We start from the raw sequence: 57,671 nt of genomic DNA, 5'->3' as shown, positions 1-57,671 counted from the left end.
TTTAAAATATTTTTTAACTTTATTTTTAGTTAGTTCACATTCTACGCTCCAATATTCTTTTGGTGTAAAATTTTCTATTTCTTTTTCTCTATCACATATCATTTTTAAAGTAACAGACTGAACTCTTCCTGCACTTAGGCCCCACTTTACTTTTCTCCACAAAATCGGGCTTATTTTATAACCAACTAGCCTATCTAAAACTCTTCTCGCTTGCTGCGCATTAACTAAATCAACATTTATCTTTCTAGGTTCTTTAATAGCACTTTTAATAGCATTCTTAGTTATCTCATGAAACTCTATTCTGCACGTTTCATTTTCATCTAATTTAAGTACGTGCGATAAATGCCATGAAATAGCTTCTCCTTCCCTATCAGGGTCGGTTGCCAGATATACTTTTTCGCTCTTTTTTGCTTCCTTTTTTAATTTATCTAATAATTCCCCTTTACCTCTTATAGTTATATATTTAGGATTATAATTATTATCTATATCAACTCCCAATTGACTTTTAGGAAGATCTCTTACATGTCCCATGGATGCTTCTACTATATAGTTTTTACCTAAATATTTTCCTATAGTCTTAGCTTTTGCCGGTGATTCTACTATAACTAATTTTTGTCCCATTTTGTGCCCCGATGAATTATTTTACATCAGAGTCTTCACACCCCCTTGTTTTGAACTATACTTATATTGCTTATTTTCTTTACATTTACTAAATACTATTCCTTATCTAAATAAATATACCTTATTTCATTATATTAGTGCTTCTATAATGCTTTATTTACCTTAACATAATAGTTTCCTGAAATGCATATTACTTCATCTCTAAGCTGCAATTCAAATAATACCTCATATAATTGTTTTATGTCAATATTAGTTCTCTCAAATATATCATCTATATGCACAGGTGTATCAGTTATATTATCATAAATTTTTTTTCTATACCTGTCATTTTTCTTGATTTTTGGTAATTTGTACATATATAATCCATATTTAATATTTGAAATAAATCTTTAAAATCAGTAAATATATATGCCCCATCTCTAATTAATTTATTAGTTCCCAAGCTTTGCTTAGAAAAAATTGTTCCTGGAACCGCAACAATGTCTTTACCCTGTTCTAAAGCCAAACTTGCAGTTATAAGTGATCCACTTTTTTCTCCAGCCTCAACCACAACTATTAAATCACTTAAGCCGCTTATTATTCTATTTCTTATTGGAAAATTTTTAGGAAGTGGTTGTGTTCCTGGCAAAAATTCCGATATTACACATCCGTTTTCTGAAATTATATCGTATAATTTTTTATTTTCTTTAGGATATATTACATCTATTCCACATCCAAGCACTGCACAAGTATATCCTCCTTGTCTTATGCAAACTTTATGTGCAAAGCTATCTATCCCTCTAGCCATACCACTTATTATATTTATATTATTTTTTGAAAGTTCTCTGCTTATCATCTCTGTAACATTTTCACCATAAACACTGCAATTCCTTGATCCTACAATTCCTACTGAAAAACTTTCACTTACCTTTTTAATATTCCCCCTATAAAATATTACTGCTGGGGCATCTGAAATATTTTTTAAATTTTTAGGATATATATTTTCATTAAAACCTGCAGTTTGAATACCTTCATTTAAAAGATACTTCTGTAAAGCCTCTAATTGAACTTTATCCCAGGCTTTTTTCATATAATATCTAACTTTTTCATTAATTATTATATTATCCTTTACATAAAAGGCATAATTCCATATTTCTTCTGTGCTTATCATATTTTTTAGCAGATAAAGCTTTATTTTATTAGACAATTTTATAGAACTAAACCATAAATCATAAATATTCACTTTTATATCCTTCCTTCAATCGATGTAATTAATATGTAAAATTCTTGTCATAACTCTTATTTTTTATTCATATTTTGCTATTTATATGTTATATTAATATTTGTTCAGAATAATTATTTATAAAATTTTAATATTAGAAAGGAGATTTTAAATTTGGAAAAGATAACCATACTAGGTACAGGTTCTGCTATGGTAACCAAATGTTATAATACATGTTTTACCCTTTCAAATGAAGGAGAACATTTTCTCATAGATACAGGTGGCGGTAATACTATATTGTCCTATTTAGAAAACGCTGACATATCTATTAACAACATACATCATGTTTTTATATCCCATAGTCATAATGACCATATTACAGGTATCATCTGGATTGTAAGAGCTGTTGCTCAGCAGATTATAAACGGAACTTATGAAAATAATTTATATATATATGCTCATAAAGATGTAATAGAAATAATACGAACTATTTGTGATTTACTTCTTCAAAAAAAATTCGCAAATTTTATAGATAATAGAATTCTATTTAAAGAAATAGTTAATGATTCTTCTTTTAAAATACTTAATTGGGATGTTAATTTTTTCGATATTCAAAGCGATAAACAATTACAATTTGGATTTAATTTAAATTTAATGAATTGTAAAACTTTAACCTTTTTAGGCGATGAACCTTATAAAGACTTATTATTTAAATACGCTTATAAGGTTGACTATTTGTTGCATGAAGCCTTTTGTTTATATTCTCAAAAAGATATATTTAACCCTTATGAAAAATTTCATTCAACAGTAAAGGATGCCTGTGAAAATGCTTCAAAATTAAATGTAAAAAATATAATTTTATATCACTCTGAGGATAAAAATCTTGTAAATAAAAAAGAACTTTATACAGAGGAAGGAAGAAAATTTTTCTCTGGAAACATATTAGTACCTAAAGATTTAGAAATAATAAATCTTTAATAATTTATAAAGGAGGGCTACTTATGGATAGCTTATTATTTGGTATATCAGGTATTCCTATTGGAGATGGTACTAAAAAGTTTAATTATGAATCTGGAATTATCTATTTAAAATCTATAGGTTTAGATTCAATGGAATTACCTTTTGTACGTTCTGTAAATGTTACAGATAAAAATAAAGATAAGATACTAAATGCAAAAGTGGATAATGATTTTTATCTTTCTGCTCATGGTTCTTACTATATAAATTTAAATGCTGATGAAAAAGAAAAACAGGAGCAATCTATAGAAAGAATATTAAAGGGAGCAGAAGGACTTCTGAAAGTTAAGGGTAGAAGTTTAATTTTTCATCCAGGTTTTTATTTGAAAGATTCTAAAGAAAAAACCCTTAATACTATAAAAAGTAATCTAATTAAATTGCCTTATCTTGGTGTAGATTATAGACTAGAAACTACAGGAAAAGGTAGTCAATTTGGAGATTTAAAAGAACTGGTTTGCTTATGTAAAGAAATTGATCACTGTAAATTGTGTATAGATTTTTCCCATATTCATGCTAGATTTAATGGAATTTTAAAAGACTACAGCAGTTTTGAATCTATTTTAAAATATATTGAAGATGAATTAGGAAGAGCTGCTCTCGAAGACATTCATATCCATTTATCCGGTATAAATTACACTGAAAAAGGAGAGAGAAATCATGTACCTTTAGAAGAAAGCGATTTTAATTATATTGCTTGTTTAAAAGCTTTAAAAAACTTCAATGTAAAGGGCTGTATTATATGCGAAAGTCCAATTTTAGAAAAGGATTCTCTTCTACTTAAAGACACATATAATAATTTGTAATATAAAAATAATGTGACGCAAGTAACCGAAAAAACTTTCACTTTGCTTCGCATTATTTTTATATTTTAACCTAAATTATTTTTTTATCTAAAAACTTTCTATATTGCAGTGCTTCTATAACATGAATTTCTTGAATGAGCTCACTTTCAGCTAGATCTGCTATTGTTCTAGCTACTTTTAAAATTCTAGTATATGCCCTGGTACTTAAACTGTACTTATTATAAATTTTCTCTATTATTTTATTTGACTTATTATCTAATTTGCAATACTTTCTTATTAACTTACTATCCATCTGAGAATTACAAAATATATTTTCATTTTTAAATCTATTCTGCTGAACTTTTCTACATTTTTCAATCCTGTTTCTTATAGTTTCAGAAGATTCACCCTTAGGTTTATTCTGCAATTCTTCATAGGACAACGACTTTACAAAAGTAAAGAGATCTATTCTGTCTAGCATAGGTCCAGATAGCTTATTTATATATCGTTTTCTTTCATAGTCACTGCAGACACACTGTTTATCAGAACCATAAAATCCACATGGACAAGGATTCATTGAAAATATGGTCATGCAGTTACAAGGGTATGCTACAGTTCCTGAAGCTCTACAAATTTTCACAGTTCTATCTTCAAGAGGCTGTCTTAAAACTTCTAAAACATACTTTTTAAACTCTAATACTTCATCTAAAAAAAGAACACCATTATGTGCAAGTGATACTTCTCCTGGCATAAGATTTCTTCCCCCTCCAACTAAAGCAGCACATGTAGTTGTATGATGTGGATTTCTAAAAGGTCGTTCCTTTATTAATCCTTTAACATCTTTCAAATTTCCGGAAACACTATAAATTTTGGTTACTTCTAATGCTTCTTCATAGCTTAAAAGAGGAAGTATACTTGGAATTCTCTGTGCAATCATAGTTTTTCCAGAACCAGGTGGACCAACCATCATTAAATTATGATTTCCGGCTGCAGCAACTTCTACAGCTCTTTTACAGCTTTCCTGGCCTAATATATCTTCAAAATTCAAAGAACTTTTCCTATCTAACCTTTTGTTTTTATATCTACGTGGAAGCAAATCCCTATACACAATATACCCTATTACTTCTTTTAAATTATTAAATGCATACACATTGCTTTTCTTAACTACTGAACACTCGTCAGCATTTTCTATGGGTAAAATAAAGTTGAATATATTATTTTTTAATCCTTCAATCGTAATAGGTAATATTCCTCTAACCTTTTTCAATTCCCCTGAAAGTGATAATTCACCCATTATTAAAAAGTCTTCAGTATCTTCAAAAGTTATTTGCTGTGTAGCTACTAAAATGCCTATAGCTATAGGCAAATCAAATAAAGCTCCTTCTTTCCTAATATCTGCAGGAGCTAAATTAACTGTAATTCTATTCACCGGAAATTCAAAGCCTGAATTTATTATTGCAGCTCTTACCCTATCCTTAGATTCCTTAACAGAAGTATCTGCAAGTCCAACTATATTAAAGCATGGCATTCCTCTTGCAATATCTACTTCTACAGACACCACTACCCCCTGTATACCAGTAAATGTAGCAGTATTAATTTTAACAGTCACGAATATCACCTCATCACAATTATTAACATTAATATCCACTTATATTCACTTTTTAATATATAATCTTTGTTAAAAAGATAATGTTTACAACACTAATCAATATTGTTAAAATTAATATATATCAATTTATAAGGCATTTCTTATGCTTTATAAAAAATTCACTCTATAATATAGATATCCAACTTCAAAATATTATTTTGTTATAAAACCAAAATTAAATTTTAGTATTCATAAAGGCATATAATAATTAATTATGATACTGTACATCTATATATCATAACTAATTATTAATATAATCATTTGAATACTAATCGCAATTTAACTTATCTTCACTAATAATTTACATACTTAAATGGATTTTTATAGACTTATTGGTTAATATAAACAATAAAGTATATTTTTTTGAAAGGAGTAAATTTATGCATTCTTTTAACAAGGAAATAGGTTTCCTGGGCGAAGATATTGCTGACAATTATCTAAGACAAATTGGTTATACTATATTAGACAGAAACTTTAGCTGTAGAATAGGGGAAATAGATATAATCGGACGTGATGGTAACCATATTTGCTTCATAGAAGTAAAAACCCGATATGGTTCACTGTATGGTAATCCTTGCGAAGCTGTAACTTATTCTAAACAGCAAAAAATATTTAAAACTGCAGAAATTTATATAATGAAAAAGAAACTTTTTAAATTCAATTTCAGATTTGATGTTATAGAGATCATCTTTAACAATTCTAATAGCATTCCATCTATACGACTTATTAAAGATGCTTTTGAAATGTAAAATTTAAAAGCATATGATAAAATCACATGCTCATGCCAACTGCAATCCCTATGTTTTAATGAACATAGGGATTATTTTTTATTTAAAACATTTATAATCTTCACATTTTTATTTATACAATATATATTAAAAAACTATCATATTAAACTTTCCTATAAGAATTACTTCCTCTTCAGTGAACCAATAAGTATTATTAATAATTTTATAAAATATTTTTCAAAAAACTTTTTCTATGTATTTTACAAATTCCATATTCCTTTATTGCTTTAATATGTTCTTCCGTACCATAACCTGCATTTCTTTCGAAACCATACTGAGGATACATTTTGGCATACTCCTTCATCAAGTTATCCCTGTAAACTTTTGCTATTATAGATGCACATGCTATACTTGCACTTTTGGCATCTCCCTTTATCACAAATTCATTTTCTATATTTAAATTCTTTACAGCATATCCATCTGAAAGTACTAAATCTGGTGTCACTTTTAATCCACATGCCGCCCTTTTTAACACTTCGTTATTACACCATGCTATACCTCTTTCATCTATTTCTACATTATTTATAACTGCAATATTGTAACTTATAGCTTTATTCTTTATAATTTTTGCTAATTTTTCTCTATTCGCAGATGAAAGCTTTTTAGAATCTTTAATACCAAATATCAAATCTCTACAGTCTTTGTTTCTTAAATCTAACACTACTGAACCAGCTGCTATTGGACCTGCTAACGGTCCTCTTCCTACCTCATCTACCCCTGCTACATATATATAATTACCAAAATTCTTATCAAAATTGTACATAGACTCAACCCTGAGTAACTCGTTATCCTGTTTAACTATGAATTTACTTAAATTCTGTGATAAGAGTTGTACATTTTTTCTGCTATCATTATTTAAACACTGTACTGCTTGAATTATTCTATTCTTATCAAAATCAATGTAATTTTCTTTTATATAATCAACATAAAATTTAATATCTTTAATTTTTAAATCACTAATTTCTTTAAATACTTTTTCTTCTATACCATAAATGTCACTATTCAATATATCCATAGTTGAAATATCTCCATTTCATAGAAACTGTCTTACACTATTAATATCTATTTATTGATATACAACTTGTAATGCTTAATTTTACTATAAAATTAACTTTTACTATTAACCATAATCACGTTAATAATAAAAGTCAATTACAATATTGCATATCTATATCTTAATAATTAATTTTTCCTAAAGGACCAAAACTATAGCTTTTGTTATGATTATAAACTCCATGTATCTACAAGTTAGAAAAGCTATTTTAGTGGTGTTTCTAGAGAAATTCGTCCTATCTTTCCACCTCTAAATTCATCTAAAAGCATTACCGCTACTCTATTATAATCTATTTCACCCTTAGATATAACAGCTCCCCTTTTTCTTCCTATATTGTCCATGTTTTCCAAAGGAGTTTCACTTAATTCTTTAAGTTTGTATCTTTCCATTAATCTTTCTGGATATCTATTTTGAAGTATTTCTATAAGTTTTAATGCTAATTCCTCAATATCCATTATTTCATCTTTTATTGCCCCTGTAAACGCTAGATTAAATTGAGTATCTTCACTTTCAAGCTTAGGCCACAAAATTCCTGGAGTATCCATAAGCTCAATACCTATTTTAGTTTTTATCCACCTTCTACTTTTAGTAACGCCAGGTTTATCCCCAGTTTTAGCTATACTACTTTTTGCAACTTTATTTATAAAAGACGATTTTCCTACATTAGGTATTCCTACTACCATAACTCTATCAGTTATATTTACAATACCTTTTGTTTTCATTCTTTCATGCTTTTCTTTCAAAAGATCATTTAATACTGCTTTAATGCCCTTTAAGCCCTCACCTGTAATACAATTTACATTTAAAACTCTAATGTTATCTTTAGAAAGTGTTTTTATCCATTCTCTAGTTATTTTATCTTCACTTAAATCACTCTTATTTAATAGTATTATTCTAGGCTTAGTGCCACATATATCATCTATATCTGGATTTTTACTAGATCTTACTATTCTTGCATCCCTTATCTCTATTATAGCATCTACTAATTTTAAATTTTCCTTTATTTCTCTTCTAGTTTTCGCCATATGTCCTGGGAACCAATTTATAGCCATGTTATCTTATCCTTTCTCACATTGAAATTCCCTATTTTTATTTATATAAACTTCCAAATTTACTAAATGGGAAAATTCTTATTGCAGCTCTTCCTACAACCATATTATATTTTACAAATCCTACATCTGAATATCTACTATCTCTACTATTATTTCTATTATCGCCTAATACAAATATGGTACCATCTGGAACTGTTACTTCACTAAAATCCCGCATATTTTGCTCAAGTATATAGTTCTCATTTTGTGGCTTATCATTTATATAAACTTTATTGTTTTCTATTTTTACTCTATCGCCAGCAACACCTATTACTCTCTTTATAAACTTTTCCTTTGGATCTGCAGGATACTTTATTACAACTATATCTCCAGGCTTTGGTGTTTTAAAGTAATAACTTACTTTTTCCACTATCAACCTATCTTTGTTAGCTAATGTTGGATCCATAGAATGACCATCAACACTTACTGTTTCGAATACAAAGGTTATAATTAAAAATGCTGCTATTATAGCTATAATTACCGATTTACCAAGTTCTATTAATTCTTTTACCAAAATTTTCACACCACCCTAATATGCAAAAAAGGGACTTATTAAGCCCCATTTTCAACATAGTATTTCTTTTACGTGATAACTAACTTATGTAATACTTACAAATTTACTTATCTTATTTCTTTTACTTTTGCAGCTTTACCAACTCTATCTCTTAAGTAGAATAATTTAGCTCTTCTTACTTTACCTCTTCTTACTACTTCTATTTTCTCAATGATAGGAGCATTAACTGGGAATGTTCTTTCAACTCCAATATTGTAAGCTACTCTTCTTACTGTAAAAGTTTCTCTTAATCCACCATTTTGTCTTTTTAAAACAGTTCCTTCAAAAACTTGAACTCTCTCTCTGTTACCTTCTTTAATTCTTACATGAACTTTTACTGTATCACCTACATTAAATTCTGGTAAGTCAGTTCTTATTTGTTCTGCTTCTATTTGTTTTATTATATCTAACATTGTGCATTACCTCCTAAAATTTATTCGACGTTCATGCCCAGCTATATACAGCAGACAGCGGAGCGCCTGTGTAGCACAAAACTCATTTTATCATATGTATATAAATATTTCAATATAAAATTCTATTTTTATTTGGTTTTGTTCCCTAACTGAACATTATTAAATTAATACATCATTTTTTTTGTAAAAACAATGAATGTAAAAATTCTTACATTATATATAAGTAAGTTACCTCAAATACCTTTTAAAAGTTTCTTATCTTCCTCAGACAAATTTAATTTTTTAAATAAATCTATTCTTCTATCTCTAGTTATTTTTAAAGATTGCAATCTTCTCCACTTTCTTATATTTTCATGATGACCTGAAGTTAATATTTCAGGTACTCTTTCCCCATCAAAATATTCTGGTCTGGTATACTGTGGATACTCTAACAGGCCATTATAAAAAGATTCTTCTGTATAACTTTCACTGGTTTTTAAAACTCCTGGAATCATTCTACACACACTATCAATTACAGGTACACATGCCATTTCTCCACCTGTTAATACAAAATCTCCAAGGGATATTTCCATATCTATATATTTATAAGCTCTTTCATCTATACCTTCATAATGACCACAAAGAAAAATTAATTTTTCTTCCCCGGAAAGTTCTTTTGCAGTTTCCTGATTAAAAGTCTTTCCCCTAGGTCCTAAAAATATAACCTTTCCATCATTATTTTCCTTCACTTTTTTAATACAATCTACTATAGGTTGTGCAGCCATAACCATACCAGCTCCACCGCCATAAGGGTAATCATCAACTTTTCTATGTTTATCTAATGTATAATCCCTTATGTTTACTGTATTTATGTTCACAATACCTTTTTCTTTAGCTTTTCCTATTATACTATAATTGAATATATCAAACATCTCAGGAAAAAGCGTTAAAATATCTATTCTTACTGCCATGTTTCCACCGGCTTTATTACAATTCTTTTATTTTCCATATCCATACTAATAACAATATCTTTTAAAGCTGGAATTAGAAGTTCTTTTTCTTCCTTTATCCAATATACATCATTACTGCCAGTTTTAATTACATCTGCTATTTTTCCATATTCAACACCATTTTCATCTACTACGTTACATCCAATTATATCTGCTATAAAGTAACTACCTTCCGGCAATTTAATTGCCTCTTCTCTAGGTACTTCTAAGTACTTTTCTTTATATCTAACAGCTTCTTCTATAGAATCAATATCTTCAATTTTTAATATAACTTTATCTGATTGGAGTTTACACCAAACTACAGATTTCTCTATGCCATCTATATAAACTCTTTGAAGTTTTCTAAACCTTCTTAAATCATCTGTTAATGGGTATATTTTTAATTCCCCTTTAACTCCATGAGTATTTATTATTTGTCCTACAGTAATAAACTGCTTCATAGAATAAAGCCTCCTAATTTCTTAAATTAATTCACAAAATTTTATTTTTTTATATATAATAAAAGAGTTAGGTGCACCTAACTCTTAAATTATTTCAACAACAACTCTTTTATTTTCTTTTATAGCTGCTGCTTTTACAACAGTTCTTATAGCCTTAGCTATTCTTCCCTGTTTTCCTATTACTTTTCCCATATCATCCGGTGCAACTTTTAGTTCAAGAATAATAGATTGCTCTCCAGCAATTTCATTAACTTGAACCGCGTCTGGGTTATCAACTAATGATTTAGCTATAATTTGAACTAATTCTTTCATTTATTACACCCCCAGTAACACTATTTTGCAAGCTTATCGTTTAATCCAGCTTTTGCAAAAAGTCTTTTAACAACATCTGTTGGTTGAGCACCATTTTTTACCCATTGAATAGTTTTTTCTTCATTAAATTTTATAGTAGCTGGTTCAGTTAATGGGTTATAGTAACCTAATTCTTCTATAAATCTACCATCTCTTGGACATCTTGAGTCTGCTACAACTATTCTATAAAATGGAGCTTTTTTAGCACCCATTCTTCTTAATCTCATCTTTACTGCCATTAGTATCACCTCCTTCAAAAATTATATAGACACTTTATTTAAAACCATTAAAAGGTAATTTACCAAACATTCCTTTTTTATTGAAAGATTTTTGCATTCCCTTCATTTGCTTCATCATCTTTTTCATATTTTCAAAATCCTTAAGAATCTTATTAACCTGCTGAACAGTAGTACCTGATCCTTGTGAAATTCTTTTCTTTCTTGATGGTGATCCACTTACTAATGAAGGATTTCTTCTTTCCTTTGTGGTCATAGAACTTATGATAGCTTCTATTTTTGCCATTTCTTTTTCGCTACCACTTAAGTCTACCCCCTGTAGTTCTTTAGTATTCATTCCTGGAACCATTTCCAATAATTTATTCATTGGTCCAAGTTTTTTTATTTGTTTCATAGATGATAAAAAATCCTCTAAATTGAATTCCTGGCTCATCATACGATCGCCTATTTTTTTAGCCTCTTCCTCATCTATAGATTGCTTAGCTTTTTCTATAAGGGAAAGCACATCTCCCATTCCAAGTATTCTTGAAGCCATTCTATCTGGATGGAATACTTCAAAGTCGTTCATTTTCTCTCCTAAACCCACAAACTTTATAGGTTTATTTGTCATAGCTTTTATAGAGAGAGCTGCTCCACCTCTTGTATCACCATCTAGTTTTGTAAGTATAACTCCACTTATATCTAATTGATCATTAAAACTATTAGCCACATTAACTGCATCTTGACCTGTCATAGAATCTACTACTAACAAAATTTCATCTGGAGTTACATTTTCTTTTACATCTTTTAACTCATTCATAAGTTCTTCATCTATATGAAGTCTACCTGCAGTATCTATTATAACTACATTTAATCCATTATTCTTTGCATATTCTATTGCACCTTTTGATATATCTACTGGGCTAACCTTATCACCCATAGCAAATACAGGCACATCTATTTGTTTTCCAACTACTTGAAGCTGTTTTATAGCTGCTGGTCTATATATATCACATGCTGCAAGAAGCGGCTTTTTGTTTTTCTTTCTAAGCTGAAGTGCAAGTTTACCAGCCATAGTAGTTTTTCCTGCACCTTGTAATCCTACTAACATTATGATTGTTAATCCGCTAGAAGAAAACTGTACTCCACTTTCAGTGTTTCCCATTAAACTTGTAAGTTCTTCATTAACAATTTTAACAACCTGTTGTGCAGGAGTTAAACTTTTTAGCACTTCTTCTCCAAGACATTTACCACTAACATTTTTTACAAAATCTTTTACAACTTTATAGTTAACATCTGCCTCTAAAAGTGCAAGCTTTACTTCTCGCATAGCATCTTTTATATCTTTTTCAGAAAGTTTACCCTTACCTCTAAGTTTTTTTAAGGTTTCCTGAAGCTTAGAAGCCAATCCTTCAAAAGCCATGAGCACTCCTCCTAAATATTATCTATTATGTATTTCTTGATTTTCTCTAACTTTTCCAAATTAGATTCGCCTTGAATTGACAAATCATCTATATTATCTAAAAGACATTTCTTAACTTGCTGAATCTTAAATTTTGTATCCATTAATTTTAATTTTTCTTCATATTCAACTAAAAGTTTATGGCACCTTTTTATAATATCATGAACTGCCTGCCTACTGGTATTAGCAATTTCTGATATCTCTGCTAGAGATAAATCATCATTATAATAAAGATCCATAACATCTTTTTGTTTTTCTGTCAAAAGTTCTCCATATAAATCTAATAATATAGAAAGTTTAACTCTTTCTTCCATAGGATATACTGCAATTTATAATTGCAAATTCACTTCCTTGATTTATTATTAACTCAACGAAGTATATGATATCAAAAATTTAATGGCCTGTCAAGTATTTTTACTTAACACTTTATTTAAAATAAAGCTTCTACAAATTCTCTTGGATTAAATTCTTGTAAATCCTCAATTCCTTCACCTACACCAATAAGTTTTACTGGTATATTTAAACTATGTTTTATAGAAATAACTATTCCACCTTTGGCAGTTCCATCAAGCTTAGTTAAGATAATTCCGTCTATAGGACAAACCTCCATAAATTGTTTTGCCTGCTCTACTGCATTTTGACCTGTAGTAGCATCTAACACTAAAAGAGTCTCCCTATGCACTTCGCTAAATTCTCTATCTATTACCCTATTGATTTTCCCAAGCTCATCCATCAAATTCTTCTTATTATGTAATCTTCCTGCTGTGTCACATATAAGTACATCAGTTTTTCTTGCCTTAGCAGCCTGTACTGCGTCAAACACAACCGCCGCAGGATCTGAGCCTTCTTGATGTTTTATAATGTCTACTGATGCCCTGTTGCTCCATACTTCAAGTTGATCAATAGCTGCAGCTCTAAACGTATCTGCTGCTGCCATCAGCACTTTATATCCACTATTTTTCAATTTAGCTGATATTTTGCCTATGGATGTAGTTTTTCCCACTCCATTTACTCCTATAACCAACATTACTTCAGGAGTTTCTTTAGGATTTATAGTAGAATTTTCTTCTCCAAGTATGTCTACAATAACTTCTTTTAGACAATTATTAACTAGGTTAGGATCTTTAATTTTATTTTCTCTTATTTTCTCCTTTAGCTTCTCTATTATGTATAATGTAGTCTCCACTCCTATATCCGCTGTTATTAATATTTCTTCTAACTCCTCATATAAATCATCATCAATAGTTATAGCACCACTTAACATATCTGTTATTTTCTCTGTAAAATTATCCTTGGTCTTTGTTAAACCTTTCTTTAGTTTATCAAAAAATCCTCCAAACATTTGTATACCTCCCTGTGTTAAATTATAATCTCTTTTAAGATACTTCTTCCTTTAAGTCTACAGATACCACTTTAGATATTCCTTTTTCCTCCATAGTGACTCCATATAATACATCACTAGCTTCCATAGTTCCTTTTCTATGGGTTATAACAATAAACTGTGTACTTTCTGAAAACTTTTTTAAAAATTCAGCATATCTAGATACATTTACATCATCTAGAGCTGCTTCTATTTCATCTAATATACAAAATGGCGTAGGTTTCATCTTCAAAATGGCAAAAAGTAATGCTATAGCAGATAATCCTTTTTCTCCACCAGACATAAGATTTATATTTTGAAGCCTCTTACCTGGAGGTTGAACTGTTATTTCTACATTTCCTGTAAGTTCATCACCATTTGATAATACCAAATCTGCATTTCCGCCTTTAAAAAGTTCTCTAAAAGTCTCATTAAAATTATGTCTTAATTTATTAAAGTTTTCATTAAATACTACTTTCATTTTAGCTGTCATTTCATTTATTAAACTTACTAATTCATCTTTTGCACTTATTAAATCATTTCTTTGAGTAGTCATAAAATTTACTTTTTCAGTTAATTGTTTAAATTCTTCTATAGCACCTAAATTAATTACACCTAAAGAACTTATACTACCTTTTAAACTTAAAATATCTTTTTTATAAGTGTCAACATCACTTATCTCTAATTTATACTCTAAAGCCTCTGCATATGTAATTTGAAGTTCTTCATTAAGTTTTTTATATAAAGCTTCTTTTTCTGTAGTAAACTTTGTTAAAGCAAGCTCCATTTTATGTAATTCATCTTCTTTTTTATTAATGAGTAAATTAACATCTTCCATTTTTTCATTAGCTGTTTTTAATTTTCCCTTTGCTTCAATTAATTCCACATCTAAATTTTTAATGTTTTCTTCCATCTTTATTATACATTCATTAATTCTATTGATTTCTTCATTATTAGAATTAATTTTTGTTTTGCATTTAGATATACTTTCTTCTGAATCTTTATTTTCTTTTTCCATTTCAACTTTTTTCTGATTTAATTCATTTATATCTGCACGCAACTTTTCTAAGCTACCTTTTTTATTAGAAGTATTTTCATCAATGCGGGCTTTTCTTATTTTAAGCTGAATAAGTTTTTCCTTGGTATTTTGAACTTCTTTATTCTTGTCTTTAAGTTTTTCCTCCATTTCTGTAATAGAATCATTATTTTTTAACTGATTTTCAGATAACTCTTTTAAATTTTCTTCTTTTCCATTTATTTCTTTTATTATACCTTCTAGTTTTTGATTTAATAATTCCACTTCTTTATTAGATACCTTCAAATTTTCTTTGATCTTGCTGCTTTCACTTTCTATTGTATTTATTTCACCTTTAATTTTTGTTATTTCAATATTTTCATGGTAAACTGCATCTTTCAAATTTAAATTTTGTTCATCTAAATTTTTTAAATTATTTCTTAAACTTTCTATTTCATTATTTAAAAGCTTTATTTTTTCTTCACAATCCTGTATTTTTATTTTAGTTTCTTCTATTTCCCTTTTTCTTCCCATAATGTTTGTGCCTTTATGATAAATACTTCCTCCTGTAAGAGATCCTCCTGGATTTACTACTTCTCCAGTAAGTGTAACTATTTTAAAACTATAGTTAATCTCTTTTGCAATGTTCAAAGCACTATCCATATCTTCACAAACAATTGTTCTACCAATTATATATTCTATTGCATTCTTAAAAGATTCATCATATTCTACAAGTTCACTAGCTATACCTATATATCCTTTAATTTTAGATATTTTATTCTCATAAGCTACTTTTTTACCTTTAACTATATTTAATGGTAGAAAAGTAGCTCTTCCCATATTATTATCTTTTAAATGCTTTATAAGCTTTTTAGCAACTTGTTCATTTTTAGTTATGACATCGGATATAGCTCCTCCTAGAGCTATTTCTATAGCTGTCTCAAACTCCTTTTTTACACTTATTACTTCTCCTAATACAAAACAGCTATTTTTTTCTACACTTACATTACCTTTAAGCACATCTCCCATTAGTGTTTTTACAGCTCTATTGTAACCTTCATACTGTTTTTCCAAATTAATAAGCATATGACAATTTGCTTCTAACTTATTGTGCAAAACATTAAGCTCTTTAAATTCCTTTTCCTTGTTATGTAAAGAACTGTTAATTTTAGAGATTTGTTGTTTATTACTTTTAATATTATTTTCAAAATCACATATCTTATTATTAACTGATTCTATTTTGGACAACAAAGTTTCTTTTGTACCATAATTTATAGTAATAGAATGCGTATAGCTGCTACATGAATTTTTTAATTCTTGTATTTTTTGTTTTGTTTCTTCCACATCATTTTTTAATATGATCAAATTATTTTTAGAATTAGCAATAGTGCTTAAATATTCTATTTGATCATCTTTTAATTTTTTAACTAAATTATTTTTATCATAAATAGATGAATTTACTTTTTGTATAAACTCTTCATAATTATCTATTTCAGTGCTTAATTTTTCTTGTTCATCCTTTAATGAATTCATCTTTATAATTTCTTCACTTTGTATTTTATCCATATTTAAAATTTTACTTTTTACATCTTCAAGTTCTTTAGAGTTTTTCTCTATAAAATGAGATAAATTCTCAAGCCTCTCATGCATCAAAGAAGTTTCAGATTGTATATTTTGCTTTTTAGATTTGCTATTGTAATATTCATTTCTATAATTTTCATTTTTTGCATTTATGCTTTCAATTTGTTCATTCCACTTCTTAATAGAATTCTTTACTTCAAAAAGCCTGTTATTTAATTCTTTGCTATTTACATTGGCATTATTCACTGATTCTTGTATTTCATTTAACTTGCATTGAACCTTCTCAATAGAGTGAACTGCTATAGCTATTTCTTTGCTTTTAAGCTCTTCAGATAGTTTTATGAATTTTTCAGCCTTTTGTTTTTCAATACTAAGTGGCTCTAATCTTTCATTATAAGCTCCTAATATATCGTCTATTCTTACAAGGTTGTCCTCAGTATTTTCCAGCTTTTTCTGTGCTTCATCTTTTCTCCATTTAAACTTTACTATACCAGCAGCTTCTTCTAAAAGACTTCTTCTTTCTTCTGGTTTACCACTTAACACCGCATCAATTTTACCTTGACCTATTATAGAATATCCTTCTTTTCCTATTCCTGTATCCATAAATAACTGTTGAATATCTTTTAACCTGCAGTGAGTATTATTTATATAATACTCACTTTCTCCTGAACGATACAATCTTCTAGATATGGTAATATAGCTGTACTCTAATGGAATCTTCTTGTCCTCATTATCTAGTGTTAAAGATACCTGGCATAATCCCACAGGTTTTCTAAACTGAGTACCAGCAAAAATAACATCTTCCATTTTGCCACCTCTTAAGGTCTTTACACTTTGTTCTCCTAGCACCCATCGCACTGCATCTGAGATGTTACTCTTACCACTACCATTAGGACCTACTATCCCCATAATCCCATTTTTAAACGCTAATTCCGTTTTATCTGCAAAAGATTTAAATCCTCTTATTTCTATAGATTTTAAAAACATAAGGCCTCTCCTTATCTTCCAAATAACGTTCCAACTATACCAAACATAAATATAATTACTACTACCACTACAAATACTTTAGTCATTTTTTCTCTTTTTTCTTTCTTCATAAGAAAACACCTCTCTTAATTTTAAAATTTTACATAAATCATAAACTTCCCTAGAAATTTATCCATTTATAAGTACTATGATGTAATGTTTAAATACAAATTATAGTTTATATTATATGAATTAAAATATCAATGCAAAAATAAAAACCCTGCTTACACAGGGCTTTTTACTAATTAGATTATCTTTGTTCAACAATAAACTTGATAGCAGTTCTTTCTTCTCCTTCTATACATATTTCTGAAAAAGCTGGAACAACTACCAAATCAATACCATTTGGTGCTACAAATCCCCTTGTAATTGCAATAGCCTTTATCGCTTGATTAACCGCTCCTGCTCCAACTGCCTGGACTTCTGCTGAAATGTTTCCTCTAAGCACTGCTGCCAGTGCTCCTGCTACAGATTTTGGCTGAGATTGAGCTGATACTTTTAATACTTCCATAATATAATTCCTCCCTACAAATATGCATATATTTATAAGGTATTATTCTATAAAATGGTGTATTTTCCTTCTTTATACTTATCCCTCATATAATCAAGAATCGATACATTTTTACTTTTTCCGCTATGTGCTAAGAGTAAGCATCCTCTTTGTACATTATTATCTTGTTTTATTTCAATATTTACTGTAATTAATTGTTGCTTAATGTCTTTAAAAAACTTTTTCTTATTTGCATATATTTTTGATATATCTCTACCATTCACCTTAATTGTAACATTTTCCTCTTTAATTTTACTTACCTCTTCTAATATACATTCATTATACAAACTGCCCTCTACTAATTCCCTAAAGGCAGGATGAAAAGGACCAGCTACAATTTCTTTTCCCTCATTTATTTCTTCTGTTGGTTGAAGTCCAATTCTTATAACATTTATATTGTTTGAAGTAAGCATGCAATATATTACTTTAGATATTTCTACTGCTTCATATAAATCATAAGGCTTATACATGCCTCTCTTATACATTTTCTCCATAGGCGTATCTTTAATAACTAATGAAGGATATATTCTATATATATCTGGTTTCATAAGTATAGACTTTTTAGCAGTTTCTATATCCTTTTCAAAAGTATCCCCTGGAAGTCCTAACATAATTTGATGACCTAATACAAAACCATACTTTTTAATAAGCTTTGATGCTCTCTCTACATCTTCTCTTGAATGGCCTCTTCCAGATTTTAAAAGTACTTCCTCATCTAAAGACTGAACTCCAAGTTCTATTATATCTACAGAATAACTTTTAAGATTTGTAAGTATTTCATCATTTATATAATCAGGTCTTGTAGACAAATGTATAAAATCTATATATCCTTTTTCCTTAAATTCTTTCGCCACAGCCAAAAATTCTTTTTGCTTCTCAATATTTATTGCTGTGAATGTACCTCCAAAGAAAGAAACTTCAACTACAGAATCCTCTTTTTTTATGGTGCCTAAATATTCCTCTATAGTGTTTCTAGTAAACTCAGCATCTATTTTTCCACTACTTCCCGTTATAGTGTTTTGATTGCAAAATACACAATTATGCGGACATCCCTCGTGTGGCACAAATATAGGTATTATATAATGATTCTTACCCATTATTTTTCTCCAGCTCCTTTAATGCCGTTTTTGCTGCACTTTGTTCAGATTCCTTCTTGCTATAACCTGTTCCATTACCTAAAGTTTTATCATTTACAGATACCTGAGTATAAAACTTTCTTCTATGAGGAGGACCTTCATATTTTATCAAGTCATATTGTATATTCACATCTCCATTTTTCTGCATTACTTCTTGAAGCTTTGTTTTATAATCTAATATTATTTTATTTTTTATTGCTTTATCTATAGTATCTTTAAAATTGCTAAGTACAAATTCTCTCGCCTTTTCAAATCCACAATCAATATAAATAGCTGCTATTATAGCTTCCACACAATCCGCTAGTATAGATACTCTTTCTCTTCCACCTGTAATTTCTTCACCTTTACTCATTCTTATATATTTTCCAAGATCCCACTTCTTAGCTATTTCATAAAGGGAATTTTCACATACAATTAATGATCTTCTTTTAGTAAGTTCTCCTTCAGTTTTTTTGGAATAATTTAAAAACAAATATTCAGATATAGAAATTTGAAGCACAGAATCCCCTAAAAATTCTAATCTTTCATTAAACTTTATGTTTTTCTTTCCATTCGCATATGAACTGTGAGTTACTGCTACATTTAATAATTGTTTATTTTCAAAACACACATCTAACTTCTTTTCTAATTCTACAAGCGCACTACTTTCATTTATTACATCTTCACTTACTACCATATCTTAACTCCTTCTGAAGTTTATTCTTCAGTTTGCTGCATGCTAAAACAAATTCAAGAATAAACTACAATTTTTAAAGATTTAAAGTCCCGTATATAACGGGACTTTAATTCTACTCTTCAGTATGATTTTTTATGTATTCAACCACATCACTAACAGTAGTTATTTTTTCAGCATCTTCATCAGGTATTTCTAAATCAAACTCTGTTTCCAAAGCCATTATTAATTCAACAACATCAAGTGAATCAGCACCTAAATCATCAATAAAGGATGCTTCCATAGTTATTTCTTCTGTACCTATACCAAGTTGTTCAGAAATTAAACTTTGTATCTTTTCAAACATAATTGTCACCTCCTAAAAGCTTTATACATAAATAATATTACATAACTACTATATCGTCAATATAAATACTCCTAAAATTTATTATGTTAAATTATTTTATATTAATTCATTAAATTCGTATTATTTTCAAAAATATATTATTTATCCCATAACTATCTGCTGCAGTATTAAATTTTTTACCAAAACAAGAGTTAACAGTGGCTAAACCCCTAAATAACTCGTCTAAACTTAATAAAAAAAACCAAACTCAACTAAATAAGATTTATTGATTTTCTTCTGCTAACTTTTCTAATTGAATTTTTATTTTATCTACAATCCCATTTTCATAACAATTATAAGCCTGCTTTATTGCATTTTTAAAAGCTTTACTGTCTGAACTGCCATGAGCCTTTATGCAGATTGCTTTTGAGCCTAAAAATGGCGATCCCCCATATTCTGAATAGTCCAACTTTTTCTTTAATTGGCTAAATACTGGCTTTAATAATATTGCCCCAATTTTAGCTGCGAATGATTTCATAATTTCGTCTTTAATCATGCTAAACAAATTAATTGCTGTGCCTTCATACATTTTAAGTATAGTATTTCCAACGAATCCATCACAAACTAAAACATTTGTATTGCCACTACACACATCTCTTGGTTCTATGTTGCCTACAAAATTAAACTCATCTGATCTAAGTTTAAGCATTTGATAAGTACTCTTAGTAAGTTCATTCCCCTTTTCTTCTTCTACTCCTATATTTACAAGTCCTATAGTTGGATTGTTAACTTTCAAAATGTTTTCAAAATATATTTTACCCATTAAAGCAAATTGAACTAAATATTGAGGTTTACAATCTACATTAGCTCCTACATCCGTTACCATGAAAGCTCCATTTCTACCTGGAATTATAGGTGCTAAAGTTACTCTATCTATTCCCTTAATTCTTCCCGCTATAAGAGTAGCTCCTGTCATTAATGCTCCTGTACTTCCTGCTGAAACAACACCCTGTGCCTTTCCTTCCTTTACTAATTGAAAAGCTCTTACTAAGCTGGAATCCTTCTTTTTCCTAACGGCCATAACAGGTGCTTCATTTGTACTTATTACTTCTTCTGCATTAAGTATTTCTATTTTGTCCTTAGGATATTCATAATTATTTAGTTCTTTCTGAATAAGGTCTTTTTTTCCTGTAATAATTATATTTAAATCATATTCTTTTACAGCTTGAACACATCCATCTACTACAGCAGCCGGTGCAAAATCTCCACCCATACCATCTACTGCGATAATCATATTTCCACTTCCTTTTACCCAACAACTCTAAGACGCAATAAAAACTAATTATTATTCAAAAAAAAGAAAGCCATATGACTTTCTCTTTTGTTATTTCTCAGTTGAAACAACTTCTTTGCCATTATAATATCCACAACTCTTACATACTCTATGAGCTAGTTTCATTTCATGACACTGAGGACATTCAACTATTCCTGGTAAACTTAATTTGAAAGTTTGTGCTCTTCTTCTATCTCTTCTTCCTTTTGAAAATCTTCTTGCTGGATTTCCCACAGTAAAACACCTCCTTAATCAGTCGAAAACATGTCTTTTAATTTTGCCAATCTTGGATCAATATCATCATTATCACATTGACATGTAGCGGAATTTAAATTAACACCACACTTATGGCATAATCCTTTGCAATCTTCCCTACAAAGCCTTTTAATTGGCAACTCTACTATTATATTGTTTTCTATTATCTCTGTGATATCTATTGTATCACTATTAATAAAGATGATATCATCATCTCTATTTGCTTCATCGTTATTTGTAAATTGTTCTTCAATGGTCATATCAACAGCATAATTAAATTTTTCAAGACACCTTGAACAAGTTAACTCTAACAAAGTGCTTATAGTGCCATTTAAAGTAAGCATATCACCAATTTTACTTAGTGTTCCGTTAAATTTAATCGGCTGTAGAAACTTTATAGTTTCATTACCATCATAAAAACTTGCTTCTTGAATTTCAAGATGAAGCTCTTTATCGGCTTTTTCTTTTTTTAATAAATCTGACACATCTAATTTCATAATGCTCACCTCTACATATTAGCCACATTTATTATATAAAGATGAGCATTAAAAGTCAAGAATTATTTATTTCTTACTTATTTAAGTATATTTCGTCCTATTTAGCAGAATCTACAATTTCTTTTGTATCTCTTGCTATCATAAGCTCTTCGTTTGTAGGAATAACAAGCACCTTAACTTTAGAATCTGGAGTACTTATTTCCATAGCTTTTCCTCTTAATGCATTCTTTTCTGGGTCAAGTTTAATTCCTAAGTAACTTAATCCTTCGCAAATATCAGCTCTATTTGTTGCTGAATTTTCACCAAGACCTGCTGTAAATACTATTGCATCTACTCCATCTAATGCTGCAACATATGCACCTATAGCAGTTTTTACTTTGTAGTCGTATATCTTTAGAGCAAGCTGTGCTCTCTTATTTCCTTCTTTAGCAGCATTTTCTATGTCTCTAAAATCACTACTTATTCCTGATATTCCAAGTACACCTGATTTTTTATTCATTAAATTATCAACATCGTCTGCAGACATATTTGCTTCTTTCATTAAGAAAGGCACTATAGATGGATCTATATCTCCACATCTAGTTCCCATAACAAGTCCTGCAAGTGGAGTTAATCCCATAGTTGTATCTATTACTTTTCCATCTTTTATAGCACAAATACTAGCGCCATTTCCTAGATGACAAGTTACTATTTTTAAATTTTTTGCACCATTTAACATTTTTATAGCTTCTGTTGAAACAAATTTATGAGAAGTTCCATGGAATCCATATTTTCTTACACCATATTTAGTGTACATTTCATATGGAAGAGCATATATATATGCCTCTTCTGGCATAGTTTGATGGAATGCTGTATCAAACACTGCAACCATTGGAGTATTTGGCATAAATTCCTTACATGAATTAATACCAGTTATGTTTGCTGGATTATGTAGAGGTCCAAGTTTAATACAATCCTTTATTGCTTCCATAACATCATCATTAATTAAAACCGAACTACAGTATTTTTGACCAGCATGAAGTACTCTATGTCCTACTGCTGATATTTCTGACATATCACTTATTACACCATGTTCCTTATCAAGAAGAGCATTAATTACTAAGCTCATAGCCACTTTATGATCCTGCATTGGTTGCTCAATAACATATTTTTCTCCATTAACTTTTTGAGTTAATACAGAACCTTCTATTCCTATTCTTTCAACTAAACCTATTGCTAATACTTTTTCATCTTCCATGTTAATTAACTGATACTTTAAAGATGAACTTCCACAATTTATTACTAGTACTTTCATTTTTTAATCTCTCCTTCAGTATGTTTAGATCTTAATTATTTATTAATTCAACTTTATAAAAAATTAAAAGTTGAGTTATTAATCAATTAGTGAAAACTTTTTTTAGGTTATTTCTCCTAAGCTGAAGTTTATAACTTATTTAAGTATTATACCCTTATGAACCTGGTAATTAAACATAACTTACATTGCGCATAATATACCTATATTATCGAAAAATGTCATGTAAGTCAAGTATTTACCTTATTTTTCCTGAGCTTGAGCTTGAACTGCAGTTATAGCAACAACATTAACTATATCTTCAGCGCTGCATCCTCTAGATAAATCATTAATTGGTTTTGCAAATCCTTGACATATTGGACCTACTGCCTCTGCTTTAGCAAATCTTTGAACAAGTTTATATCCTATATTTCCAGCTTGAATATCTGGGAATACTAATACATTTGCCTTTCCTGCTGTTTTACTATTTGGAGCTTTTAAGTCTGCTACCTTTTGAACTATAGCAGCATCAAGCTGTAATTCTCCATCTATATCTAAATCTGGTCTCATTGATTTTGCAAGTTCAGTAGCTTTTGTTACTTTGTCAACTAATTCATGTTTAGCACTTCCCATAGTTGAAAATGATAACATAGCAACTTTTGGATCCATTCCACAAAGATTTTTTGCAGTTTCTGCTGTACTTATAGCAATTGAAGCTAATTCTTCTGCAGTTGGACATGGATTAACTGCACAATCTGCAAAAAGAAGCATTCCATTTTTTCCATATTCACAATTTGGAACATTCATAATAAATGTACTTGAAACTACTGAAGCTCCAGGAGCAGTTTTAATTACTTGAAGTCCTGGTCTTAAAAGATCACCAGTAGTATGGATAGCTCCGGAAACCATTCCATCTCCATCTCCTAATTTTACCATCATTGTTCCATAATATAATGGGTCTCTTACTATTTTATCAGCCTTCTCTGGAGTCATTCCTTTTTTCTTTCTTAATTCATAAAATTCATTAGCATACTTCGTAGTATTCTCTGAAGTTTCAGGATCCGCTATTTGTACACCTTCTAAATTAACTCCAAGACTTGCAGCCTTTTCTTTTATTACTTTTTCATTTCCTACAAGAACTAAATTTGCAAGACCAAGTTCTACTATTTTTCCACTTGCTTTAAGTGTTCTTTCTTCTTCACCTTCTGGTAAAACAATCGTTTTCTTGTTAGCTTTTGCCTTTTCCCAAATTTCATCCATTAATTTCATTGTCAATCTCTCCCTTCAAATATAGAAATAAAATTACACTCACTATATACTATAATCCTTTTTTTATATATTTTACAATAAAAAAAATCATATTTCTAATTTTTCTTCAAAAAACCTAAGCAGACTAAAAAAGATTATAATTTCAAATAACATTTCTCTAATAATCACGTTAAACTTTCTATACAAATTATATTCAGCTCTTATAAATAAAACTAATTTATCAATATTTAATTTTATATAGGTTATAATGAAATCATTAATTCTAAAATATCTATTAAATTTGATTATTACAAGTAATTTACTTTATAATAAAATATACTTTTATAATTGAAATAATACCAGTAGGATGCTGATATTCATTAAAAGCTTGGAGGATAAATCATGAAAGTTACAGGAATTATAGTTGAATACAATCCCTTTCACAAAGGTCATTTATATCATATAAAAAAATCAAGAACCATAACTAAATGTGATGCTATTGTAGCAGTACTAAGTGGAAACTTTGTACAGAGAGGACTTCCTGCTATAATTGATAAGTGGAATAGAACAAGAATAGCATTAATGAACGGAGTAGATTTAGTAATAGAACTTCCTTTAATTTACAGCCTATCTTCTGCTGAATTCTTTGCTAACGGTTCTATAACTCTATTAAACAATCTAGGTGTAGTAAATAATATATGTTTTGGAAGCGAATGTGGAGACATTAATGTACTATCTCATATATCCAAAATATTAGCTGAAGAACCTATAGATTTTAAAAATCTTCTTAAAGAAGAACTAAGCAAAGGAGTGTCCTATCCTTTTGCAAGAAGTAGCGCATTATTGAAATTTTTAAAAATTTTCAATGATGCTCCGTTTTGTTATGAAGATGTACAAAAAATTTTAAATTCACCCAATAATATTTTGGGATTAGAATATTGCAAAAAACTTACAGAACTAAATAGTGAAATTTCACCTTTTACCATAAAAAGAGAAGGCGGTGACTATAATAGTACTGCTTTTGACAAACAATTTTCCAGTGCTTCTTCTATACGAAAATATATAAAAGAAAATAAAAACATTAACCTTTTGGAAAAATATATTCCAGAAAATGCGCATAATTTATTGCTAGCTTTAAACGAAACAAATTACAGTTTTACATTTGAAGATAAGTTAATGCCTTACCTAAAATATAAATGTACCTTATACAAGGATTGTATAACAAAACTTCCTGATGTATCTGAAGGTATCCATAATAGAATATTTAACGCCTTAGAAAATGCCGAAAACTTTGATGACATAATAAGATGTGCTAAAACTAAAAGATATACTTACAGTCGTATAAGTAGAATATTAGCTCAATTTTTTATAGGATTTGAAAATTGGGATACTGAAAATTTGAGAAAAAAACCATGTCCCTATGCCAAAGTACTAGGTTTTAATTCTACAGGCGCAAAAATTTTAAAAAAAGCAAAAAAAACCTCCACTATACCCATATATACTAAACTTCCTAAAGAACCAATTTCAACTCTAAGTTTAGACATACAAGGTACTAAAGCGTACAGCCTAATAAATAAAAATATAAGACCTAACGAGGACTACTTAACTAGTCCTATAATAATTGACTAAGCTTTACATTTTAAAAATATTAAATCAATAACATCTTACTTATGCAAAATTAGAATAAGTAGTCCAATTTGCAAATATAATTATATAAAATGTTAAACTTAAAAATATGTATAAAGGCTTTAACATACTGGATTTTATAAGGTGGGTGTTTGGAATTGGAATTAAAAATTATACTCTACATATTGATAATATTTATTATTGTATTATTAGCTTTTTTATTAAAAAACAAAAATTTTTTTGTAACTATAATTTGTTCTTTACTTATATTGGAAATAATTGTTGCTCCAAAATTATGTATAGATGGGGCCGTATCTGGAGCACTACTTTTTTTCTACAAGGTATTTCCTTCCTTGTTTTCATTTTTAATAGTGTCAAATATAATAATGGCCTATGATGGTATATATATATATTCTAAAATTCTTGGCAATGCTTTATGTACACCATTAAAATTACCTAAAAGCTGCAGTTTTGTATTAATAATAAGTTTACTCTGTGGGTATCCTTTAGGTGCAAAATATGCTTGCGATTTATACGAAAAGAATATAATAAACTTAAATACTTGTGAACGCTTGTTAAATATAGCCTCTAATGCAAGCCCTTTATTTGTACTTGGTTCTGTAGGTATATCCATGCTAAAAGATTCTAAAATAGGCTACATACTATTACTGTCAAATGCTCTTTCATGTATTGCTATGGGTTTTCTTCTTCCTGCAAATATTTATAATAATAAAAATGGTTTTAAAGGAACTCACATTTATTCAGATTCAAACATCGGTAATGTGCTCAAATCAAGTATTGAAAATTCCATTAAAACCTGCCTGTCCATTGGTGGATTTGTTACACTTTTTTCTGTAGTAAATAACATTCTTAAAAATAATTACTTATTTAATAGTTTAGTATATAAAATTTCTTTGATGTTTAATATATCAAAAGATGTACTACAAGGTTTCCTTTTAGGAATAATAGAAATGACTAATGGATGCAATTTAGTTTCATCATCAAACTCATCCATGTTATTAAAAATAGCCTTGGTTAGCTTTCTTTTTACTTTTAGCGGTTTATCTATTATTTCACAAGTTTATTCATTTACTTATAAATTCAATATTTCTATGAAAAAGTATATTTATAAAAAAGTATTGCAAGGTATAAGTTGTTCTATAATAAGCGTAATCCTTTATAAATTTATGTATTTGAACGAATCAAAACAAAGTTTCAATATTGATTACACAACTACAGCTTCAGTTCAGCATACTTTTTTAATAGTACTAATTATTTTGACAATACTACCTTGGATTATTTTTAGAATAAAAAAATTATTTCATATCCCTTAATTCTTTAATATTTTGTCTTATAGACTCCGAATTTAAGTTAATGTGAGATTCTAAATCAACTATAAAATTCTGCATTTGTTTTTTTAAGTCTATAAGCATACGTTTGCTTTTATCTTCTATTTCATTATCCAATTGATTCAAAACTTCATCCGCATAATCTCTAGCTCCTAATCTTATAGATTTGGCGCTTCTTTCAGCAGAAACTATTATAGCTTCTGCTTTTGCATTTGCTCGTTTTGTTATATCATGATTTTCTACCTGTTTTCTTAAAAAATTAATATTTTCCCTTTTCAAATTTTCAGCTTCTTCAATGGCTTCACTTAATATTCTTTCCTTTTCTTCCACTATCCACTGAGCCTTTTTTAATTCATCTGGAAGGTAATTCATTATTTTTTCAATTATCTCCAAGGTTTCTTTCTTATGTACCATTACTTTTCCTGTCATAGGAACTTTTGCAGATGTTTCTATAATTTCATTAAGATATTCTAGTAATTTAATAACATCCATAACATCTTTTCCCCCTAAAGGCTTTTTATCTTACTAATTATATCTGGTATTATATTATCTGGCACTAATCCTTTAATACATCCTCCAAACATAGCTACCTGCTTAACTGATGAAGAACTCAAAAAAGAATTTCCTGAACTAGCCATCATAAATACTGTTTCTATATTGGGATCTAATTTGCTATTCATAAGGGACATCTGAAATTCATATTCAAAATCCGAAACTGCCCTAAGACCTTTTATTATTACCTTAGCATCTTTTTGCCTCATAAAATTAATTAGTAAGCCACTAAAACTCTCAACCTTTACATTTGGTATATATTTAATTACACTATTAATTAATTCTACTCTTTCTTCTACATTAAAAAGTCCCTTTTTCTCAGGATTTATTAGAACTCCAACTATTACTTCATCAAAAACTTTAGACGCCCTCTTTATTATATCTAAATGACCATTAGTTATAGGATCAAAACTCCCTGGATATACAGCTGTTTTCATAATAACTAATCCTCCTTGTATCTATAGAAACATACTGTGGTTAACCCATACTTTCTATGATCAACAAGAATTATATTATCTGTTCCTTCATATATTTCTTCCCTAGTATCAATTTTAGTTACTATAAGTCCTTCTTTATTCAGTAATCCTTCTTTTTCTATAATTTCTACTGCAGGTGGAATCATATCTTTCATATAAGGAGGATCTATAAAAATCAGGTCAAAAACTATCTTTTTTCTAGCAAGCTCCTCTAAAGCTTTATATGAATCCATATTAATACACTTACAAATTTCTTGGAATTTTAAATTTTCTACATTTTTAACTAAAAAAGAATATGTTTCAGGACTTCTATCAACTAAATAACATTGTTTAGCCCCTCTGCTTGCAGTCTCTAATCCTAAACTTCCTGTTCCAGAAAATACATCTAAAGCTACAGCACCATAAACCCTATTTTGAATTATGTTAAACATAGCTTCCTTTACTCTATCTAAAGTAGGTCTCGTAGTATCCATACCAATTGGTGACATGATTTTTCTTCCCTTAGCAAGACCTGCAATAATTCTCATAATTTTTCCTCCTTGTATTAACACGATGTTTAAAAGTTATATATTTTTCTATAATATTTTATCATATATACTTTCATTATACAAAATTTATTTCTATTACTAAAAATATAATACAACGTCCTAAAACACCTGGTATTTCTTAAATAATTACAAAGTGCAAAATTAGTTAAAACAGATGTACCTAGTAGTTTTACCAATTTTATCATAGATATCATTTTTAATATTTATATCTTTCTCATCTTTACTTTCTATAAGCCTCTTAGCTTCCATGTTTGCTAATTTTAATAAGTGTATATCCTGAACTACATCAGCTAGTATAAGATTATTTTCACCATGTTGCTTAAAACCAAATATTTCTCCTGCACCTCTAATTTTTAAATCCTGTTCAGCAATAAAAAACCCATCATTACTGCTTTTCATAATCTCCATTCTTTTTCTTATAATATCATTTTTTATATCTGATATTAGTATGCAATAAGATTTATGTTTTCCCCTTCCTACTCTTCCTCTTAATTGATGAAGTTGCGCCAATCCAAATCTTTCTGCATTTTCTATTATCATAAGAGTAGCATTAGGAACATTAATTCCAACTTCTATAACTGTAGTGGAAACTATAACCTTGATCTCCCCCTGCTTAAAATCATTCATTATTTTTTCCTTAACTTTTGGAGACATTTTACCATGAAGTATTTCCATACTTATACCTTTAAAGTATTTTTCATTTAATTCCTTATACAAATTTTCCACAGAACTCAACTTCAATTCTTCATTTTCCTCAACTAATGGACAAACTATATATACTTGCCTTCCTTTTTTCATTTCATCTAAAGCAAAATTATAAGCTTTATATTTGAAATCTTGTTTTATATATTGAGTTTCTATTTTTTGACGTCCTGGAGGTAGCTCATCAATAACCGATACATTTAAATCTCCATAAAGATAAAGGCTTAAAGTTCTAGGTATAGGTGTAGCTGTCATAACAAGAGTATCTACATTTAATCCTTTATTAGTTAGCTTACTCCTTTGCATAACTCCAAACCTATGCTGTTCATCTGTGACTACCATTCCTAAGTTTTGAAATTCCACATCATCCTCAATTAAAGCATGGGTACCTATTATTAAATCTACTTTTCCTTCTCTTAGCTTTTCCTTTATTTCCTGTTTATTTTTTTGTGTTGTACTTCCACAAAGCAATTCTATATTCACATTAAAATCTTCAAATAACTTTATTGCTTCAACATAATGCTGTACAGCTAATATTTCTGTAGGTGCCATCATTACAGCCTGATATCCATTTTTTATAACATTAAATATACATATTAATGCTACAATAGTTTTACCACTTCCCACATCTCCTTGAACTAACCTATTCATAGGGCATGATTTTTTCTCATCTAATAATATTTCTCTTACTACCCTATTTTGAGCTTTAGTTAAATCATAAGGCAATTTTTCCTTTAAAATTTTTAGTTCTTTAGATATAGAAAACGTTATTCCCTGTCTATTTTCATTAAAATAATTTTTAAGCATCAATATTTTCAATGAATATGTAAATAGTTCTTGAAATTTAAGTCTTTTTACAGACTCATCCAATTCAGCCAAATTTACAGGATTATGTATAACTCTTATAGCTTTATCTAATGTACATAATCTATATTTATTTATTATGTGCTCTGGAAGATTTTCTATTATATCAACATCACCTAGCACTGAGTTTATTAACTTACTTAACAAATTATTGGTTAATCCTGATTTTAATGGATACTTAGGTATTATCTTTTCTTCCCTTTTTTCATTTACCTGATGATTTTTTAACAGTGCAGGATTAACAATAAATATTTCTCCTCTAAATTCTTCTATTTTGCCCATTAATGTATATGTATTATTTATTCTAAAATTATTTTTTATATAGGGCTGATTAAACCATTTCCCTTTTAAAGTATTATTTCCATCATGAAAAACTATAGTTGTTATAGTTTTCCCTGTTTTTGTTTTCACATCTCTTTCAACTCTAAGCGTTTTGCAATTTATTATCACCTTATTGCTACTTTTTCCCTCTTTTAAATTTCCACAAGAAGATATACTTTCATAATCTCTTGGAAAATATAAAAGTAGATCCATAACGTTAAATATACCACACTTTCTTAAGTTGTCTGCTGTTTTGGGTCCAACTCCTTTTATGCTACTTATATCACTATATACATTCACAAAACCACCTGCTTTTACAATTCATACTTAGGCATATTCAAAAAAATAACTATTCAGTATGTTGGTATATTTTGCGTCAGCAGAACCCTTTGATAGAACAACTATCAGCGGAACCTGTTTCCTTATCAATCACAAAATATACTAACATCTTTGACTTGTTATTTTCTTTTATATAACTTATGGTAATTTCTATTTATAAATAAAAAAAGCCTAAAGGCTTTTTTTATTTAGTATTTCTTATTCCACAGATACAATAAAATAATATAATGGTTGATTTCCATCATAAAATTGTACATCTATATCTTTATACTTTTCTTCTAGCTTATTTAAAAATCCTTCTATTTTTTGTTTTTCACAATCTTTTCCATAAAACACAGTTATTAGCTCACTATCATCTTTCATCATTTTGGAAATAACTTTATCACAAGTCTCAAACATATCATTACCAGTTTCCTGTATTTTGCCTTCAACCAGGCCTAAAATATCTCCTTCTTTAATAACTTTTCCTTCTATTTCAGTATCCCTTACAGCATAAGTTACAGATCCTGTAATTACCTTAGCTATACTTTCTTCCATAACCTTCACATTTTCATCAAGATCTAATTCTTCATTAAATGATGTTATAGCTGTAATCCCTTGTGGTATAGTTTTAGTTCCTACCACTCTTACATTTTTACTAGAAAGCTCTGCTGCTTGATTAGCTGCCATAATTATATTTTTATTATTTGGAAATACTAAAACATTTTCTGAATTTATTTTATTTATACACTCCAATATATCTTGAGTACTTGGATTCATGGTTTGACCACCCTCTATAACGTAGTCTACACCTAAATCTTCAAATATATTTTTTATTCCTTCTCCCATAGCTACTGATACAAAAGCATATTTCTTTAATTCAATATTTTTATTTTCATCTTCCTGGTTAGTTTCTTTTCCTAAAGAAGCCTCACTATGTATATTTAATACATTTCTATGCTGCTGTCTCATATTATCAATTTTTATTTTTGAAAGTTCACCAAGCTTGATAGCTTCTGATAATACCTGCCCTGGATCATTGGTATGAATATGAACTTTCACCATATCTTCATCATTAACAACTACCATTGAATCTCCAATAGCTTGTATTTTATGTTTAAAATCATCTATTTGTGCATTCTCTACATTTATAAAAAACTCAGTACAATATCCAAATTTTATATCCTGTTCTCCTAAATTTTGAACTACTGATGAAATTTCAGTTTTTTTAACACAGTTGATTTCTACTGACTCCATATTATTCTTTATTACTTCATACATTCCTTGAAATATAATAAGAAGTCCCATGCCACCAGCATCTACTACTTTAGCCTTTTTTAGTACAGGAAGCATTTCTGGAGTTTTGTTCAATACTGATTTAGTATACTCACATACTTCTCCTAACATTACTGTTATATCATCACTTTGGCACTTAACAGCACTTTCTGCAGCTGCTCTTATAATAGTAAGTATTGTACCTTCTGTAGGTCTCATAACTGCCTTATAAGCAGACTTTGATCCTTCCATTAAGCTATCTGCAAATTCCTTACAGTTAACGTATTCTTTTTGTTCTAAAGATTTTGCTATTCCTCTAAATATTTGTGAAAGTATTACTCCCGAATTACCTCTTGCTCCCATAAGAGCACCTTTAGATAATTTTTTTACAATTTCACCTACCGGTTTATCTTTCATTCCTTGTATTTCTGATACAGCTGTTTTAAAAGTCATTGACATGTTTGTTCCTGTATCTCCATCCGGAACTGGAAAAACATTTAAAGAATTGACATATTCTTTATTTTCTTCCAAGGAGTTACTTGCGTTAACAACCATATTATAAAAACATTGTCCATCTATATTTAAGTGTTTCATTTATGAATTACCTCCCTAGACTCTGACACCTTGAACATTTACAGTAATACTTGATACTTTAAGACCTGTATAATTTTCCAAATTGTATTTTATTTTTTGAATTACATTGTTTGCTATAACAGATATCTTTGTTCCATATTCAACCATTATATATAATTCTATAAATAACTCGTTATCTTTTGAACGAACTTTTACACCCTTACTTAAGTTTTCACCTTTTATCAATTTCCAGAGTCCATCTTTAGCATTTCTAGATGCCATACCTACAACACCATAGCATTCCATAGTTGAAACACCTACTATGTTAGCAACAATTTCTTCTGAATAATTAATATACCCATTCTCGCTGGTGATATTACCTATCATAATAAAAATCCTCCCTACTTTAACATCATAAACATATTTTATATTAAATAATAAATTTATTCAAGAAGATATATTATTTAAAATCAGCATTTTGTTCATTAATTTTTATTATGTACTTGCGCAAGTAACCTATTCTATGGTAGAATTATAAATGTTTGAATTGAGGAGATGATTTCTTCACAATTTTTTAAGGAGGTGTTTTTAATGTCAAGAAAGTGCGAAATATGCGAAAAAGGCGTTGTATTTGGTGTTCAGTACAGCCACTCACACCGTCAATCTAAAAGATCATGGGCTCCAAACATAAGAAAAGTTAAGGCTGTAGTTAACGGAACTCCAAAAACTATTCATGTTTGTACAAGATGCCTTCGTTCTGGAAAGGTTCAACGTGCTATTTAATAAATAAAAAATGCAGTTGTTTTTACAATTGCATTTTTATTTATTTTGCTTCAAATTACTTTTTTTTCTTAAAAAATTTTACAATTGCAGATATAAACCCAGGAAGCTTTACAGTAATAAATTTCATAATATACTCCTCCTAAAAATTAATGAAAATCTATAAGATTAAATCCCAAGCAAATAAGTGCAGCCCCTACCACCATTATAAACCCCCAAAATGGGATAATAACAGAAATTATAATTCCCAACCCTATGGATACCAAAGCAATTCCTACCTTTTTTCTGAAGCTTTTATTACAACACATCTTCTTAGACATATTATTATCCCCCAAAATTATTCTATAATATTATATGATACAACATAATATAATGTTCCAAAAATGAGGATAATCTTATAATTTTACTTAAAAATCATTAGGAGAATATAAATCTGACTTTACTGGAATAATGTTAAAACCCACTCTCAAGCAGTATGCTTTAATAGCTTCAACATACCAATCGCTAGCCCTAGGATCAATTATTATTCCTTCTATAAATTTAAATGGATCTATTTTTAAATTTATATGTGTACAATTCTTATACTTTTTCCCTAAACATTTTTCATCATTTATTACAATTAGTCTAACTTCATTTTCATGTTTAAATGCTGATCGTTTTAATAATCCTTTTACAAATAATCTTTTACTGCCTCCAATATTTTTTAATTCAAATAATACTTTTCTTAAGTTATTATAGTATATAACTGGTGAAAGTATTCCAAATCTAATATCAGAAATAAGATTAAACTTTTCCGGAGAAGTTTTAATTAATATACCTTCTTTATTTGACGAATAAATTCTCCATAAAGCGTCAGAAATTCCTTCTAAACTCCAGCACTGTCCATATAAATCACTTTCTAATAAATTTTTATCTTCAATTTCATTTATTGGCAACTCCCATTTATCTTCCCAGGATTTAATATTTGTTAAATAGGTCTCTTTTTTTTCAACCATGCACATAAATTTTCCTAGACTCATATATCTATAAAGCTTTGTATTCTTTTTTATATTCTCATCAAAAATAAGACCATATTCATTCATTACTTATTTTTCCTTTCTACTTTTATGTCAATGCTACCAGTAACTTGCGAAGGTCTAAATAATATATTCATACTATTTAATATTCCCTTTTTTTCGCTTAATATTTTATAAGATTTAAAAATAAAAAAAGTTCACTAAAAACTGTGAACTTTTTAGATAAAACTTTTATTTAATTATATTTAGTCTTTACTGTAAAATAGCATTAAGTTTCCACTGGTAAAACTTATTTCAACTTCTCCTTCTAAAAATTCATTAGACACAGTTCTCGGATCCCCTATTTTTAAACAATAATTCTGAAGCTCATACTTAGCTCCTTTTATACTTAAATTTTCTACGCTTTCTCCATAACAATGAAGGGAAAATGTTTCACCCTTTTTACCTTTTATTTTTATAGGCTTATCTACTATTCGAATATAATTGTGCTCATCCCTTATATAAGCATTTACATTTAATTTCAAACATTTTAAAAGCATTCCTAAGCTGCCCATTAAATGATCTATTCTTGTGCCAGTGCAGCCTAGAAAAACAATTTCAGTTCCACCTAACTCCAATGCTTTATTTAGAACTAACTGTGTATCAGTGAAATCTTTATCTCTAGGATAAGTTTCTATGATGCATTTAGCGGATTTTTTAAAGAATTCTAAAACCTTACTATTTATGGAATCAAAATCTCCCATTAAATAATTAGGCACTAGGTTATATTTATATAGACAGTTTCCACCACTATCCGCGCAAATTAAAAAAGAACTTTCTTTTAACTCATTTTTTATTAATTCATAGGATGGTGCATCTCCTCCTGATACAATTACTACTTTCATTTACTTATCTCCCTTTAAAGCCTTTATGTTTTCCTGAATTTTTCCATCCTTAAAAACTGCAGATCCAGCTACTATTACATTAGCTCCACATTCTACTATACTTTTTATATTATCTGTTCCTACTCCACCATCTACTTCTATCAATAAGTTTTTATTAAGCTTATTACTTAATTCTCTTAAATTCTTTATTTTTTCAGAACAATAATTTATATATTTCTGACCTCCAAATCCTGGATTTACAGACATTATAAGTACCATATCTAAATTAGGTATTAAATACTTTATGCTTTCTACAGGAGTAGCTGGATTTAAAGCTATTCCTACTTTAGCCCCTAAACTTTTTATGTAGTTTACTGTTCTATCTATATGTCTATCAGCTTCGTAGTGTATAGTTATCATGTCTGCTCCTGCTTTTACAAAATCTTCTACATATCTAGCAGGTTCTTCAATCATTAAATGAACATCAAAAGTAAGTGATGTAATATTTCGTATACTTTTAATTATAGGTACTCCAAAAGATATATTAGGTACAAACATTCCATCCATTACATCTATATGTATCCAATCTGCACCATAAGTTTCTAGTGCTTTAACATCTTCACCTAATTTAGAAAAATCTGCTGATAATATTGATGGTGCTAACTTTATCATTTTGTATTTTCCTCCTTAATTTAAACAAAATAGTTACCATTGTTTATTTTTTCTCTCTATAATTTCTTCTAATGCTTTTATATAAAATTTATATCTCTTTTCATTTATTTCTTTTTGCTCCACAGCCTTCTTTACAGCGCAACCAGGTTCCTTATAATGAGAACATCCCGAAAACTTACACCCACCTATGTAAGAATCAAATTCAGGAAAACACTGTTGCAACTCTTCTTTAGAAATAAGCTCTATTTCTAAAGAAGAAAACCCTGGTGTATCTACCAAGAATCCATCTCCAATATCTATAAGCTCACTGTGCCTTGTAGTATGCTTACCACGTCGCAATCTTTCACTTATTTCTCCAGTAGCCATAACTTCTTTTCCCATTATTGCATTTAATATTGTAGATTTTCCAACTCCAGAAGGTCCACATAGAACTGTAACATTATCCTGCAGCTTTTCTCTTATTAAATCAATTCCATAACCTTCTTTAGCTTTTAAAAACATTGTTTCATATCCTGCGCTTTTAATCATTTCTACAATTTCGTTTGTTTTTTCTTGTAGTGCCAGGTCTAACTTGTTAAAACATACTATTACCTTTAAATTGTTATACTCACAATTAAGCAAAAACTTATTTAACAATTCCTCATTTATTTCAGGACTTTTTAATGCAAAAACCACTAATGCCTGAGTTACATTTGCCACAGAAGGTCTTATAAGCTTATTTATTCTAGGGCAGATTTTATTTATAACACCTTTTCCATTTTTAATTGCAATTTCTACCTTATCACCAACCATAGGGGTCAGTTCATTATGCCTGAACTTTCCCCTAGCCTTACATTCAACTATATCTTTATCTGTTTTTATATAATAAAATCCTGCTATTCCCTTTACTATAGTTCCTTCCATAAATCCTCCTATTGAATTAAGATTTACTGACTTTTATTATTACTATTCTTACCTGAATCTGATTTATTATTTGAGTTTCCACCATTACCTTTTCCTTGACTCCCACCAGTATCTACATTCCCACTTGGTTGATCTGTTGGCTGTTTTAATGGATCTGTTGGCTGTTTTGATGGATCTGTTACTGGCTGTTCCTTATATTTATAATAAGTCAAATTAATAGTCTTTCCAGCTCTTGCTGTATCTCCTCCTGAAACAGACTGACTTATTACTTTTCCATCCTGTGATTTATCTGATGTATCCACTGCTGATCTAGATACATTAAATCCTGCACTGGATATTATTCCAGATGCTTCATCAATGCTTTTTCCGTTTACATCTGGAACAGTTATATTTTTAACTTCTTGTCCTCTACTTACCACAAGATTTATTTTAGTATCTGCTGTTGCATCTGAATCTGGCTGTGGATCTTGACTTATTATATTTCCTTCAGGTACACTATCACTATATTTACGAGTTACATTTCCAAGCTTTAAGCCGCTTTTTTCTATAACGTCCTTTGCAGAATCTAAATCCATATTTATTAAGCTAGGTACTGCTAATTTATCTGGTCCATTGCTTATACTAACTCTTACTTCAGAATTTATCTTTACATTTGTTCCTGCCTCTGGATAAGTTCTAAGTACAGTTCCTTCTGGTTTATCACTTTTTTCTTTTCCAATAACAACAAACTTTAATTTTTTATCTTCAACAGCTTTTTTTGCATCTTCCTGTTTCATATCAACTATTTTAGGTACTGTAGTTTCTTTAGCTGACCCTTTACTTAAGGCAAAATATCCAGAAATTCCGCCTATAACTAAAACCAATATGGCTGCAGTAATAAAGGTTAATATCTTCCTTTTTTTAGGATCTAATCTTACTCTTCTTTTTTCACTGTCATCTTCATACTCATCATCATATTTTTTACGATCACCATATTTGTTTTTGTCATATTTATCTTTATCATCTACTACCACAGCATCCATTACCCTAGTCATATCTTCATCAAAATCACTAGTTGATATATTAAATTCCTGATTATTTTCTATTTTTCTAAGATCAGTAAGCATATCTTTTATTGTTTGATATCTTTTAATAGGCTCTTTTTCCACAGCTTTTAATATGAGCTTATTTAAACTATCGGGTATATTTTCATTTAACTGCTTTGGTGGAACCACTGGTTCTTGTATATGTTTTAATGCTACAGACACTGGACTGTCTGCATCATAAGGTACTCTTCCTGTACACATTTCATAAATAACTATACCTAAGGAATATATATCAGTTCTACAATCCACAAAACTTCCTCTAGCCTGTTCTGGAGAAAAATAATGAGCTGATCCCATAACTTTACTAGAATTAGTTATTGTAACTGAATTAGACGCTTTTGCTATACCAAAATCTGTTACCTTTACTAATCCTTCATTAGTAACTAATATATTCTGTGGCTTTATATCCCTATGTATAATATTATTTCTGTGTGCACAATCTAAAGCTCTAGCTATTTGAATAGCTAAACTTGCAGTTTTGGATGTAGGAATTTTACCTTGCTCACGAATTATTTGTTTTAAGGTTTTACCGTTTATATATTCCATTACTATATAATTTATGTCACCTTGTGTACCTACATCATAAATATTTACTATATTGTTATCTGAAAGACTTGCTACTGCTGTTGCTTCTCTTTTAAATTTCTCCACAAATTCTTTATCATTAGAATATTGATCCTTTAATATTTTCACTGCTACATAACGATTTAGTAAGTGACATTTAGCCTTATAAACTAACGCCATACCTCCCTCACCTATTTTTTCTAATAATTCATATCTATTACCTAGCATGGTTCCTATCATCTTCACACTCTCCTTCAAATACAATAACTGATATGTTATCTCTTCCACCCTTTAACTTACTAAGTTCTATTAACTGCTTACATGCTCCCTGATTATTATTACCCATTATTATATCATACATTTCATTCAAATTTACTCCATTAGATAATCCATCAGTACACAAAATTATTTTTAATGCATCAGATAAATCCACATCAAAAATATCTATATCTACATTTATATTCGTGCCTAATGCTCTTGTTATTATATTTTTATTAGGATGACTTACCGCTTCTTCCTCAGTAATACTTCCTTCATCCACTAATTGCTGAACTAATGAATGATCTTTAGTTATTTTAACTATTCCGCCATATCTCATAATGTAACAACTACTATCTCCCACATTAGCTACTATCATATTATTTTCTTTAACTAAACAGGCAGTTATAGTTGTCCCCATTCCATTAAGCTCATCTTTGCTTTTAGATAAACTAAAAATTTTTTCATTAGCTAACTTTATACCTGATGTCAATGTTTCCTTCATACTTTCTGTATCAATAAAACTAATAAACGATTTTATATAATCAATAGTAGTGTCTACTGCCAATTTACTAGCAACTTCTCCAGCATTATGTCCTCCCATTCCGTCGGCAATAACATAAATATCAAAATTTTCACTTTGATAAAATCCCACTGAGTCTTCATTAATTTTCCTAACGTTACCTACATCTGACAACATCCCTACCATTCTTTTACACCTCTTTTAAATAATTTTTAGATTTTAAATAGCTCCTTCTTAACTGTCCACATGCAGCATTAATATCTGAACCCATTTCTCTTCTAATAGTAGTTTCTATACCTTTTTCAATTAAAATGTTAGAGAAGTTTTTAATATTATTTGTAGAGGATTTTTCAAAATTATTCTCCCTTACCTTATTTACAGGTATAAGATTTACATGACACAAAATACCCTTTAAAAGTTTAGCCAATTCTTCTGCCGATTGAGCACTATCATTAACATCATTTACTAAAGCATATTCAAAGGTAATTCTCCTATTTGTTTTATTTATATAATATTTGCAAGCTTCTATAATTTCACTTATAGAATACTTATTTGCTATAGGCATCATAGTTTTCCTAAGTTTATCATTAGGGGCATGAAGCGATATTGCTAAGGTTATTTGATAATTTTTATCCGCTAATTCTCTAATTTTAGGAACTATTCCACAAGTTGAAAGAGTTATATGCCTTTGACCTATATTAAGAGAATACTCAGCATTTACTAAACTTAAAAATTTTATTACATTATCATAGTTGTCTAAAGGTTCTCCACTTCCCATTAAAACTATGTTTGATATTCTTTCCCCTATTTGCTCCTGTGCTTTTAAAATTTGAGCTAATATTTCTCCACTGCTTAAATTCCTAACCATACCATCTACAGTAGATGCACAAAATTTGCACCCCATTCTGCAACCGATTTGAGTAGAAACACATATAGAATTTCCATGTTTATATTTCATTACTACTGTTTCTATTATATTTCCGTCCTCATATTCATAAAGAAATTTATATGTATCTTCATCTTTCGACTTGTAAACTTCTATAATTTCTGGTATATCTATCGAAAAAGATTTAGCAAGTTTTTCTTTTGTGTTTTTAGGTAAATTATCCATGTCTCTAAAATTCCACTGATTACTTTTATATATCCAATGGAATACTTGTTTAGCCCTGAATTCACTCTCTCCATTATCTTTCATCCATTGTTTTAACTCTTCAAGACTTAAATTTAAAATATTATCCACTTATTACACCTACCTACGTCTTATCATTTTTGCAATAAAGAATCCATCCATATACTTGTTTGGCAATATAGTCATATAACCTTCCTTGTCATATATTATATTATCTAATTTTCCATAATATATTGGTTCTATCTGAAAATCTGGTCTCTTTTTCACAAACCATTTTATATTTTCTTCATTTTCTTCTTTATTTAAAGTACAAGTAGCATAAATAAGTTTTCCACCTTCTTTAACATATTTAGCAGCGTTAAGCATAATTTTTCTTTGAATTTTTATGAGACTTTTTAATGACTCTTCACTTTTATTCCACTTAATTTCTGGCTTTTTTCTTATAATACCAAGCCCAGAACAAGGCACATCAATTAATACTCTGTCCCCTTTTTCCTCATAAATATTCATATAATTACAAGCATCCAAGCTAGTGCACTTTATATTAGTTATACCAAGCCTATTAGCATTTTCCTTTATTAGAGGTAACTTATTTTCATGAATATCAAAAGCAAATATTTTCCCACTGTTATTTATAATTTCTGCTATATGACAAGTTTTACCTCCTGGTGCACTGCACAAATCCAAAACAGTCATATTTTCCTGTAATTCCATAGATGGCGCTACCATCATGGCACTCTCATCTTGAACCGTAATTAACCCGTCTTTAAAAAGAGGATTATTCTCTATATTCTTACCTTTGTTTATTATAATAGCTTCTGGACATATTCTTCCTTCTTCTATATCATATCCATTTTCTAATAGTTTTTCCCAAGCTTCTTCATAATTGGTTTTTAGATTATTTACTCTAACTGTAACTTTTGGAACTTCATTTAGTCCCTGTAATATGTTTTTAGTTTGTTCTTTTCCATATTGATTATTAAATAAGTTAACCATCCATTTAGGAAAAGAATACTCAAAACATAATTTTTCTATATTATTGCTTTTTTTATAGTAATCTATATTGCTATTTCTAAGATAATTTCTTAATACCCCATTCACAAGTCTTGCTGATTTTACAGCTCTTCTTTTAGCTAATTCCACTGCTTCATTAACTACTGCAAATTCTGGTATCTTATCTAAATATCTTATTTGATAAATAGATATTCTAAGTATATTTAGAATATCTATATCCAACTTTTTAAGTCCACTTTTTATATAGTAACTTAATATAATATCTATTGTATCTTTATATTTTAAAGTTCCATATACTATTTCTGTTGTTAAAGCCTTATCTTTATTATTCATACTAGACTTATTTAATTCTTTTCCTAAAACTATATTGGAATATGAATCCTCACAAAACACTTCTTTAAGTATTTTAACTGCTGTTTTTCTAGCACTATCCATTATTTTACCTCTGTTTCAATTATTTTAATCTTCTCTTCTACTAATAAGTATTAATCTTATCAGGTTTGATATTGCTGTTATAGCCGCAGCTACATAAGTCATAGCTGCTGCACTTAACACAGCTTTGGCACCTTTTAATTCCTCACTATAAAGTATGCCTTTTCTTTCTAATATTCTAAGCGCCCTGCCAGAAGCATCAAATTCTACAGGAAGTGTTATAAGTTGAAAGATAACTACTGCTGTAAATAATAATATTCCTATATTAATTAATGGTTTTATACCAAGTGCAAATCCTGCAAAAAATAATAGCCAGGAAATACTTGAACTAAAATTTACTACAGGAACTATAGAATTTCTAAGTACTAATGGTGCATAATGTTCCTTATGTTGAAAAGCATGACCTGTTTCATGAGCTGCAACTCCAATAGAAGCTACAGAGTTTCCATAAAAGACTTCTTCCGAAAGTCTCATCGTTCTTCTAGTTGGGTCATAATGATCTGTAAGCTTTCCTGGAATAACTTCTACTGGTACGTCATACAATCCATTGCTATCAAGGAGCATTCTTGCAACTTGTGAACCTGTATATCCATTACGATTTCCAAACCTTGAATATTTATCAAAAGTAGAAGAAACTCTAAATTGGGCTACTGCTGCTATTATTAACGCTGGAATTAATATAATAATACTACTATCAAAAAACATAGCTACACTCCTTTTCTTAGTTGCTTGTATAACCGCTCTGCATACTACTCGAGCAACTTATTTTCCTAATATAATACCTTTATTTATCTTATGTCCCTTTATATATTCACTAACTCTCATAGGCTTTCCACCCGAAAACTGTATAGTTGTTAAAAGTATGGAACCATCTTTGCACGCAACCTTTATTCCTTCATTACATACGTCTATTATATATCCAGGGTCATAATTACCATTTTCATTTAGTATACTTGCTTCATAAACTTTCATATTTTCCCCTTCATATTGAGTATATGCAACGGGCCAAGGATTTAATCCTCTAATTAAATTTTTTACAGCTGTACTGCTTAAATTCCAATCTATTTTAGCCATATTCTTGTTTAACATCGATGCATAATCAGTTGTTGAATCTCCTTGTTTTTGCCTTTTTATAGTTCCATTTTCAACGCCTTCTAGTGTTTTTGCCAAAAGATCTGATCCATCTTCTGCTAAAATGTCATGAAGATCTCCTGCTGTCATATTTTCCGTAATTTGAACATTACTTTTTAAAAGCATATCTCCAGTATCTAACCCAACATCCATAAACATAGTGGTATTTCCACTTTCTTTTTCTCCATTTATTATAGCCCAATTTATAGGTGCTGCTCCTCGATATTTAGGAAGAATAGATGCATGTAAATTTATACATCCCATCTTAGGTATTTCTAATACTTCCTTGGTAAGTATTTGCCCATAAGCCACTACAACAATAAAGTCTGGATTCATATCCTTCAAATTTTTCAAAACTTCACTGTCATTTTTTAACTTTTCTGGCTGATATACAGGTATATCATGTTGCAGCGCTATTTCTTTTACAGCTGACATACCTAATTTTTTTCCTCTTCCCTTAGGCCTGTCTGGTTGAGTAAAAACAGCTATTACATTAAATTTCTCAATAAGTTTTTTTAATGAGGGAACAGCAAAATCTGGTGTTCCCATAAAAACTATATCCATAATTTTAATTTTCTCCTTCTGTATTTATAATTTTATCCACAAACAATATTCCTTCTAAATGATCTATCTCATGACATAATGCTCTTGCTAGTAATTCTTCTCCTTCTACTATAATTTCTTCTCCTTTTTCATTTAGAGCCTTAACTTTTACTTTATAAGGTCTTTCTACTTTTCCCTGCTGACCAGGTACACTTAGACATCCCTCTTCGTCTATATAACTACCTTCTGTAGATATAATTTCAGGATTTATAAGTTTTAATATTCCTTGGCCTACATCTATTACTACAACTCTTTTTAGTATACCTACTTGTGGAGCTGCAAGTCCTACACCATCGGCATCATACATAGTTTCCGCCATATCATCTAATAATGTCAAAATTCTTTCGTTTATATTCTCTATTTTTTTACTCTTCTTTCTTAATAATTCATCACCGTATTTTCTAATATTTCTTAAAGCCATTATTTTACCTCCTAATTTTTAGCACAAACTTTATTTATGTAGTTATAATAAACTATTAGGGTTTACATCAATGCTTACCCTTATATCATTATAAACACTTTTTAGTAAATCATAAACTGATTTTCTTATTTTTTCACTAAATTCCTTTTCTATATTACCCTTTAATATTATTTGCCATCTATAAAATTCTTTAATTTTAGAAATTTCACAAGGACAAGGTCCTAACATTTTAATTGTATCATTTTTTTCTAGTATATTTCTTAAAAATATAGCAACATTTTGTATATTTTTTATTAATACATTTTCATTTTTACTACTCATATTAATAAGAAATAAATCGACAAAAGGCGGATATTCCATAAGTCTTCTTACGCTTATTTCCTCTTCATAAAAACTTTTATAGTCATTATTTGACGCGTATATTATGCTGTAGTTTTCCGGATTATAAGTTTGAACAATAACTTCTCCATTTTTCTCTCCTCGTCCAGCTCTTCCTGAAACCTGTGTAATAAGCTGAAAGGTTCTCTCATTAGATCTAAAATCAGGTAAATTTAAAGACAAATCTGCTGCAATTATTCCTACTAAAGTAACACCTTTAAAATCTAATCCTTTTGCTACCATTTGAGTTCCTATAAGTATATCAGCCTTGCCTTCTTTAAATGTATTATATATTTTTTCATAGGAATTTTTTCGTCTAGTAGTATCAAAATCCATTCTTAAAGTTCTTGCTTCTGGAAAACATTTTTTTATCTCCTGCTCTATTTTTTCAGTACCAACTCCAAAATACTTCACATACTTGCTTCCACATTCAGGGCATACGCTGGATACCTTTTCACTATTCCCACAATAATGACATACAAGTTTCCTTTCCTCTTTATGGTAAGTAAGCGATATATCACAATTATTACATTTAAATACATAACCACATTTTCTACATGAAACAAAGGTTGAAAATCCTCTTCTGTTTAAGAAAAGTATTATTTGTTCTCTTTTTTCTAATCTTTCCACTATAGCTTCATAAAGCCTTTTACTAAAAATAGATCTATTATTGTTCATTAATTCCTGTCTCATATCCACAATTTCGACTTTAGGCATAACAGCATTATCCGCTCTATTTTTTATTGTTATAAGTTCAATATCTTTATTTTTACATCTATAATAAGTTTCTATAGATGGTGTAGCTGATCCCAAAATTAATTTACAATTATCTATTCTGCATTTCATTTCTCCAATTTCTCTTGCATTGTACTTAGGATTACTATCAGACTTATAGCTTCCTTCGTGTTCTTCATCTATAACTATAATTCCTAAATTGCTGAATGGAAGAAATATTGCAGATCTAGCTCCTATAGCAACCTTAACTTTTCCTTCCTTTACCCTAAGCCATTCATCATATCTTTCACCTTTTGATAATTTACTGTGAAAAACACTTATATCTTTTCCAAATCTACCTTTAAATCTTTCAACCATTTGAGGTGTTAAGGCTATTTCAGGCACTAGTATTATAGATTCCTTATTTTTATCCATCATACTGCTCACTAAATGCATATATATCTCAGTTTTACCGCTGCCTGTAACTCCATGTATTAAAAACACTTTTTTTTCAGAATTTAGTATATTATCTACTGCTTTTTGTTGTTCTATATTTAAAACCTTTTTTGAATATTTTTCATACTGCCTTGTATTATACCTATTTATTATATTTTCTCTTTCGCTTAAAAAATTATGTTTTATCATTGTATTAATAGAGGATAACGAGACATTAAAATTTTTAGACAAAGCATTTTTATTATAAAACCCTTGATTTTTTTTTACTATGGAATATATAGTTAAATAAGGTTCCTTTTCAAACTTACCATTTAATTCTGCTTCACCTGTATATATCTGTATTTCTGTTTTATTTTTCATTCCATCAGAAATACCTGCTGGGATAAAAACTTTTATACATTCTAAATAAGTAGACAAATACTTACTTTTCATTTCTTTAATAAGCATTACATCATTTCTAGTAAACAAAGTAAATTCATCACATATTGCACATATTTCCTTAACCCTGCCATTACCAATATACTCACCATAAAGTTCCATTACGAATCCATCTATTTTTTTATTTCCCATACCAAATGGAACCTTTACTCTAATCCCAATGTCTATTTTACTTTTTAACGCTTCTGGAATTTTATAAGTAAAAATTTTATCTACTTGTATTGAACTATTATTAACTACTATACCTGCATAATTGTACACTTAATCACCCTTTGTTCACAATACTAAATAGGAGAGGCATTTCCTTACAAAACCGTAAGTTTCAGCCCCTCCCAAATTTATTTTTTATTTATTAAATCAAATAATTCCTTTGCAACCTGCTTCTTTGACATCTTTTCCAAATCAATTCTTCTTCCGTCTCTGCATAAAATAGTTACCTTATTATTATCAGAAGCAAAACCTGTATCTGAAGCCGTAATATCATTGGCAACAATATAGTCTAAATTTTTAGCTTCAAGCTTTTTTTGAGCATTTTTCATTAAATCATTACTTTCTGCTGCAAATCCTACAAGTATTTGTTTTTTCTTTAAGGCTCCTAATTTTTTAAGTATATCACTATCTTTAATAAGTGTTAAATCAAATTGATCTTGAGTCTTTTTTATTTTCTTTTCAGAGTAATTTTTAGGTTTATAATCTGCTACCGCTGCTGCCTTTATAACTATATGTTGTTTTTCAAAATTATCCATAACTTGATTTAACATTTCTTCATTGGTTTTAACATGAATTACATTTACTCCGGCAGGAGCTTTAATATAAGTATCTCCAGATATTAATGTTACATCTGCACCTCTATCTCTAGCTTCTTCTGCTATAGCATATCCCATTTTTCCTGAAGACCTATTAGTTATGTATCTAACTGGATCCATTGATGCTATAGTAGGACCTGCTGTTACTAAAACCTTTCTTCCTTCTAAATCCTTTATATCATATAACATACTTTGCACAAACTCTGATATAAACTCTGTGTCTGCAAGTTTACCTTCTCCTTCATCACCGCAAGCTAATCTTCCTACCTCTGGATATATAAACTTATATCCAAATTTAATAAGTTTGCACATATTATCCTGCACTATAGGATTGTTATACATATTAGTATTCATTGCAGGAGCAAAAACTACCGGCGCTTTTGTAGCCATAATAGTAGTTGATAATAAATCATCTGCTATTCCACTAGCAACTTTTCCTATTATATTGGCTGTAGCAGGTACTATAAGCATTAAATCTGCTTTTTTTGCAAGAGAAATATGCTGTATTTCCCAAGCTTTTGGCTCTGAAAACATATCTAAACTAACCACATTTTGACTTAGAGTTTGAAAACTTAAGGGAGTTACAAACTCTAAAGCTGATTTAGTCATAATTACATGTATTTCAAAATTTTTTTTCTTTAATTTGCTTATTACATCTAAAGCCTTATAGGCTGCAATACCACCTGTTACCCCTACAACTATGCTTTTTTTGTTATTCATTTTTTACTTAATACCTTCTTTAACTGTTGCATAAGTAATTGCTTGTTGACTAATTTCATTTATAGCTATAGTAACAGGTTTTGTTGAAGTAATTCTTACTAGAGGTTCTGCACCTTCAATTAACTGTCTTGCCCTTTTAGCTGTTATAGTAACCAATGTATATCTATTGTCTACTGTTTTTAATAAATCTACTATTGATGGATTAATCATAGAGTTGCTCATGAATAATACCCTCCTTTGAATCTAATATATTTTCTTTTACTCTATCTACTCTACATCTTTCTGCTGTAATTATACTTTCTATTTTTTTAACTGCTTCTTTTACAGTATCATTAACTACAGCATAATTGTATTTAGAAACATAATTTATTTCTTTATATGCAGCTTTAAATCTTGTCATTAAAGATTCGTTAGTTTCGCTTCCTCTATTTATAATTCTTTTTTTCAATTCTTCCATAGATGGAGGAAGTATAAAAATAAAAACTCCTTCAGGATAACTTTCTTTTACCCTCAAAGCACCTTGAATATCTATTTCTAGCACTACATCTTTACCATTATCTATAGCAGCTAAAACGTTAGATTTGGGAGTTCCGTAATAATTTCCATAAACCTCCGCGTATTCAAGAAAGTCCTTACTGTCTATTTTATTTTTGAATTCTTCTTTATTTAAAAAATAATAATTTACGCCATCCACTTCTCCAGCTCTTGGATTTCTAGTAGTTGCAGATACAGAAAGCCAAAAATCATTTTTTTCTAATAAAGCTTTACATATCGTTCCCTTACCGGTTCCTGATGGACCCGATATTACTACTAATAGCCCCTTTTCCTTCATTATTCCTCTACCTCGTTAACTTCATCATCATCCTCTTTTGAAGCTAACCTATGTGCTACAGTCTCTGGTTGAACTGCTGAAAGTATTACATGATCACTATCTGTAATTATAACAGCTCTTGTTCTTCTACCATAAGTAGCATCTATAAGCATTCCCCTATCTCTAGCTTCCTGTATTATTCTCTTTATAGGTGCAGATTCTGGACTAACTATAGCTACTAATCTATTTGCTGAAACTATATTTCCAAAACCTATATTTATCAATTTTATACTCATATGTTTCCTCCTAAATTTTACTCTATGTTTTGAATTTGTTCTCTTATTTTTTCAATTTCATTTTTTATATTTAATACATAATTAGCAATATCTAAATCATTTGACTTTGACGCAATAGTATTTGCTTCTCTGTTCATTTCTTGAACAATAAAATCTAATTTTCTTCCTACAGGTTCATCTAAATTCAAGGTATCTTTTACTTGAATTAGATGACTATTTAATCTCACAATTTCTTCATCTAAGCAAGCTTTATCTGCAAACAAAGCAATTTCCATTGCAAGCCTATTTTCATCCACTGTATAATCCTGCATTAATTCACTTAATCTATTATTAAGCTTTTGCTTATACTCTATTACTACTTGTGGTGATCTTTTCTCTATTTTATCCAATAGAGATTTAATATAGTCACACTTTATAAATATATTTTGTTGTAGTTTTATGCCTTCTTTTTCTCTCATAGAAACAAGCGTATTTACTGCTTCCTCTAATAGATCTTTAAGTTTCTCCCATAATATTTCTAAATCTTCTTCTTCCTGCTTTAAAGCTATTATTTCAGGAAACTTTGCAATAAGTGAAACAGATAATTTTTCTTCTATATTATATCTTTCCTTTATTTTATTTAAACATTGTACATAGCTATCTGCTAATGCCTCATTTAGTACGGCATTTACGCCTTGCTTTTCATAATTATTTTGTGTGATAAAAACATCAATTTTACCTCTGTTAACCTTTTGTTTAATGAGTTTTCTCATTCTATCTTCAAGGGCTATAAAAGCTTTAGGCATTTTAATATTTAAATCAAAGTACCTATGATTAACAGTCTTTATCTCAACTGTAAATCTTCCACCTTCTTCATCAGTGCTTCCCCTTCCGAAACCAGTCATACTTTTTATCATATTTTTCATCCTTCCGTATTTACCTTACCAATCAATACTAATTATACATAAATATTAATAATAATTTCAAGATAAATTTACAATTACTAATGTTATAAAGGTTTAAAATACATTCATAAGAATTATACCACAAAATATAAGGTATAAACACATTTAATGAAATATTGAAAATTTATTTTAAATTAGTAACTCGTTATACTTTAAAGCCTGTGAATTTAAATCCACAGGCTTATTTTATCATATATTAATATACCAACTTTTATAATATAATGCAAATCAACCCACCATTACCTTCATTGATGATTTTTTGAAGTGTTTTTTGTATTTTTATTTGAACATCTTCAGGCATCTTGTACAATTTATTTTGGAGCCCTTCCTTAACTAATATTTCTAGTGACTTTCCAAACATATTGCTTTGCCATATCTTTGATGGATCGCTTTCAAATTGTTCTAGTAATGATTTAATCATTTGCTCACTTTCTCTTTCCGTTCCTATTATAGGAGAAACTTCTGTTTCAATATCTGCTCTTATAAAGTGTAGTGAAGGTGCACTGGCCTTCAGTTTAACTCCTGATCTATTTCCTTGTTTTACTATTTCTGGCTCCTCCAATTTCATTTCTGAAAGTTGTGGAGCAACTAAACCGTAACCCGTTTCTCTAACATCTCTTAAAGCATCTGATATTTTATCATACTCAGTTTTTGCCTCATGCATCTCCTGTACCGCTCTCAAAAGATCACTTTCTCCAATTATTTCATTACCACAAACTTCACTTAATATTCTATAAAACAAGTCTTCCTTAGGATTTATAGTTACTCTTGAAGTACCTTCTCCCATATTAATTTCATTTACATCTGATCTACCTATAAATTCTACATCCTTCAATCCGTCCATAGACCTATTTATATCTCTAACCTTATATATGTTCTTGCACATATCCTTTACAACATTAATAAAATCTACTTTAAGCCAATGATTTGAATCTAATTTTTCAATCCATTCAGGCATGTCAATATTTATTTCCTTGATTGGAAATTCCCTCAATATTCTTTGGAATATGTTAGTTATGTCTTCCTGTTTCATATTAAGTACATCCATCGTCTGAACAGGTACATCATATTTTTCTTCTAAGCTCTTTTTAATAGTTATAGTATCTGGATCATATGGCTTCTCAGAATTAAGTACAATTATAAAAGGTTTATTTATAGACTTAAGTTCATTTACCACTCTTTCCTCTGCTTCTACATAATCATCTCTATTTATGCCTGTAATAGATCCATCAGTTGTTACTAATAAACCTATGGTAGAATGTTCATTTATAACCTTCTTAGTACCTATTTCAGCTGCTTCTTCAAAAGGTATTTCATAATCATACCAAGGTGTAGTAACCATTTTTGCTTCTTCACCTTCCATATAACCAAGTGCACTTTTTACAATATATCCAACACAGTCCACCATTCTAACTTTAAACTTAGTATTTTCATCTAAATTTATTTCTACAGCTTCATTTGGCACAAACTTTGGTTCCGTAGTATGAATAGACTTTCCTGATGAACTCTGAGGTAGTTCATCTTTAGCTCTTTCCTTCTTATAGGAATTTTCTATGTTAGGCAATACCATAAGTTCCATAAATCTTTTTATAAATGTTGATTTTCCAGTTCTAACAGGGCCCACCACTCCTACATATATATCTCCCTGGGTTCTTTCTGCTATATCTTTGTATATATCAAAATTTTCCAAAATATACCCCCCAATATTCTAATATTAACAATATATATATATTAAAATATTAGGTAAGTTATTACTAAATATAAAAATATTGCGACGCAATATTTTTCAGAGGACAATTGACAAAGGACAATGAAGGATGATTTTTGAACGCTCGTTTTCCTAAAGCAAAACATTGCTGATTTATATAAATTTAAAGCTTCTTTTGCATTAGCAAAAGAAGCTTTAAAATACATTAGTTTTCTAACGTAAGAAAGAAAACTTACCTTCATTGTCCTCTGTCCTCTATCAATTGTCCTCTAAAAAATACTTTGCATTTTTTATTTTAGGAATATTAAATATAACTACTAATAAACTTCATCCTTCTTATCTCTAGTCATTAATTCATAAACTCCATACTTAACATCTTTATCTTGAAAAAGCACCTTGTATAAAGTATCTGTTATAGGCATTGATATTGATAACTTTTCTTTCAAATCATAAAATGCTCTACAAGCTTTTACACCTTCTACAACCATTCCTATTTGCTCAGCAGCTTCCCCAGCTGTAGCTCCTTTGCCTATAAGTATGCCTGCTCTTCTATTTCTACTATGCATACTGGTACAAGTAACTATAAGATCTCCTATTCCCGTAAGTCCAGAGAATGTTTCTCTTTTTCCACCTAATGCTAAACCAATTCTTGTTATTTCACTCATACCTCTTGTCATAAGCGCTGCTTTTGTATTATCTCCATATCCAACACCATCAGATATACCTGCAGCTAGTGCTATAATATTTTTAACAGCTCCACCTATTTCAACACCAATTAAATCTTCATTTGTGTAAACTCTAAACTTATTTGTCATAAATAAATCCTGTACTTTTCCTGCAAACTCCATATCTTCTGAAGCTGCTACTACAGTAGTTGGTATATCCTGTGCTACTTCTTCAGCATGGCTTGGTCCAGACAAAACGACTACAGGATTTAATGGTAATTCCTCTTTTATAACCTGTGAAAGCCTCTTTCCACTTTCTTCTTCAATTCCTTTAGCTATGCTTATTACTATTTGATCCTTATTAATAAACTTTGCTGCTTCTCTTGATATAGTTCTTACCACATGGGAAGGAACTGAAATAACTACATAATCGCTATCTTTTATTACTTCTTCCATATTTTCTGAGGCCCTTACCCCAACCGGAATAACTGAGCCATGCAAATATCTTATATTTTCTTTTTTTACATTGATATCATCTACTACACTTTTGTTTCTGTCCCAAACCTTAACTTCCGTTCCTTTTTTAGCTAACATTATAGACAAAGCTGTTCCAAAACTTCCCCCACCTAAAAAAGCAACTTTAAAACTCATTCTTATTCCTTCCTTTCCCTAAACTCTAACTTTATACCTGTACCTGTAAAATCAAAGTTTTCCCTTAATTGATTCTCAATATATCTTTCATAGGAAAAATGAATACATGATGTATCATTTACAAAAAATACAAAAGTAGGTGCCTTTGTTCCTATTTGGGTAACATAATATATTTTTAATCTTTTTGTTCCTACTACAGGAGGCTCTTTCATCATTACAGCTTTACTTATTACATCATTCAATACTCCTGTTTTTATCTTTTTAGAATAATTAGAATAGCACTGCATAACCATTTCTAATACTTTTTGAACCCTCTGACCAGTCTTTGCGGATATAAACAAGTATGGTGCATAAGACATAAATGAAAGATTTGTTCCTATTTGCTTTTTAAAAGTATTTATGGTATTTGTATCCTTTTCTACCAAATCCCACTTATTCACTATAACCATTATAGCCTTGTGCATTTCATGAGCATAACCTATTATTTTTTCATCCTGATCTGATATTCCTTGAGTAGCATCTAGCATAAGTATACAAACATCTGCTCTTTCTATAGCTGCATAAGTTCTTATTACACTATATCTCTCAATTTCTTCCTTTACTTTACTTTTTCTTCTGAGTCCTGCTGTATCTATAAGAGTAAACTTCCCCTGATCTGTTTCTAAATAACTATCAATGGCATCCCTAGTAGTTCCAGGTACGTCACTTACTATAACTCTATCTTCTCCTAATAATTTATTAATAAGAGATGATTTTCCTACATTAGGCTTTCCTACAAAAGCTATCTTTACATACTCATCATCTTCATCATCTAATTTATCGTCATCAAAATATGATACAACTTTATCTAACATATCTCCAAGTCCAAGTGCTTGTGAAGATGATATTGCCATAGGTTCCCCTATTCCTAAATTATAGAATTCATATGCATTATCTTCATCTTTTAAACTATCTATTTTATTAACTACAAGTACTACAGGTTTTTTACTTACTCTAAGCATCTGTGCTACTTCTCTATCTGCATCTGTAAGTCCCTGCTTTCCATCCACTATAAATATTATAACATTAGCTGTTTCAACAGCCATTGTTGCCTGTCTCCTCATTTGAGAAATTATTATATCACTATTTTCAGGTTCTATACCACCTGTATCAATTATAGTTAAATTATACTTAAGCCAATCAGCTTGTGCATATATTCTGTCTCTAGTAACCCCTGGTGTATCTTGAACTATAGATATTCTCTTTCCAGCTAACTTATTGAACAATGTAGATTTTCCTACATTAGGTCTTCCTACTATTGCTACTATTGGTTTTCCCATTTTTATTCCTCCTCACAATGGTCATTTATTATCTGTACTAAGTCTTCTCCTGTAAAATCACATACAATAACTTTTCTATTTAAACCCTTACTTAACTCTTCTACAGTTATATCATCTAAAAATACTTTCTCATCATTTGGTGCTAATTCATATCCTTTTCTTAACATAACATTAGGAATTATAACATAGTCTCCTAATTCTACGTCCTTTAACTGCTGGATTATATCACCGCCAGTTACAAGTCCTGCTACAGTTATAGTATGGCCAAAAAAATTATTAATTATTTTTTTTACCTGTATATTAATTTTATTATTAGCACTACATATACGCTTAGTACCTTTTACTATCTCCTCATAAGCAGAAACTCCTGTTACTATAGTAAATGAACCTTTTATGTTTCTTTTTAAGTTTTCCAAAGAATTTTCAATGGCATTTCTAAAAACCCTTATGGTACCTATACCATCTTCTAACTGTTCAAAACCATCGTAAAAATCTGATAATGGAACATCTCTTTCTGCCAAAACATAAAATTCATCTGACAATCTTACAAACGGAGATCCTATTTCTTTTAAATATTTTTGTTGAAGTTTAAATACTTTATCCAATTGTTGCTCTGCTGTTTTTTTATCATACAATTTAAGATTGTATAACCCTTCTCTATATTTTGTAGTACCTACAGGTACTACTGCTAAATTTTGAATTTGAGGATACAATTTGTATAAATCCTCTATAGTTTTTTCTAATTCTTCTCCATCATTTATTCCTGGACAAGAAACTACCTGGCAATTCAAACTTATGCCTGCTCCAGCTAACCTTTTTAATCTATCATAAATGTTTCCTGCAAACCTATTATTAATCATTTTCATTCTAAGTTCTGGATTAGTTGTATGTACGGATATATTTATTGGACTAATTTTATATTCAATTATTCTGTCTATATCTTCTTCTTTCATATTTGTTAAAGTAACAAAATTACCTTGAAGAAAAGCAAGTCTTGAATCATCATCCTTAAAATAAAGTGTTTCTCTCATTCCTTTAGGCAGCTGATCTATAAAACAAAATATGCAATTATTGTGACAGCTTTTAGGTTTATCTAAAATAGCATTTTTAAATTCAATACCTAAATTTTCATCATACTCTTTTTCTATTTCTAATTCCCATATTTCTCCCGACTTTTTTTCTATTTCAACATTAACATATTCATCGCACATGAGAAATTTATAATCTATAATATCATTAACAATTTTACCATTGATGCTTAATAAATAATCTCCTACTTCTATTCCCATTTCTTCAGCAATACTTTCCGAATCTACTACTGCTATCTGATTTTTCATATATACAACTCCTTTTTGATCTATAAACAACTAGCAATACGGCGGCTCTATCATTTAAAAAATATCCATTTAGTAATATTACCCTAATATGATTATTTAGTCAACGCATTAGCATATTATTTAAATAAAACAAAAAACCCTTCATATTAAAGAAGGGTGATTGATATCTTAAAATAACTTTATTAAAAACATTGTTAAAGCTGAAATTGCAGCACTAGCTGGTATGGTAATCACCCAAGCTGTTACAATATCTTTTGCTATAACCCACTTTACTGCTGAAAATCTTTTAGATGCACCGACTCCCATTATAGAACCAGTTATTATATGTGTTGTACTTACTGGTGCATTTAACATAGTTGCAGTAAACATTACTGCTGATGCACTCATTTCAGCTGAAAATCCATTAATAGGTGCAAGTTTAGTCATACCTGTTCCCATTGTTTTAATAATCTTTTTTCCCCCAAGACTTGTACCCAAAGCCATGGCTAAAGCACAACAAATCTTTACCCAATTTGGTATTTCAAATTGTGTAATAAAATTTCCACTTATAAGTGCCATTGTTATAATTCCCATAGATTTTTGAGAATCATTACATCCATGATTAAAAGCTATAAGCATACCTGAGCATATTTGAGCCTTGGAAAAAACCTTACTAACTGACGAAGGTCTTGCTTCCATAATTTTTAAAATGGTATTCATAGCGGTCATAACTGCAAATCCTATAACAAATCCTATTATAGGTGATAAAAAAATCCATATTACAACTCTCCATATTAAGTTTGACCAATTAACTATACCAAAAGACCATTGAAAAACTACAGCAGCGCCAATTAATCCTCCTATAAGAGCATGTGAAGAGCTACTTGGAATTCCAAAATACCAAGTTATTATGTTCCATATTATTGCACCAATCAAAGCAGCTACAATCACAATTTGTGATATGTGATTTGGATCTACAATACCACTTCCTATAGTTTTAGCAACTCCTTCACTGACAAAAGCTCCAACAAAATTTAATGTAGCAGACATTATTACTGCTTGCTTTAATGTTAAAACTCTAGTAGATACAGAACATGCTATAGCATTAGCACTATCATGAAATCCATTAATAAAATCAAAAATTAAAGCAGTAACAACTATAACACATATTAAAATCAAAGTACTACTAAGCATTTTTCATTACTACTCCTTCAATTACATTAGCTATGTCTTCACAAGCATCTAGAGTATCTTCTAAATACTGGTAGATTTCTCTCCATTTAATAACTTCAATAACTTCAATATTTGATCTAAAGAGATCTCCAATAGCTGCTCTTGAAATCCTGTCTCCCTCTTCTTCGATTCTATTAATTTCTATAATCTTTTTATTCAGATACTTACTGGTTTTCATGTTTTTTAACTCTTCCATCACAGTAATAATTTCTTTACAACTTGCTGCAATCATATCACTTAATATTATTGCCTCTTTGGTGGCTTTAGTTACATTCAACATAACAAATCTACTTGCAGTAGACTCTATAAGGTCTATAATATCAT

General features: G+C 29.4%; 60 protein-coding genes and 1 pseudogene (2 of these 61 cut by a window edge). 6 read left to right on the top strand and 55 right to left on the bottom strand.

The annotated features are described in order from the left end of the window. Together topA and dprA are read right to left on the bottom strand one after the other, a co-directional pair. On the bottom strand, positions 1-621 hold the 5' end (the start) of the coding sequence (gene topA / locus HBE96_RS24165) for a type I DNA topoisomerase (protein WP_169300273.1). The gene continues 1,485 nt to the left of window position 1, outside the view; only the first 621 of its 2,106 coding nucleotides appear in the window; the start codon lies at positions 619-621; the stop codon falls past the left edge of the window. A gap of 143 nt (positions 622-764) precedes the next feature. Beyond that, positions 765-1,843: pseudogene (gene dprA, locus HBE96_RS24160) on the bottom strand (DNA-processing protein DprA). Positions 1,844-1,996: 153 nt separating this feature from the next. Here dprA and HBE96_RS24155 point away from each other — a divergent pair. Both HBE96_RS24155 and HBE96_RS24150 read left to right on the top strand, forming a co-directional pair. Beyond that, entirely contained in the window at positions 1,997-2,800 is an 804-nt protein-coding gene (locus HBE96_RS24155; protein WP_169300272.1) for an MBL fold metallo-hydrolase, read from the top strand. A 23-nt stretch (positions 2,801-2,823) separates the two neighbouring features. Beyond that, positions 2,824-3,642 carry a TIM barrel protein gene (locus HBE96_RS24150; protein WP_169300271.1) on the top strand — a complete coding sequence of 273 codons (819 nt, stop codon included), beginning with the start codon at positions 2,824-2,826 and terminating at the stop codon, positions 3,640-3,642. A 70-nt stretch (positions 3,643-3,712) separates the two neighbouring features. On the opposite strand, the gene HBE96_RS24145 is transcribed toward HBE96_RS24150, so the two are convergent. Beyond that, positions 3,713-5,230 (bottom strand): YifB family Mg chelatase-like AAA ATPase, encoded by a 1,518-nt coding sequence (locus HBE96_RS24145; RefSeq protein ID WP_169300270.1) that lies wholly within the window; start codon positions 5,228-5,230, stop codon positions 3,713-3,715. Between the two features lie 419 nt (positions 5,231-5,649). Here HBE96_RS24145 and HBE96_RS24140 point away from each other — a divergent pair, with 419 nt between their 5' ends. Beyond that, the gene (locus tag HBE96_RS24140) at positions 5,650-6,018 is read left to right on the top strand and encodes a YraN family protein (RefSeq protein ID WP_169300269.1); all 369 of its coding nucleotides are present in this window, start codon (positions 5,650-5,652) and stop codon (positions 6,016-6,018) included. A 202-nt stretch (positions 6,019-6,220) separates the two neighbouring features. On the opposite strand, the gene HBE96_RS24135 is transcribed toward HBE96_RS24140, so the two are convergent. The 22 genes from HBE96_RS24135 to pta all read right to left on the bottom strand — a co-directional run bounded on the left by HBE96_RS24135 (position 6,221) and on the right by pta (position 24,915). Further along, positions 6,221-7,072: a ribonuclease HII gene (locus HBE96_RS24135; RefSeq protein WP_169300268.1), complete on the bottom strand. Its 852-nt coding sequence runs from the start codon at positions 7,070-7,072 to the stop codon at positions 6,221-6,223. 242 nt (positions 7,073-7,314) lie between these two features. Then, complete coding sequence (ylqF, locus tag HBE96_RS24130) at positions 7,315-8,163, bottom strand: ribosome biogenesis GTPase YlqF (RefSeq protein ID WP_169300267.1); 849 nt, start codon at positions 8,161-8,163, stop codon at positions 7,315-7,317. Between the two features lie 37 nt (positions 8,164-8,200). After that, complete coding sequence (gene lepB / locus HBE96_RS24125) at positions 8,201-8,716, bottom strand: signal peptidase I (RefSeq protein ID WP_169300266.1); 516 nt, start codon at positions 8,714-8,716, stop codon at positions 8,201-8,203. 107 nt (positions 8,717-8,823) lie between these two features. Next, complete coding sequence (rplS, locus tag HBE96_RS24120) at positions 8,824-9,168, bottom strand: 50S ribosomal protein L19 (protein ID WP_169300265.1); 345 nt, start codon at positions 9,166-9,168, stop codon at positions 8,824-8,826. Positions 9,169-9,401: 233 nt separating this feature from the next. Next, on the bottom strand, positions 9,402-10,118 hold the full coding sequence (gene trmD, locus HBE96_RS24115; protein ID WP_169300264.1) for a tRNA (guanosine(37)-N1)-methyltransferase TrmD: 717 nt from the start codon (positions 10,116-10,118) through the stop codon (positions 9,402-9,404). After that, positions 10,109-10,597 (bottom strand): ribosome maturation factor RimM, encoded by a 489-nt coding sequence (gene rimM / locus HBE96_RS24110; RefSeq protein ID WP_169300263.1) that lies wholly within the window; start codon positions 10,595-10,597, stop codon positions 10,109-10,111. The genes trmD and rimM overlap by 10 nt, the downstream gene beginning before the upstream one ends. A gap of 84 nt (positions 10,598-10,681) precedes the next feature. Next, a complete protein-coding gene (locus HBE96_RS24105; protein WP_169300262.1) occupies positions 10,682-10,909 on the bottom strand; it encodes a KH domain-containing protein in 228 nt (75 codons plus the stop codon). 20 nt (positions 10,910-10,929) lie between these two features. Next, positions 10,930-11,187, bottom strand: coding sequence for a 30S ribosomal protein S16 (gene rpsP / locus HBE96_RS24100; RefSeq protein ID WP_169300261.1), 258 nt, complete (start codon positions 11,185-11,187; stop codon positions 10,930-10,932). 34 nt (positions 11,188-11,221) lie between these two features. After that, positions 11,222-12,586, bottom strand: a complete 1,365-nt coding sequence (gene ffh, locus HBE96_RS24095; RefSeq protein ID WP_169300260.1) for a signal recognition particle protein — start codon at positions 12,584-12,586, stop codon at positions 11,222-11,224. Positions 12,587-12,597: 11 nt separating this feature from the next. Continuing rightward, on the bottom strand, positions 12,598-12,939 hold the full coding sequence (locus tag HBE96_RS24090; protein WP_169300259.1) for a putative DNA-binding protein: 342 nt from the start codon (positions 12,937-12,939) through the stop codon (positions 12,598-12,600). Positions 12,940-13,055: 116 nt separating this feature from the next. Continuing rightward, a complete protein-coding gene (gene ftsY, locus HBE96_RS24085) occupies positions 13,056-13,967 on the bottom strand; it encodes a signal recognition particle-docking protein FtsY (RefSeq protein WP_169300258.1) in 912 nt (303 codons plus the stop codon). Positions 13,968-14,001: 34 nt separating this feature from the next. Beyond that, a complete protein-coding gene (gene smc, locus HBE96_RS24080; RefSeq protein ID WP_169300257.1) occupies positions 14,002-17,568 on the bottom strand; it encodes a chromosome segregation protein SMC in 3,567 nt (1,188 codons plus the stop codon). 11 nt (positions 17,569-17,579) lie between these two features. Next, positions 17,580-17,678 carry a DUF4044 domain-containing protein gene (locus HBE96_RS24075; protein ID WP_169300256.1) on the bottom strand — a complete coding sequence of 33 codons (99 nt, stop codon included), beginning with the start codon at positions 17,676-17,678 and terminating at the stop codon, positions 17,580-17,582. A 179-nt stretch (positions 17,679-17,857) separates the two neighbouring features. Next, positions 17,858-18,118: a stage V sporulation protein S gene (locus HBE96_RS24070; RefSeq protein WP_169300255.1), complete on the bottom strand. Its 261-nt coding sequence runs from the start codon at positions 18,116-18,118 to the stop codon at positions 17,858-17,860. Positions 18,119-18,165: 47 nt separating this feature from the next. Beyond that, a complete protein-coding gene (locus HBE96_RS24065) occupies positions 18,166-19,254 on the bottom strand; it encodes an elongator complex protein 3 (RefSeq protein WP_169300254.1) in 1,089 nt (362 codons plus the stop codon). Next, a complete protein-coding gene (gene rnc, locus HBE96_RS24060; protein WP_425350798.1) occupies positions 19,247-19,948 on the bottom strand; it encodes a ribonuclease III in 702 nt (233 codons plus the stop codon). Before rnc ends, HBE96_RS24065 begins: the two co-directional genes overlap by 8 nt. A gap of 133 nt (positions 19,949-20,081) precedes the next feature. Next, positions 20,082-20,315 (bottom strand): acyl carrier protein, encoded by a 234-nt coding sequence (gene acpP / locus HBE96_RS24055; protein WP_342590226.1) that lies wholly within the window; start codon positions 20,313-20,315, stop codon positions 20,082-20,084. Between the two features lie 259 nt (positions 20,316-20,574). Next, positions 20,575-21,585 (bottom strand): phosphate acyltransferase PlsX, encoded by a 1,011-nt coding sequence (gene plsX, locus HBE96_RS24050; protein WP_169300251.1) that lies wholly within the window; start codon positions 21,583-21,585, stop codon positions 20,575-20,577. Between the two features lie 90 nt (positions 21,586-21,675). Then, a complete protein-coding gene (rpmF, locus tag HBE96_RS24045; protein WP_007060114.1) occupies positions 21,676-21,858 on the bottom strand; it encodes a 50S ribosomal protein L32 in 183 nt (60 codons plus the stop codon). Between the two features lie 14 nt (positions 21,859-21,872). Next, complete coding sequence (locus tag HBE96_RS24040) at positions 21,873-22,376, bottom strand: YceD family protein (RefSeq protein WP_169300250.1); 504 nt, start codon at positions 22,374-22,376, stop codon at positions 21,873-21,875. A 97-nt stretch (positions 22,377-22,473) separates the two neighbouring features. Next, positions 22,474-23,670 (bottom strand): acetate kinase, encoded by a 1,197-nt coding sequence (locus tag HBE96_RS24035; RefSeq protein ID WP_169300249.1) that lies wholly within the window; start codon positions 23,668-23,670, stop codon positions 22,474-22,476. 240 nt (positions 23,671-23,910) lie between these two features. After that, positions 23,911-24,915: a phosphate acetyltransferase gene (pta, locus tag HBE96_RS24030; RefSeq protein WP_169300248.1), complete on the bottom strand. Its 1,005-nt coding sequence runs from the start codon at positions 24,913-24,915 to the stop codon at positions 23,911-23,913. Positions 24,916-25,296: 381 nt separating this feature from the next. On the opposite strand from pta, the gene HBE96_RS24025 reads away from it, so the two are divergent. Next, positions 25,297-26,523, top strand: a complete 1,227-nt coding sequence (locus tag HBE96_RS24025) for a nucleotidyltransferase (protein WP_169300247.1) — start codon at positions 25,297-25,299, stop codon at positions 26,521-26,523. A gap of 155 nt (positions 26,524-26,678) precedes the next feature. Then, the gene (ylbJ, locus tag HBE96_RS24020; RefSeq protein ID WP_169300246.1) at positions 26,679-27,854 is read left to right on the top strand and encodes a sporulation integral membrane protein YlbJ; all 1,176 of its coding nucleotides are present in this window, start codon (positions 26,679-26,681) and stop codon (positions 27,852-27,854) included. Here the strand turns inward: ylbJ and HBE96_RS24015 are convergent. The 6 genes from HBE96_RS24015 to HBE96_RS23990 form a co-directional block, all read right to left on the bottom strand. Beyond that, entirely contained in the window at positions 27,837-28,361 is a 525-nt protein-coding gene (locus HBE96_RS24015; RefSeq protein ID WP_169300245.1) for an ATPase, read from the bottom strand. The two genes, ylbJ and HBE96_RS24015, sit on opposite strands and share 18 nt — an antisense overlap. A 14-nt stretch (positions 28,362-28,375) precedes the next feature. Continuing rightward, positions 28,376-28,858 (bottom strand): pantetheine-phosphate adenylyltransferase, encoded by a 483-nt coding sequence (coaD, locus tag HBE96_RS24010; RefSeq protein ID WP_169300244.1) that lies wholly within the window; start codon positions 28,856-28,858, stop codon positions 28,376-28,378. A gap of 5 nt (positions 28,859-28,863) precedes the next feature. Beyond that, positions 28,864-29,424 (bottom strand): 16S rRNA (guanine(966)-N(2))-methyltransferase RsmD, encoded by a 561-nt coding sequence (rsmD, locus tag HBE96_RS24005; RefSeq protein WP_169300243.1) that lies wholly within the window; start codon positions 29,422-29,424, stop codon positions 28,864-28,866. A gap of 162 nt (positions 29,425-29,586) precedes the next feature. After that, positions 29,587-31,632 carry an ATP-dependent DNA helicase RecG gene (gene recG, locus HBE96_RS24000; RefSeq protein WP_169300242.1) on the bottom strand — a complete coding sequence of 682 codons (2,046 nt, stop codon included), beginning with the start codon at positions 31,630-31,632 and terminating at the stop codon, positions 29,587-29,589. 237 nt (positions 31,633-31,869) lie between these two features. After that, on the bottom strand, positions 31,870-33,519 hold the full coding sequence (locus tag HBE96_RS23995; RefSeq protein ID WP_169300241.1) for a DAK2 domain-containing protein: 1,650 nt from the start codon (positions 33,517-33,519) through the stop codon (positions 31,870-31,872). Positions 33,520-33,534: 15 nt separating this feature from the next. Continuing rightward, positions 33,535-33,885, bottom strand: a complete 351-nt coding sequence (locus tag HBE96_RS23990) for an Asp23/Gls24 family envelope stress response protein (RefSeq protein WP_169300240.1) — start codon at positions 33,883-33,885, stop codon at positions 33,535-33,537. 204 nt (positions 33,886-34,089) lie between these two features. Between HBE96_RS23990 and rpmB the strand changes: the two genes are divergently transcribed. After that, positions 34,090-34,281: a 50S ribosomal protein L28 gene (rpmB, locus tag HBE96_RS23985; RefSeq protein WP_169300239.1), complete on the top strand. Its 192-nt coding sequence runs from the start codon at positions 34,090-34,092 to the stop codon at positions 34,279-34,281. 146 nt (positions 34,282-34,427) lie between these two features. On the opposite strand, the gene HBE96_RS23980 is transcribed toward rpmB, so the two are convergent. From HBE96_RS23980 to HBE96_RS23865, 24 genes are all read right to left on the bottom strand, one after another. Further along, entirely contained in the window at positions 34,428-34,598 is a 171-nt protein-coding gene (locus HBE96_RS23980; RefSeq protein WP_169300238.1) for a hypothetical protein, read from the bottom strand. 87 nt (positions 34,599-34,685) lie between these two features. After that, positions 34,686-35,360, bottom strand: a complete 675-nt coding sequence (locus tag HBE96_RS23975; protein WP_169300237.1) for a DUF2971 domain-containing protein — start codon at positions 35,358-35,360, stop codon at positions 34,686-34,688. A gap of 179 nt (positions 35,361-35,539) precedes the next feature. Then, complete coding sequence (locus HBE96_RS23970; protein WP_169300236.1) at positions 35,540-36,178, bottom strand: thiamine diphosphokinase; 639 nt, start codon at positions 36,176-36,178, stop codon at positions 35,540-35,542. Continuing rightward, on the bottom strand, positions 36,179-36,829 hold the full coding sequence (rpe, locus tag HBE96_RS23965) for a ribulose-phosphate 3-epimerase (protein ID WP_169300235.1): 651 nt from the start codon (positions 36,827-36,829) through the stop codon (positions 36,179-36,181). Between the two features lie 33 nt (positions 36,830-36,862). Continuing rightward, positions 36,863-37,732, bottom strand: a complete 870-nt coding sequence (gene rsgA / locus HBE96_RS23960; protein ID WP_169300234.1) for a ribosome small subunit-dependent GTPase A — start codon at positions 37,730-37,732, stop codon at positions 36,863-36,865. 23 nt (positions 37,733-37,755) lie between these two features. Next, entirely contained in the window at positions 37,756-39,621 is a 1,866-nt protein-coding gene (gene pknB / locus HBE96_RS23955) for a Stk1 family PASTA domain-containing Ser/Thr kinase (RefSeq protein ID WP_169300233.1), read from the bottom strand. Next, positions 39,599-40,348 carry a Stp1/IreP family PP2C-type Ser/Thr phosphatase gene (locus tag HBE96_RS23950; protein WP_169300232.1) on the bottom strand — a complete coding sequence of 250 codons (750 nt, stop codon included), beginning with the start codon at positions 40,346-40,348 and terminating at the stop codon, positions 39,599-39,601. Before HBE96_RS23950 ends, pknB begins: the two co-directional genes overlap by 23 nt. Before the next feature lie 4 nt (positions 40,349-40,352). Further along, positions 40,353-41,402 (bottom strand): dual-specificity RNA methyltransferase RlmN, encoded by a 1,050-nt coding sequence (gene rlmN / locus HBE96_RS23945; protein WP_169300231.1) that lies wholly within the window; start codon positions 41,400-41,402, stop codon positions 40,353-40,355. Between the two features lie 9 nt (positions 41,403-41,411). Further along, entirely contained in the window at positions 41,412-42,740 is a 1,329-nt protein-coding gene (rsmB, locus tag HBE96_RS23940; protein ID WP_169300230.1) for a 16S rRNA (cytosine(967)-C(5))-methyltransferase RsmB, read from the bottom strand. 24 nt (positions 42,741-42,764) lie between these two features. Beyond that, positions 42,765-43,442 carry a zinc metallopeptidase gene (locus HBE96_RS23935; protein WP_169300229.1) on the bottom strand — a complete coding sequence of 226 codons (678 nt, stop codon included), beginning with the start codon at positions 43,440-43,442 and terminating at the stop codon, positions 42,765-42,767. A gap of 57 nt (positions 43,443-43,499) precedes the next feature. Then, the gene (fmt, locus tag HBE96_RS23930) at positions 43,500-44,432 is read right to left on the bottom strand and encodes a methionyl-tRNA formyltransferase (RefSeq protein WP_169300228.1); all 933 of its coding nucleotides are present in this window, start codon (positions 44,430-44,432) and stop codon (positions 43,500-43,502) included. 4 nt (positions 44,433-44,436) lie between these two features. After that, a complete protein-coding gene (def, locus tag HBE96_RS23925) occupies positions 44,437-44,892 on the bottom strand; it encodes a peptide deformylase (protein WP_169300227.1) in 456 nt (151 codons plus the stop codon). 42 nt (positions 44,893-44,934) lie between these two features. Beyond that, positions 44,935-47,139, bottom strand: coding sequence for a primosomal protein N' (gene priA, locus HBE96_RS23920; protein WP_169300226.1), 2,205 nt, complete (start codon positions 47,137-47,139; stop codon positions 44,935-44,937). A 77-nt stretch (positions 47,140-47,216) separates the two neighbouring features. Continuing rightward, on the bottom strand, positions 47,217-48,404 hold the full coding sequence (coaBC, locus tag HBE96_RS23915; protein WP_169300225.1) for a bifunctional phosphopantothenoylcysteine decarboxylase/phosphopantothenate--cysteine ligase CoaBC: 1,188 nt from the start codon (positions 48,402-48,404) through the stop codon (positions 47,217-47,219). Between the two features lie 3 nt (positions 48,405-48,407). Further along, on the bottom strand, positions 48,408-48,626 hold the full coding sequence (gene rpoZ / locus HBE96_RS23910; RefSeq protein WP_169300224.1) for a DNA-directed RNA polymerase subunit omega: 219 nt from the start codon (positions 48,624-48,626) through the stop codon (positions 48,408-48,410). Continuing rightward, positions 48,607-49,236, bottom strand: a complete 630-nt coding sequence (gene gmk / locus HBE96_RS23905; RefSeq protein ID WP_169300223.1) for a guanylate kinase — start codon at positions 49,234-49,236, stop codon at positions 48,607-48,609. The genes rpoZ and gmk overlap by 20 nt, the downstream gene beginning before the upstream one ends. Beyond that, entirely contained in the window at positions 49,236-49,511 is a 276-nt protein-coding gene (gene remA / locus HBE96_RS23900) for an extracellular matrix/biofilm regulator RemA (RefSeq protein WP_169300222.1), read from the bottom strand. The genes gmk and remA overlap by 1 nt, the downstream gene beginning before the upstream one ends. 17 nt (positions 49,512-49,528) lie before the next feature. Then, positions 49,529-50,407: a YicC/YloC family endoribonuclease gene (locus tag HBE96_RS23895; protein WP_169300221.1), complete on the bottom strand. Its 879-nt coding sequence runs from the start codon at positions 50,405-50,407 to the stop codon at positions 49,529-49,531. A gap of 259 nt (positions 50,408-50,666) precedes the next feature. Next, on the bottom strand, positions 50,667-52,145 hold the full coding sequence (spoIVA, locus tag HBE96_RS23890) for a stage IV sporulation protein A (protein WP_169300220.1): 1,479 nt from the start codon (positions 52,143-52,145) through the stop codon (positions 50,667-50,669). 335 nt (positions 52,146-52,480) lie between these two features. Beyond that, positions 52,481-53,479: an NAD(P)H-dependent glycerol-3-phosphate dehydrogenase gene (locus HBE96_RS23885; protein WP_169300219.1), complete on the bottom strand. Its 999-nt coding sequence runs from the start codon at positions 53,477-53,479 to the stop codon at positions 52,481-52,483. Between the two features lie 2 nt (positions 53,480-53,481). Further along, on the bottom strand, positions 53,482-54,798 hold the full coding sequence (der, locus tag HBE96_RS23880; protein WP_169300218.1) for a ribosome biogenesis GTPase Der: 1,317 nt from the start codon (positions 54,796-54,798) through the stop codon (positions 53,482-53,484). Between the two features lie 2 nt (positions 54,799-54,800). After that, positions 54,801-56,135, bottom strand: a complete 1,335-nt coding sequence (locus HBE96_RS23875; RefSeq protein ID WP_169300217.1) for a DUF512 domain-containing protein — start codon at positions 56,133-56,135, stop codon at positions 54,801-54,803. Positions 56,136-56,303: 168 nt separating this feature from the next. Beyond that, positions 56,304-57,308 carry an inorganic phosphate transporter gene (locus HBE96_RS23870; RefSeq protein WP_169300216.1) on the bottom strand — a complete coding sequence of 335 codons (1,005 nt, stop codon included), beginning with the start codon at positions 57,306-57,308 and terminating at the stop codon, positions 56,304-56,306. Next, positions 57,301-57,671: the 3' portion of a DUF47 domain-containing protein gene (locus tag HBE96_RS23865; protein WP_169300215.1), read on the bottom strand. The gene runs 253 nt beyond the window's last position; 371 of the gene's 624 nt are visible here — the last part of the coding sequence; its start codon lies beyond the right edge, outside the window; the stop codon is at positions 57,301-57,303. The genes HBE96_RS23870 and HBE96_RS23865 overlap by 8 nt, the downstream gene beginning before the upstream one ends.

It is taken from the genome of Clostridium muellerianum, from assembly GCF_012926525.1.
GTDB classification, from domain to species: Bacteria; Bacillota; Clostridia; order Clostridiales; family Clostridiaceae; genus Clostridium_AM; species Clostridium_AM muellerianum.
Note: the sequence above shows the minus strand (reverse complement) of the source record. Positions and strands in the feature narration are given on the sequence as shown.

Bases quoted from the DNA above. Each gene is read 5' to 3' on its own strand.
- HBE96_RS24150 (WP_169300271.1), top strand. From the start codon at position 2,824: ATGGATAGCTTATTATTTGGTATATCAGGTATTCCTATTGGAGATGGT.
- HBE96_RS24140 (WP_169300269.1), top strand. From the start codon at position 5,650: ATGCATTCTTTTAACAAGGAAATAGGTTTCCTGGGCGAAGATATTGCT.
- HBE96_RS24135 (WP_169300268.1), bottom strand. From the start codon at position 7,072: ATGGATATATTGAATAGTGACATTTATGGTATAGAAGAAAAAGTATTT.
- ylqF (WP_169300267.1), bottom strand. From the start codon at position 8,163: ATGGCTATAAATTGGTTCCCAGGACATATGGCGAAAACTAGAAGAGAA.
- rplS (WP_169300265.1), bottom strand. From the start codon at position 9,168: ATGTTAGATATAATAAAACAAATAGAAGCAGAACAAATAAGAACTGAC.
- trmD (WP_169300264.1), bottom strand. From the start codon at position 10,118: ATGGCAGTAAGAATAGATATTTTAACGCTTTTTCCTGAGATGTTTGAT.
- rimM (WP_169300263.1), bottom strand. From the start codon at position 10,597: ATGAAGCAGTTTATTACTGTAGGACAAATAATAAATACTCATGGAGTT.
- HBE96_RS24105 (WP_169300262.1), bottom strand. From the start codon at position 10,909: ATGAAAGAATTAGTTCAAATTATAGCTAAATCATTAGTTGATAACCCA.
- rpsP (WP_169300261.1), bottom strand. From the start codon at position 11,187: ATGGCAGTAAAGATGAGATTAAGAAGAATGGGTGCTAAAAAAGCTCCA.
- ffh (WP_169300260.1), bottom strand. From the start codon at position 12,586: ATGGCTTTTGAAGGATTGGCTTCTAAGCTTCAGGAAACCTTAAAAAAA.
- HBE96_RS24090 (WP_169300259.1), bottom strand. From the start codon at position 12,939: ATGGAAGAAAGAGTTAAACTTTCTATATTATTAGATTTATATGGAGAA.
- ftsY (WP_169300258.1), bottom strand. From the start codon at position 13,967: ATGTTTGGAGGATTTTTTGATAAACTAAAGAAAGGTTTAACAAAGACC.
- smc (WP_169300257.1), bottom strand. From the start codon at position 17,568: ATGTTTTTAAAATCTATAGAAATAAGAGGATTTAAATCTTTTGCAGAT.
- HBE96_RS24075 (WP_169300256.1), bottom strand. From the start codon at position 17,678: ATGAAGAAAGAAAAAAGAGAAAAAATGACTAAAGTATTTGTAGTGGTA.
- HBE96_RS24070 (WP_169300255.1), bottom strand. From the start codon at position 18,118: ATGGAAGTATTAAAAGTATCAGCTCAATCTCAGCCAAAATCTGTAGCA.
- HBE96_RS24065 (WP_169300254.1), bottom strand. From the start codon at position 19,254: ATGGGTAAGAATCATTATATAATACCTATATTTGTGCCACACGAGGGA.
- plsX (WP_169300251.1), bottom strand. From the start codon at position 21,585: ATGATTATCGCAGTAGATGGTATGGGTGGAGATTTTGCACCGGCTGCT.
- HBE96_RS24040 (WP_169300250.1), bottom strand. From the start codon at position 22,376: ATGAAATTAGATGTGTCAGATTTATTAAAAAAAGAAAAAGCCGATAAA.
- HBE96_RS24035 (WP_169300249.1), bottom strand. From the start codon at position 23,670: ATGAAAGTACTAGTAATAAATTGTGGAAGTTCATCTTTAAAGTATCAG.
- pta (WP_169300248.1), bottom strand. From the start codon at position 24,915: ATGAAATTAATGGATGAAATTTGGGAAAAGGCAAAAGCTAACAAGAAA.
- HBE96_RS24025 (WP_169300247.1), top strand. From the start codon at position 25,297: ATGAAAGTTACAGGAATTATAGTTGAATACAATCCCTTTCACAAAGGT.
- HBE96_RS24015 (WP_169300245.1), bottom strand. From the start codon at position 28,361: ATGGATGTTATTAAATTACTAGAATATCTTAATGAAATTATAGAAACA.
- coaD (WP_169300244.1), bottom strand. From the start codon at position 28,858: ATGAAAACAGCTGTATATCCAGGGAGTTTTGATCCTATAACTAATGGT.
- rsmD (WP_169300243.1), bottom strand. From the start codon at position 29,424: ATGAGAATTATTGCAGGTCTTGCTAAGGGAAGAAAAATCATGTCACCA.
- HBE96_RS23995 (WP_169300241.1), bottom strand. From the start codon at position 33,519: ATGAAACACTTAAATATAGATGGACAATGTTTTTATAATATGGTTGTT.
- HBE96_RS23990 (WP_169300240.1), bottom strand. From the start codon at position 33,885: ATGATAGGTAATATCACCAGCGAGAATGGGTATATTAATTATTCAGAA.
- rpmB (WP_169300239.1), top strand. From the start codon at position 34,090: ATGTCAAGAAAGTGCGAAATATGCGAAAAAGGCGTTGTATTTGGTGTT.
- HBE96_RS23980 (WP_169300238.1), bottom strand. From the start codon at position 34,598: ATGTCTAAGAAGATGTGTTGTAATAAAAGCTTCAGAAAAAAGGTAGGA.
- HBE96_RS23975 (WP_169300237.1), bottom strand. From the start codon at position 35,360: ATGAATGAATATGGTCTTATTTTTGATGAGAATATAAAAAAGAATACA.
- HBE96_RS23970 (WP_169300236.1), bottom strand. From the start codon at position 36,178: ATGAAAGTAGTAATTGTATCAGGAGGAGATGCACCATCCTATGAATTA.
- rpe (WP_169300235.1), bottom strand. From the start codon at position 36,829: ATGATAAAGTTAGCACCATCAATATTATCAGCAGATTTTTCTAAATTA.
- rsgA (WP_169300234.1), bottom strand. From the start codon at position 37,732: ATGGAAGGAACTATAGTAAAGGGAATAGCAGGATTTTATTATATAAAA.
- pknB (WP_169300233.1), bottom strand. From the start codon at position 39,621: ATGATAGGAACCATGCTAGGTAATAGATATGAATTATTAGAAAAAATA.
- HBE96_RS23950 (WP_169300232.1), bottom strand. From the start codon at position 40,348: ATGGTAGGGATGTTGTCAGATGTAGGTAACGTTAGGAAAATTAATGAA.
- rsmB (WP_169300230.1), bottom strand. From the start codon at position 42,740: ATGGATAGTGCTAGAAAAACAGCAGTTAAAATACTTAAAGAAGTGTTT.
- HBE96_RS23935 (WP_169300229.1), bottom strand. From the start codon at position 43,442: ATGTTTTTTGATAGTAGTATTATTATATTAATTCCAGCGTTAATAATA.
- fmt (WP_169300228.1), bottom strand. From the start codon at position 44,432: ATGGATATAGTTTTTATGGGAACACCAGATTTTGCTGTTCCCTCATTA.
- def (WP_169300227.1), bottom strand. From the start codon at position 44,892: ATGGCTTTAAGAAATATTAGAAAATACGGTGATGAATTATTAAGAAAG.
- coaBC (WP_169300225.1), bottom strand. From the start codon at position 48,404: ATGAATAACAAAAAAAGCATAGTTGTAGGGGTAACAGGTGGTATTGCA.
- rpoZ (WP_169300224.1), bottom strand. From the start codon at position 48,626: ATGAGCAACTCTATGATTAATCCATCAATAGTAGATTTATTAAAAACA.
- gmk (WP_169300223.1), bottom strand. From the start codon at position 49,236: ATGAAGGAAAAGGGGCTATTAGTAGTAATATCGGGTCCATCAGGAACC.
- remA (WP_169300222.1), bottom strand. From the start codon at position 49,511: ATGAGTATAAAATTGATAAATATAGGTTTTGGAAATATAGTTTCAGCA.
- HBE96_RS23895 (WP_169300221.1), bottom strand. From the start codon at position 50,407: ATGATAAAAAGTATGACTGGTTTCGGAAGGGGAAGCACTGATGAAGAA.
- HBE96_RS23885 (WP_169300219.1), bottom strand. From the start codon at position 53,479: ATGAGTTTTAAAGTTGCTTTTTTAGGTGGGGGAAGTTTTGGAACAGCT.
- der (WP_169300218.1), bottom strand. From the start codon at position 54,798: ATGGGAAAACCAATAGTAGCAATAGTAGGAAGACCTAATGTAGGAAAA.
- HBE96_RS23875 (WP_169300217.1), bottom strand. From the start codon at position 56,135: ATGAAAAATCAGATAGCAGTAGTAGATTCGGAAAGTATTGCTGAAGAA.
- HBE96_RS23870 (WP_169300216.1), bottom strand. From the start codon at position 57,308: ATGCTTAGTAGTACTTTGATTTTAATATGTGTTATAGTTGTTACTGCT.